The 54,600-nt window shown below is 69.3% G+C and carries 47 protein-coding genes and 1 riboswitch (1 of these 48 only partly in view); of the genes, 24 read left to right on the forward strand and 23 right to left on the reverse strand.

What is annotated here, in order from left to right:
• Together uxuA and JCR33_RS11305 are read left to right on the forward strand one after the other, a co-directional pair.
• Positions 1 to 330, forward strand: the 3' portion of a protein-coding gene (uxuA, locus tag JCR33_RS11300) for a mannonate dehydratase (protein WP_198882151.1). 882 nt of this gene lie to the left of the window's left edge; 330 of the gene's 1,212 nt are visible here — the last part of the coding sequence; its start codon lies beyond the left edge, outside the window; the stop codon is at positions 328 to 330.
• A complete protein-coding gene (locus JCR33_RS11305; RefSeq protein WP_198882152.1) occupies positions 327 to 1,727 on the forward strand; it encodes a mannitol dehydrogenase family protein in 1,401 nt (466 codons plus the stop codon). Before uxuA ends, JCR33_RS11305 begins: the two co-directional genes overlap by 4 nt.
• Positions 1,728 to 1,893: 166 nt before the next feature.
• Here the strand turns inward: JCR33_RS11305 and JCR33_RS11310 are convergent, their stop codons facing one another.
• The 7 genes from JCR33_RS11310 to JCR33_RS11340 are packed head-to-tail and all read right to left on the reverse strand — an operon-like array spanning position 1,894 to position 8,671.
• Positions 1,894 to 2,388, reverse strand: coding sequence for a nuclear transport factor 2 family protein (locus JCR33_RS11310; RefSeq protein ID WP_198882153.1), 495 nt, complete (start codon positions 2,386 to 2,388; stop codon positions 1,894 to 1,896).
• The gene (locus JCR33_RS11315) at positions 2,385 to 3,110 is read right to left on the reverse strand and encodes a ribonuclease activity regulator RraA (RefSeq protein WP_198882154.1); all 726 of its coding nucleotides are present in this window, start codon (positions 3,108 to 3,110) and stop codon (positions 2,385 to 2,387) included. Before JCR33_RS11315 ends, JCR33_RS11310 begins: the two co-directional genes overlap by 4 nt.
• Positions 3,111 to 3,119: 9 nt before the next feature.
• Complete coding sequence (locus JCR33_RS11320) at positions 3,120 to 4,667, reverse strand: UxaA family hydrolase (protein ID WP_198882155.1); 1,548 nt, start codon at positions 4,665 to 4,667, stop codon at positions 3,120 to 3,122.
• Positions 4,668 to 4,669: 2 nt separating this feature from the next.
• Positions 4,670 to 5,377: a ribonuclease activity regulator RraA gene (locus JCR33_RS11325; protein WP_198882227.1), complete on the reverse strand. Its 708-nt coding sequence runs from the start codon at positions 5,375 to 5,377 to the stop codon at positions 4,670 to 4,672.
• Between the two features lie 38 nt (positions 5,378 to 5,415).
• A complete protein-coding gene (locus JCR33_RS11330; RefSeq protein ID WP_198882156.1) occupies positions 5,416 to 6,594 on the reverse strand; it encodes an L-talarate/galactarate dehydratase in 1,179 nt (392 codons plus the stop codon).
• A 2-nt stretch (positions 6,595 to 6,596) separates the two neighbouring features.
• Positions 6,597 to 7,787, reverse strand: coding sequence for an L-talarate/galactarate dehydratase (locus JCR33_RS11335; RefSeq protein ID WP_211110246.1), 1,191 nt, complete (start codon positions 7,785 to 7,787; stop codon positions 6,597 to 6,599).
• Between the two features lie 2 nt (positions 7,788 to 7,789).
• Positions 7,790 to 8,671, reverse strand: a complete 882-nt coding sequence (locus tag JCR33_RS11340; protein ID WP_198882157.1) for a LysR substrate-binding domain-containing protein — start codon at positions 8,669 to 8,671, stop codon at positions 7,790 to 7,792.
• Positions 8,672 to 8,790: 119 nt separating this feature from the next.
• Here JCR33_RS11340 and JCR33_RS11345 point away from each other — a divergent pair, with 119 nt between their 5' ends.
• The gene (locus JCR33_RS11345) at positions 8,791 to 9,153 is read left to right on the forward strand and encodes a DUF1127 domain-containing protein (RefSeq protein WP_198882158.1); all 363 of its coding nucleotides are present in this window, start codon (positions 8,791 to 8,793) and stop codon (positions 9,151 to 9,153) included.
• On the opposite strand, the gene araD is transcribed toward JCR33_RS11345, so the two are convergent.
• The 4 genes from araD to JCR33_RS11365 form a co-directional block, all read right to left on the reverse strand.
• A complete protein-coding gene (araD, locus tag JCR33_RS11350; protein WP_198882159.1) occupies positions 9,150 to 10,883 on the reverse strand; it encodes an L-arabinonate dehydratase in 1,734 nt (577 codons plus the stop codon). The two genes, JCR33_RS11345 and araD, sit on opposite strands and share 4 nt — an antisense overlap.
• 12 nt (positions 10,884 to 10,895) lie before the next feature.
• Positions 10,896 to 11,018, reverse strand: coding sequence for a dihydroxy-acid dehydratase (locus tag JCR33_RS25310; RefSeq protein WP_198882160.1), 123 nt, complete (start codon positions 11,016 to 11,018; stop codon positions 10,896 to 10,898).
• Positions 11,019 to 11,033: 15 nt separating this feature from the next.
• The gene (locus tag JCR33_RS11360) at positions 11,034 to 13,115 is read right to left on the reverse strand and encodes a TRAP transporter large permease subunit (protein WP_198882161.1); all 2,082 of its coding nucleotides are present in this window, start codon (positions 13,113 to 13,115) and stop codon (positions 11,034 to 11,036) included.
• 188 nt (positions 13,116 to 13,303) lie between these two features.
• Positions 13,304 to 14,347 carry a TRAP transporter substrate-binding protein gene (locus JCR33_RS11365; RefSeq protein WP_211110211.1) on the reverse strand — a complete coding sequence of 348 codons (1,044 nt, stop codon included), beginning with the start codon at positions 14,345 to 14,347 and terminating at the stop codon, positions 13,304 to 13,306.
• A gap of 167 nt (positions 14,348 to 14,514) precedes the next feature.
• Here JCR33_RS11365 and JCR33_RS11370 point away from each other — a divergent pair, with 167 nt between their 5' ends.
• The 5 genes from JCR33_RS11370 to JCR33_RS11390 all read left to right on the forward strand — a co-directional run bounded on the left by JCR33_RS11370 (position 14,515) and on the right by JCR33_RS11390 (position 23,739).
• The gene (locus tag JCR33_RS11370) at positions 14,515 to 15,237 is read left to right on the forward strand and encodes a GntR family transcriptional regulator (RefSeq protein WP_198882162.1); all 723 of its coding nucleotides are present in this window, start codon (positions 14,515 to 14,517) and stop codon (positions 15,235 to 15,237) included.
• 399 nt (positions 15,238 to 15,636) lie between these two features.
• Positions 15,637 to 16,614: an ABC transporter substrate-binding protein gene (locus JCR33_RS11375; RefSeq protein WP_198882163.1), complete on the forward strand. Its 978-nt coding sequence runs from the start codon at positions 15,637 to 15,639 to the stop codon at positions 16,612 to 16,614.
• The gene (locus JCR33_RS11380; RefSeq protein ID WP_198882164.1) at positions 16,611 to 19,289 is read left to right on the forward strand and encodes a PAS domain-containing protein; all 2,679 of its coding nucleotides are present in this window, start codon (positions 16,611 to 16,613) and stop codon (positions 19,287 to 19,289) included. The genes JCR33_RS11375 and JCR33_RS11380 overlap by 4 nt, the downstream gene beginning before the upstream one ends.
• Positions 19,290 to 19,784: 495 nt before the next feature.
• Positions 19,785 to 20,081 (forward strand): circadian clock KaiB family protein, encoded by a 297-nt coding sequence (locus JCR33_RS11385; RefSeq protein WP_198882165.1) that lies wholly within the window; start codon positions 19,785 to 19,787, stop codon positions 20,079 to 20,081.
• Positions 20,062 to 23,739: a hybrid sensor histidine kinase/response regulator gene (locus tag JCR33_RS11390; RefSeq protein ID WP_198882166.1), complete on the forward strand. Its 3,678-nt coding sequence runs from the start codon at positions 20,062 to 20,064 to the stop codon at positions 23,737 to 23,739. Before JCR33_RS11385 ends, JCR33_RS11390 begins: the two co-directional genes overlap by 20 nt.
• A 56-nt stretch (positions 23,740 to 23,795) precedes the next feature.
• On the opposite strand, the gene JCR33_RS11395 is transcribed toward JCR33_RS11390, so the two are convergent.
• Entirely contained in the window at positions 23,796 to 24,863 is a 1,068-nt protein-coding gene (locus tag JCR33_RS11395; RefSeq protein ID WP_198882167.1) for an LLM class flavin-dependent oxidoreductase, read from the reverse strand.
• Positions 24,864 to 25,694: a GntR family transcriptional regulator gene (locus JCR33_RS11400; RefSeq protein ID WP_211110212.1), complete on the reverse strand. Its 831-nt coding sequence runs from the start codon at positions 25,692 to 25,694 to the stop codon at positions 24,864 to 24,866.
• Positions 25,695 to 26,062: 368 nt separating this feature from the next.
• Here JCR33_RS11400 and JCR33_RS11405 point away from each other — a divergent pair, with 368 nt between their 5' ends.
• The 3 genes from JCR33_RS11405 to JCR33_RS11415 are packed head-to-tail and all read left to right on the forward strand — an operon-like array spanning position 26,063 to position 28,914.
• Positions 26,063 to 26,575 (forward strand): TRAP transporter small permease, encoded by a 513-nt coding sequence (locus JCR33_RS11405; protein WP_198882169.1) that lies wholly within the window; start codon positions 26,063 to 26,065, stop codon positions 26,573 to 26,575.
• A gap of 24 nt (positions 26,576 to 26,599) precedes the next feature.
• The gene (locus JCR33_RS11410) at positions 26,600 to 27,892 is read left to right on the forward strand and encodes a TRAP transporter large permease (RefSeq protein ID WP_198882170.1); all 1,293 of its coding nucleotides are present in this window, start codon (positions 26,600 to 26,602) and stop codon (positions 27,890 to 27,892) included.
• Positions 27,893 to 27,930: 38 nt separating this feature from the next.
• On the forward strand, positions 27,931 to 28,914 hold the full coding sequence (locus JCR33_RS11415; protein ID WP_198882171.1) for a TRAP transporter substrate-binding protein: 984 nt from the start codon (positions 27,931 to 27,933) through the stop codon (positions 28,912 to 28,914).
• Between the two features lie 67 nt (positions 28,915 to 28,981).
• Here JCR33_RS11415 and JCR33_RS11420 read toward each other — a convergent pair whose 3' ends face one another.
• Together JCR33_RS11420 and JCR33_RS25315 are read right to left on the reverse strand one after the other, a co-directional pair.
• Positions 28,982 to 29,608 (reverse strand): carboxymuconolactone decarboxylase family protein, encoded by a 627-nt coding sequence (locus JCR33_RS11420; protein WP_198882172.1) that lies wholly within the window; start codon positions 29,606 to 29,608, stop codon positions 28,982 to 28,984.
• A gap of 63 nt (positions 29,609 to 29,671) precedes the next feature.
• Positions 29,672 to 30,391: a carboxymuconolactone decarboxylase family protein gene (locus JCR33_RS25315; protein WP_198882173.1), complete on the reverse strand. Its 720-nt coding sequence runs from the start codon at positions 30,389 to 30,391 to the stop codon at positions 29,672 to 29,674.
• A 331-nt stretch (positions 30,392 to 30,722) separates the two neighbouring features.
• Here JCR33_RS25315 and JCR33_RS11430 point away from each other — a divergent pair, with 331 nt between their 5' ends.
• Positions 30,723 to 31,508: an SDR family oxidoreductase gene (locus tag JCR33_RS11430; protein ID WP_198882174.1), complete on the forward strand. Its 786-nt coding sequence runs from the start codon at positions 30,723 to 30,725 to the stop codon at positions 31,506 to 31,508.
• Entirely contained in the window at positions 31,505 to 33,127 is a 1,623-nt protein-coding gene (locus JCR33_RS11435) for a GMC family oxidoreductase (protein ID WP_198882175.1), read from the forward strand. Before JCR33_RS11430 ends, JCR33_RS11435 begins: the two co-directional genes overlap by 4 nt.
• Before the next feature lie 6 nt (positions 33,128 to 33,133).
• Here JCR33_RS11435 and JCR33_RS11440 read toward each other — a convergent pair whose 3' ends face one another.
• Entirely contained in the window at positions 33,134 to 34,126 is a 993-nt protein-coding gene (locus tag JCR33_RS11440) for an alpha/beta hydrolase family protein (protein WP_198882176.1), read from the reverse strand.
• Positions 34,127 to 34,328: 202 nt separating this feature from the next.
• Entirely contained in the window at positions 34,329 to 40,592 is a 6,264-nt protein-coding gene (locus tag JCR33_RS11445; RefSeq protein WP_198882177.1) for an apolipoprotein A-IV repeat region-like domain-containing protein, read from the reverse strand.
• Between the two features lie 316 nt (positions 40,593 to 40,908).
• Here JCR33_RS11445 and JCR33_RS11450 point away from each other — a divergent pair, with 316 nt between their 5' ends.
• The 7 genes from JCR33_RS11450 (at position 40,909) to JCR33_RS11480 (ending at position 45,410) form a co-directional block, all read left to right on the forward strand.
• Positions 40,909 to 41,229, forward strand: a complete 321-nt coding sequence (locus JCR33_RS11450; protein WP_198882178.1) for a 2Fe-2S iron-sulfur cluster-binding protein — start codon at positions 40,909 to 40,911, stop codon at positions 41,227 to 41,229.
• A 15-nt stretch (positions 41,230 to 41,244) separates the two neighbouring features.
• Positions 41,245 to 42,000 carry an alpha/beta fold hydrolase gene (locus JCR33_RS11455; RefSeq protein WP_198882179.1) on the forward strand — a complete coding sequence of 252 codons (756 nt, stop codon included), beginning with the start codon at positions 41,245 to 41,247 and terminating at the stop codon, positions 41,998 to 42,000.
• 58 nt (positions 42,001 to 42,058) lie between these two features.
• On the forward strand, positions 42,059 to 42,871 hold the full coding sequence (gene cysE, locus JCR33_RS11460) for a serine O-acetyltransferase (protein WP_198882180.1): 813 nt from the start codon (positions 42,059 to 42,061) through the stop codon (positions 42,869 to 42,871).
• Between the two features lie 301 nt (positions 42,872 to 43,172).
• Positions 43,173 to 43,388: a DUF3126 family protein gene (locus tag JCR33_RS11465; protein ID WP_198882181.1), complete on the forward strand. Its 216-nt coding sequence runs from the start codon at positions 43,173 to 43,175 to the stop codon at positions 43,386 to 43,388.
• A gap of 7 nt (positions 43,389 to 43,395) precedes the next feature.
• Positions 43,396 to 43,917, forward strand: coding sequence for a gamma carbonic anhydrase family protein (locus JCR33_RS11470; protein ID WP_198882182.1), 522 nt, complete (start codon positions 43,396 to 43,398; stop codon positions 43,915 to 43,917).
• 81 nt (positions 43,918 to 43,998) lie between these two features.
• The gene (locus JCR33_RS11475; protein WP_332461165.1) at positions 43,999 to 44,802 is read left to right on the forward strand and encodes a rhomboid family intramembrane serine protease; all 804 of its coding nucleotides are present in this window, start codon (positions 43,999 to 44,001) and stop codon (positions 44,800 to 44,802) included.
• Between the two features lie 179 nt (positions 44,803 to 44,981).
• Positions 44,982 to 45,410 (forward strand): CBS domain-containing protein, encoded by a 429-nt coding sequence (locus JCR33_RS11480; RefSeq protein WP_198882183.1) that lies wholly within the window; start codon positions 44,982 to 44,984, stop codon positions 45,408 to 45,410.
• A 142-nt stretch (positions 45,411 to 45,552) separates the two neighbouring features.
• Here the strand turns inward: JCR33_RS11480 and hisI are convergent, their stop codons facing one another.
• A complete protein-coding gene (hisI, locus tag JCR33_RS11485) occupies positions 45,553 to 45,924 on the reverse strand; it encodes a phosphoribosyl-AMP cyclohydrolase (protein ID WP_198882231.1) in 372 nt (123 codons plus the stop codon).
• A gap of 97 nt (positions 45,925 to 46,021) precedes the next feature.
• On the opposite strand from hisI, the gene JCR33_RS11490 reads away from it, so the two are divergent.
• From JCR33_RS11490 to thrS, 3 genes are all read left to right on the forward strand, one after another.
• On the forward strand, positions 46,022 to 46,462 hold the full coding sequence (locus tag JCR33_RS11490; protein ID WP_198882184.1) for an iron-sulfur cluster assembly scaffold protein: 441 nt from the start codon (positions 46,022 to 46,024) through the stop codon (positions 46,460 to 46,462).
• 10 nt (positions 46,463 to 46,472) lie between these two features.
• Positions 46,473 to 46,778 (forward strand): membrane protein insertion efficiency factor YidD, encoded by a 306-nt coding sequence (yidD, locus tag JCR33_RS11495; RefSeq protein ID WP_198882185.1) that lies wholly within the window; start codon positions 46,473 to 46,475, stop codon positions 46,776 to 46,778.
• Positions 46,779 to 47,102: 324 nt separating this feature from the next.
• Positions 47,103 to 49,256, forward strand: a complete 2,154-nt coding sequence (gene thrS / locus JCR33_RS11500; RefSeq protein WP_198882186.1) for a threonine--tRNA ligase — start codon at positions 47,103 to 47,105, stop codon at positions 49,254 to 49,256.
• A gap of 98 nt (positions 49,257 to 49,354) precedes the next feature.
• Here the strand turns inward: thrS and JCR33_RS11505 are convergent, their stop codons facing one another.
• The 5 genes from JCR33_RS11505 to JCR33_RS11525 form a co-directional block, all read right to left on the reverse strand.
• Complete coding sequence (locus tag JCR33_RS11505) at positions 49,355 to 49,951, reverse strand: hypothetical protein (protein WP_198882187.1); 597 nt, start codon at positions 49,949 to 49,951, stop codon at positions 49,355 to 49,357.
• Positions 49,952 to 49,975: 24 nt separating this feature from the next.
• Positions 49,976 to 50,365, reverse strand: coding sequence for a DUF1636 family protein (locus JCR33_RS11510; protein WP_198882188.1), 390 nt, complete (start codon positions 50,363 to 50,365; stop codon positions 49,976 to 49,978).
• Positions 50,366 to 50,375: 10 nt separating this feature from the next.
• Positions 50,376 to 51,116, reverse strand: a complete 741-nt coding sequence (locus tag JCR33_RS11515) for a CbtA family protein (RefSeq protein WP_198882189.1) — start codon at positions 51,114 to 51,116, stop codon at positions 50,376 to 50,378.
• 4 nt (positions 51,117 to 51,120) lie between these two features.
• Positions 51,121 to 51,300, reverse strand: a complete 180-nt coding sequence (locus JCR33_RS11520) for a CbtB domain-containing protein (RefSeq protein WP_211110214.1) — start codon at positions 51,298 to 51,300, stop codon at positions 51,121 to 51,123.
• Positions 51,301 to 51,396: 96 nt separating this feature from the next.
• Positions 51,397 to 51,607: riboswitch (cobalamin riboswitch) on the reverse strand.
• Positions 51,608 to 51,654: 47 nt separating this feature from the next.
• Entirely contained in the window at positions 51,655 to 53,016 is a 1,362-nt protein-coding gene (locus JCR33_RS11525; protein WP_198882190.1) for an esterase-like activity of phytase family protein, read from the reverse strand.
• A gap of 164 nt (positions 53,017 to 53,180) precedes the next feature.
• Between JCR33_RS11525 and JCR33_RS11530 the strand changes: the two genes are divergently transcribed.
• A complete protein-coding gene (locus tag JCR33_RS11530) occupies positions 53,181 to 54,263 on the forward strand; it encodes an aldo/keto reductase (protein ID WP_198882191.1) in 1,083 nt (360 codons plus the stop codon).
• Positions 54,264 to 54,600: the final 337 nt, after the last annotated feature.

The raw sequence follows: 54,600 nt of genomic DNA on the forward strand, positions 1-54,600 counted from the left end.
CTCGGCGACCGGGTGCACTTCCTCCACCTCCGGAACGTGCGGCACGAGCCGGGGCCGGGCACCGCGCCCTATACGAGCTTCCACGAGAGCGACCATCTCGACGGCGAGGTGGACATGGTGGCGCTCGTCGCCGCGGTCCTCGCCGAGGAGGCGAAGCGCGCCGCCGCGGGCCGCGCGGACGCGGTGATCCCGATGCGTCCCGACCACGGCCACGACCTCGCCGACGACCTGAAGCGCGGCGCCCAGCCGGGCTATCCGACGGTCGGGCGCATCAAGGGGCTCGCCGAGCTGCGCGGGGTGGAGGCCGCCCTAAGAGCGGTGCGACGATGACGGGCCGGCTCGACGAGGACACGCGGCTTCCACCGACCGTCCGCGCGCCGGCCTACGATCGGCGCCGCGTCAACTGCGGCGTCGTCCATATCGGCGTCGGCGCCTTCCACCGGGCCCATCAGGCGGTCTACACCGACGACGCCATTGCCGCAGAGGGTGGCGACTGGCGCATTCTGGGCGTGAGCCTGCGCCGGCCGGACGCCGCCGCCGCGCTCAACCCGCAGAGCGGGCTCTACTCGCTGATCGAGCGCGGGGCGGACGTGCCGGTGCGCGTGATCGGCAGTCTCGGCCGCGTGCTCGGGCCCCTCGCCACCCATCGCGGCGCCATCATGGCCGCGCTGACCGATCCGGCGACGCGGGTCGTCACGATCACCGTGAGCGAGAAGGGCTACGGGCGGGACGCCGTGACGGGCGGGCTCGACGACACCGACCCCGCCGTGATGGGCGACCTCATGCGGCGGCGCAGCGGAGTGATCGAGGAGCCGCAGAGCCTGCCGGGGCTGATCGGGGCGGCGCTCCTCCTGCGCCACGAGGAGGGGGTCGCCCCGTTCACGACCCTGTCCTGCGACAATCTCCCGGAAAACGGTGCCGTCCTGCACCGCCTCGTGACGGAGATCGTCCCGCGCGGCGTCCGCTCGATGATCGCCGACGCGGCCTTTCCCTCCTCGATGGTCGATCGCATCACGCCGGCCGCGACGGCGGCGACGCGGGCCGACGCGGCCGCCGCCCTCGGCGTGGAGGACGCCGCGGCGATCGAGACCGAGCCGTTCAGCCAGTGGGTGATCGAGGACCGCTTCCCCGCCGGCCGGCCGGCCTGGGAGGCGGGTGGCGCGCTCTTCGTGTCCGACGTCGTGCCCTACGAGCGCATGAAGTTGCGCATGCTGAACGGCGCCCACTCGCTGATCGCCTATATCGGCACCACCGAAGGGCTGCCGCTGGTGCGCGACGTGCTCGCCGTGCCGCAATATGAGGAAGCGGTACGTGCGCACTTCGCTGCGGCCCGGGCAACGCTCGCGCCGGTGCCGGGCGTCGATCTCGACGCCTACGCCGACGCTCTGGTGACGCGCTTCAAGAACCCCGCCATCGCCCATCGCACGGCGCAGATCGCGATGGACGGCACCGAGAAGCTCGGCCCGCGCATCTTCGAGCCGGCGCTCGTCGCCCTCGCCGGGCGGACACCCATTGACGCTTTCGCCCGGGTGGCGGGGTTGTGGATGACCCATGCCGCCCGCGCCTCGGCGGCCGGCACGCTCGACGATCCGCGCGCCGGCGAGATCGCCGCGGCACTCCGCGGCGCCGACCCGCTGTCGGGCCTCGCCAAGGCGGCGGCGATGCCGATGGAGCTGCGCAAGGCGCCCGAGTTCTGGGATCGCGTCGTCGCCTCCGCCCAACTCTGAGAGCGAGCCCCTACGGCGCGCTGCGCCCGCTGGCCCTCCGCCGCGGCGATCGCCCACACCTATGGGGCACGCGGTGGCGAGTGGGTGCCGCTCTCATCGGCCGCACTCGTGGAGAGCCCGAGTCGGGCGCCGTGCCGGCGGGCGGGTGGGGCGCAGTCGTCGCCGGCTATTCGACGGTGGGCGGGGGAGAGGGCGGCAGCATGTGGTAGCCGCGGCCTTCGTAGTCGAACTCATGGAGCCTGTTGACGGGCGTCGCCTTGTCGACCGGCGAAGCGTAGTAGGCGCGGATCTCGGCGATCTTGGTGACGCCCTCGTTGAAGACGTACCACTCGTCGCCGCGCAGGGCCTCGCCGACGGCGGTCTTCCAGTGGGTCCACTCGATCACCGCTTCGCGGCCTTGCGGGCCGGTGAGGATCTTCTCGATGGTCCATCGGCTGCCGAGCGTCTTCACGCACCAGAGCCAGCCGTCGGCGATGGCCTCGGCGCCGCGCCACGGGGCGCCGGGCAGCCCCGGCGGGAAATAGTGCACCGCGTCCGGCGTGAAGCAGTCGACGAGGCCGGCGTGGTCGGCGTCGTTGCACATGCGGAAATAGTGCAGGATCAGCGCTTCGGCGCGGGCCGCGGGATCGCGAAGGCCGGTGAGGATGTCGGCGGTTCTCAAAGGGTGTGGCCCTCCCGCTTCCAGGCTTCGAACTCGGCGAGCGTCGCCTCGTCGGCGGGATAGGTTCCCCAGAGCGGCGCGCCGGCGTCGATCTTGGTGAAGAGGAATTTTTCGCGCAACTCCTGTTCGACCCCGGCCTCGGCTATCTCCTCGGCGAGGTGCCGGGGGATCACCGTCACGCCGTCGGCGTCTCCCACCACGATGTCGCCGGGATAGACGGCGACGTCGGCGCAGCCGATCGGCTCCTGCATCGCCACCGCGCGGTGAAAGGCGGGGCGGGTCGAGGCGGTGTTCGCCCGGCAGTAGGTGGGGAAGTCCATCGCCGCGATCTCGGTGCCGTCGCGAAAGGCCCCGTCGGTGACCGCGGCGGCGACGCCCTTCCGCATCATCCGCGTCATCAGCATGTTGCCGGCGGAGGCGGCGCGCGGGTCGTTGCGCGAATCGATCATCAGCACGGCCCCCGCGCCGATCGTCTCGACGGCCTCCCACTGCATGTTGTCCTCGCCCCGCTTCTTGAGGTCGCCAAGGTCCCAGTCCTTGTCCTCCCGGCTCGGGATGAAGCGCAGGGTGAAGGCTTCACCCGCGAACGGCCCCGCCTTGGGATTGAGCGGGGTGAGCCCCACCAAAAATTGCTGGCGGAAGCCGCGGCGGAAGAGCTGCGTCGTCAGCGTCCCCTGGCTGCACTTCTTGAGTTTCGCCAGAGTGTCGGCGGTGATCGCCATGAAAGCCTCCTATCCGGTGACGCCGATGGGCCAGGGGGCGAACTCTTCTTCCCCCACCCCAAGCGCCTCGCTCTTCGACCTCTGCCCCGAGGCGACGGCGAGGATCTTGGCGAAGATCTCCTCGCCCATCTCCTCGAGGCTCTTGGTGCCGTCGATGACGGTGCCGCAATTGATGTCCATGTCGCCGGTCATGCGCTCGTACATCGGCGTGTTCGTGGCGAGCTTGATCGTGGGCGCGGGGTAGGAGCCGAAGCAGGAGCCTCGCCCCGTGGTGAAGCACACGAGGTTGGCGCCGCCGGCGATCTGGCCCGTCGCCGAGACCGGGTCGAAGCCCGGCGTGTCCATGATGACGAGGCCGTGCTCGGTGACGGGCTCGGCATATTTGTAGACGGCGTTGATCCCCGTCGAGCCGCCCTTCTTCGAGCCGCCGAGCGACTTTTCGATGATGTTGGCGAGCCCGCCGGCGTTGTTGCCGGGGGAGACGCGCCCGTTCATCTGGGTGTCGCGGCCGCGGTTGTATTCGAGCCACCACTCGATGCGCTCGATGAAGCGCTTGCCCACCTCCGGCGTCTTGGCGCGGGCGGTGAGGGTGTGCTCGACGCCGTAGAGCTCGGGCGTTTCGGACAGGATCGCCGTCCCCCCGTGGCGCACCAGGATGTCGACCGCCTTGCCGAGCGCGGGGTTCGCCGAAAGCCCGGAAAATCCGTCCGACCCGCCGCACTGGAGGCCCACCAGGATGTGCTCGGCCGACGAGGGCACCCGCTCGATGACGTTGGCGAGCGGCAGCATTTCGCGCACCGCGGCCTTGCCGGCGTCGATGGCGGCCTTGGTGCCGCCGAGGCCCTGCATCGAGACGGTGTGCAGCATCTTGCCGGCGGCGAGGCTCTCCTTCTCGAAGAACTCCTGGAGATTGTTGCGCTCGCAGCCGAGCGAGCACACCACCGCGCCCGCGACGTTGGGATGGCGGATGTAGCCCGCCAGCGTGCGGCGGAGGAGATCCATGGGCTCGCCGGTCATCTCCATGCCGCAGCCCTGCTCGTGCACGAAGGGGACGACGGCGTCGACGTTGGGGAAGTCTTCGAGGCGGTCCTCGTCGAAATAGTTGGCGATCTTACGGGCGACCGTCGCCGAGCAGTTCACCGTGATGAAGAGGCCGATGACGTTGCGCGTGCCGACGCGGCCGTCGGCGCGGCGGTAGCCCATGAAGGTGGCCCGTTCGTCGGGCGGCAGGAGCTCGGTCGGGCGGTAGTCCTCGCCGTAGCGGTAGTCTTTCTCGAAGCCGTCCATCAGCACGTTGTGGGAGTGCATCCAGGTGCCGGGCGCGATGTCCTCGCCGGCGAAGCCGATGATGGTGGCGTATTTCAGCACCGGCTCGCCCTTGGCGATGGGGCGGGTCGCGATCTTGTGGCCGAAGGGGACGTCTTGAAGCGTCGTCACCTCTTCGGAGCCGATCGTCGTGCCCGCCGGCAGCGCCTCGCGGGCGACGACCACGTTGTCGGCCGGATCGAGCCGGATGACGGGATCGTTGGGGCGGGTGGGGGCGTCGAGAGTGGGCATTCCTACCTCCCGTTCTGTTTCCGCCAGGCGGCGAAGCGCTCGAGGTTTTCCTCTTTCGTGGCCGGGTAGAGGCCGATGATGGTTTCGCCCGCCTTCACCTTTTCGAGGGCGAAGTCCTCGTAGGCGGTCATCTCCACCGCCTCGGTGGCGATCTCGTCGGCGAGGTGGGCGGGGATCACGATCACGCAGTCGTCGTCGCCCACCACGATGTCGCCCGGGAACACCGGCGCGTCGCCGCAGCCGATGGGGACGTTGATGTCGATCGCCTCGTTGTGGGTGAGGTTCGTGGGGGACGACGGGCGGTGGTGGTAGGCGGGGATGTCGAGCGTCGCGATGGTCATCGCGTCGCGGAAGCCGCCGTCGGTGACGACGCCTTCGGCGCCGCGGGTCATCAGGCGGGTGATGAGGATGTCGCCGGCGGAGGCGGCGCGCGCGTCCTTGCGCGAATCCATGACGAGGACGGCGCCCGGCGGGCACGTCTCGATGGCGTGGCGCTGGGGGTGTTCGGGATTGCGGAAGGCGGCCAGCGTGTTGCGGTCTTCGCGGGCGGGCATGTAGCGCAGGGTGAAGGCGGGGCCCACCATGTTGCGGCCCTTGGCGCCCACGGGGTGGACGTCCTGGATCACCTGGTTGCGGAAGCCGCGCTTGAAGAGGGCGGTCGCGAGGGTCGCCACCGAAACGGTGCGCAGCTTCTCGATGGTCTCCGGCAAAACGGGGGCGGGCGAAACGGGAGTGGGCGAAGGGGTGGTCACGGGCGGGCCTCGTGGGTGGCGGTTGTCCAGGGGGTCGCTTCGTCCGACAGGGTGAAGCCGAGGCCGGGGCGGTCGGACACCCACATGCGGCCGTCGCGGATTTCGAGGCGCTCGTTGAAGAGGGGTTCGAGCCACTCGAAGTGCTCGACCCACGGCTCCTGGGGGTAGGCGGCGGAGAGGTGGAGATGGATCTCCATCACGAAGTGCGGCGCGAGGCGGATGCGCTTGTGGTCGGCGGCCGCCATCACCTTGAGGCACGGCGTGATGCCGCCGATGCGCGGGGCGTCGGGCTGGAGGAAGTCGACGGCGTTAAGGTCGACGAGGCGCATCAGTTCGGCGGCGGAGGTCAGCATCTCGCCGGTGGCGATGGGAGTGGCGAGCTCGGCGGCGAGGGCGGCGTGGCCTTCGGCGTCGTGGGCGTCGAGGGGCTCTTCGATCCACACGAGGTTCAAGGGCTCGACGATGCGGCCGAAGCGCAGCGCGGTGATGCGGTCCCATTGCTGGTTGGCGTCGATCATGATCGGGGTGTCGGGGGCGACGCGGCGGACCATTTCGAGCCGCTCGATGTCCTTCATCGGGTCGGGCTGGCCGACCTTCAGCTTGATGCCGCCGATGCCGCGCTCCACCGCGCGGGCGACGCCCTCGCGCACGGCGCCGTCGTCGGAAGAGAAATAGCCGGCGGAGGTGTTGTAGACGCGCACCCCGTCGCGGTGGGCGCCGAGGAGTTTGGCGAGCGGCAGGCCGGCGCGCTTGGCCTTCATGTCCCACAGCGCGATGTCGAAGGCGGCGATCGCCTGCATCGCGAGGCCCGACCGGCCCATGGAGGCGCCAGCCCAGGCGAGCTTTTCGGCGAGGCGGGCGATGTCGTTCGGGTCTTCGCCCAGAAGCTCGCCGGCGATCTCCTTGGCGTGGGCGAACATCCCTTCGCCGCCGGCGCGGATCGAATAGGCGAAGCCGAGGCCCGTCGGCCCGTGCGCGCTCTCGATCTCGGCGATGAGGCACGGGACGTCGGAGAACGGCTTCTGCCGCCCCGTCATCACCTTGGCATCGGCGACCGGGGGCACATTGAGCGGCACACGCACGAGGCGCACCACCACGCGGGTGATGCGGTCGAGGGTGGCGGGGCCGGTGGCGAGACCCGCGGCGACGGGGTTTTCCGGGATCAGGCGCTGCATGGTCACGCCGTGTGGGTCGCGGACGTCCAGGCTCTCGCCTGGTCCGACAGGGTGAGGCCGAGGCCGGGGCGGTCCGGCACCCACATGCGGCCGTCGCGGATCTCGAGGCGCTCGTTGAAGAGGGGTTCCAGCCACTCGAAGTGCTCCACCCACGGCTCGTGCGGATAGGCGGCGGCGAGGTGGAGGTGGATCTCCATGGCGAAATGGGGGGCGAGGCGCATGCGCTTGTGGTCGGCGAGGGCGCAGATCTTCAGAAACGGCGTGATGCCGCCGACGCGCGGCGCGTCGGGCTGGATGAAGTCGACGCTATTGCAGCGGATCAGCTCGGCATGCTCGGCGGCGCTCGTCAGCATCTCGCCGGTGGCGATGGGGGTGGCGAGCTCGGCGGCGAGGGCGGCGTGACCCTCCGCGTCATAGGCGTCGAGGGGCTCTTCGATCCAGGTGAGGTTGAGCGGCTCGACGATGCGGCCGAAGCGCAACGCCGTCACCCGGTCCCATTGCTGGTTGGCGTCGATCATCACGGGCATCGAGCCGCCGACGTGGGCGCGCACCTCTTCGAGGCGCGCGATGTCGACCATCGGATCGGGCTGGCCGACCTTCAGCTTGATGCCGCCGATGCCGCGGGCGATGGCGGTGTCGATGCGCGCCTTCACCTCGTCCATCGCCATCGACAGGTAGCCGGACGAGGTGTTGTAGCAGCGCACCCCGTCGCGGTGGGCGCCCAGCAGCTTGGCGAGGGGGAGGCCGGCGCGCTTCGCCTTCATGTCCCACAGCGCGATGTCCATCGCGGCGATCGCCTGCACCGCGAGGCCCGAGCGGCCCATGGAGGCACCGGCCCAGCAGAGCTTGTCGTAGAGGCGGGCGGTGTCGTTGGGATCTTCGCCGATGAGTTCGCCGCAGATCTCCTTGGCGTGGGCGAAGAGGCCGGGGCCGCCGGCGCGCTTGGAATAGGAAAAGCCGAGCCCGGTGTGGCCGCCTTCGGAGGTGATCTCGGCGAACAGGAAGGCGATCTCGGTGAGGGGCTTTTGGCGGCCCGTCAGCACCTTGGCGTCGGAAATCGGGGAATGGAGCGGGAGGGCGGCGAGGCTCACCGTGACCTTGGCGATGCGGTCGAGGGTGGCGGGGCCGGGGGCAAGGCCCGCCTGCATCGGGTTCGCCGGAATCAGGCGCTCGCGCTGCGGCTTCTCGATCATGTTCATGGCATGGATCCGTTGGGGGTCGTGAGCGTCTCGCGGGCGACGCTGGCAAGGGTGTGGGTGAGGTCGTCGGCCCCCGGACGCAGGCACATGTGCGTCGCGACATTGCCGAGGGCGGGCAGACCGAGGTCGGGGCTCGCGCGCTCGAGCTGCGGGGTGATGTAGCTCGCCGGCAGCGGCGAGATGGCGAGGTCGGCCATCAACGCGGCCATCTGGCCGTGGGAGTATTCGCAGGAGAAGGCGGTGCGATAGGCGATCCCCGCCCGCTCCAGCGCCTCGACCGCCATGTGGCGCCACGGGCAGTTGTAGCCCGGCAGCGCCAGCGGCACGGGGCGCTGGAACATTGCCGTACCCCCCGCGCGCCCCAGCCACACGAGCGGCTCGGCGTGGAGGATCTCGCCCGGCAGCCCGCCCTTTTGGGCGGCCTCGGCGGCGACGAAGGCGATGTCGAGCTCGCCGCGCCCGAGGCGCTCCACCAATGTTGGGCTGAGGCCGAGGACGAGCTCGATCTCCGCCTCCGGGCAGAGCTTGGAGAACCGGGCGAGGGTGGGGGGCAGGAGGCGCGTCTCGTAGTCGTCCGGCGCGCCGACGCGCACGAGGCCCGAGAGGCGCGGTCCCAGGAAGCGCGACACCGCCTCCTCGTTGAGCGAGAGGATGCGCCGGGCGTAGTTCAGAAGCTCCTCGCCCGCCGAGGACAGGGCGACCGATCGGCCGGATTTTTCGAAGAGGCGCGTGGTGAGCTGGTCTTCGAGCCGCGCCATCTGCATCGACACCGCCGAGGGCGTGCGACGGACGCGCTCGGCGGCCGCCTTGAAGCTGCCGGTCTCGCACACCGAGACGAAGGTGCGGATGAGGTCGTGCTCCAGGAGAGGGGTCGGCATGGCGGGCTCCATCGTTGGCGATGGATCAAAATGACTGACCTTTGACGTCAGAACAATTCGTTCGACTGATGTGTCGTGCGGGCGCACAGTCCCCCTCGTCCAATCGACGAGGTGATGTGATGACGGAACGGACCGCGCTGCGGGATCGAACGGGCCTCCTCGGCGTCGCCGCCCGCTGGCGTGACGCGCGGCGGCGCCGACGGGCGATCGCGACGCTCTTGGAGCTGTCTCCGGCGGAGCTTGCCGACCTCGGCGTCGTGCGGGGCGAGGTCGAGGCGGCGCTTGCCGGGCGGGGCGATGCGCCGCGCCGCTTGGCGGAGGCGATGGCGGAGCGGGCGCGCACGGAGCGCGCCCCGGCACGGGTGCCCGGCGCGAAGCCTCTCCTCGCGCTCCTCGTGACGCCGGAGGGGCGGACGCGGACGATGGCGCGGCCGTTGCCTGGGGCGTGGAGCGAGGGGCGCGGGGCACGGCGGGCGGCCTAGTTGATCGCCGGCTCGGGCACGGCGGGGCCATATGCCGTCGTCAGGAAGTCGAAGTCGCAGCCCGAGTCCGCCTGCATGATGTGCTTGGTGAACATCACCCCATAGCCGCGCCCGTAGCGCGGGGCGGGCGGCGTCCAGGCGGCGCGGCGACGCTCCAGCTCCTCGTCCGACACGCGCATGTTGAGGGTGCGGTTCGGCACGTCGAGCTCGACGATGTCGCCCGTGCGCAGCAGCGCCAGCGGGCCGCCCACATAGGCCTCGGGAGCGACGTGCAGGATGCAGGCGCCGTAGGAGGTGCCGGACATCCGCGCGTCGGAGAGGCGCACCATGTCGCGATGGCCCTTCTTCAGCAGCGCCTGGGGCATCGGGATCATGCCCCATTCGGGCATGCCCGGCCCGCCTTGGGGTCCGGCGTTGCGCAGCACCAGCACCGTGTCGGGCGTCATCGGATGGTCGGGGTCGTTGATGATCGCCTTCAATTCGTCGTAGCTGTCGGCGACGAGGGCGCGGCCGGCGTGCACGCGGAACTTCGGATCGCAGGCGGCCGGCTTGATCACCGCGCCGTCGGGGGCGAGGTTGCCGCGCAGCACCGCGAGCGAGCCTTCGTGGTAGACCGGATTGTCGATCGGGCGGATGACGTCGTCGTTGAAGACGCGCGCTGTCTCGAGGCCTTCGCCGAGCGTCTTACCCGTCACCGTGATCACCGAGGTGTCGAGCTTGTCGCCGAGCACCTTCATGAGCGCGCGCAGGCCCCCGGCGTAGAAGAAGTCCTCCATCAGGTAGCCCTTGCCGGTGGGGCGGACGTTGGCGATCACCGGGGTGGTGTGGCCGATGGCGTCGAGGTCGTCGAGCGTCAGCGGGATGCCGGCGCGCCGGGCCATGGCGATGAGATGGATGATGGCGTTGGTCGAGCAGCCGGTCGCCATCGCCACCGTCACGGCGTTTCTGACGGCGGCTTCGGTGATGATCTTGTCGGGTGTGAGGTCCTCCCACACCATGTCGACGATGCGCCGGCCGCACTCCGCCGCCATGCGCTGGTGGTTGGCGTCGGCGGCCGGGATGGAGGAGGCGCCCGGCAGGGTGAGGCCGAGCCCTTCGGCGATGGCGGTCATGGTGGAGGCCGTGCCCATCGTCATGCAGTGGCCGTAGGAGCGGGCGATGCCGCCCTCGATGCCTTGCCACTCCTCCTTGGTGATGGTGCCGGCGCGCCGCTCGTCCCAGTATTTGAAGGAATCGGTGCCCGAGCCGAGCACCTGGCCGGCGTAGTTGCCGCGCAGCATCGGCCCGGCGGGCAGGTAGATGAACGGCACCCCCATGGAGACCGCCCCCATGGTGAGGCCGGGGGTGGTCTTGTCGCAGCCGCCCATCAGGACGGCGCCGTCGATCGGGTGGGAGCGCAACAGCTCCTCGGTCTCCATGGCGAGCATGTTGCGGTAGAGCATCGTCGTCGGCTTGACGAAGTTCTCCGACAGCGACAGCGCCGGCAGCTCCATCGGGAAGCCGCCGGCCTGCAGGATCCCCCGCTTCACCCACTCCACGCGATCCTTGAAATGCATGTGGCAGGGCTGCGCGTCGGACCAGGTGTTGACGATGGCGATGATCGGCTTGCCTTCCCAATCCTGCGGTCCGTAGCCCATCTGCATGGTGCGCGAACGGTGACCGAAGGAGCGGAAGTCGTCCGGTGCCATCCAGCGAGCGGAGCGGAGTTGGTCGTAGGTCTTGCGGGTCATCGGGGTCTCGAATCAGGAAATGGGTGCAGCAAACTCGAACATGAGGGCGATGAGGCCGGCAGCGAGGAAGACGCCGACGATCCACGGCGCGAAGCCGTAGGCGTCCATGTCTTTGCGGGCGTCGCGTCCCATCATGGCGGGTCTCCTTTTCTAACTGAGCGCGGCCGGAAGCCAGAGGGCGATCTGGGGAAAGATCATCACCAGGGCGAGACCGATGATCTGAAGGACGATGAAGGGCAGCACGGAGAGGAAGATTTCCTGCAGCGTCACGTCCCGCGGGGCCACCGACTTCAGCCAGAAGCAGGCCGGGCCGAAGGGCGGCGACAGGAAGTAGATCTGGATGTTCATCACGAAGAGGATGCCGAACCACACCTTCGCCTGGTCGACGGTGAGGCCGAGGTCGGGCGCCAGCGTCTCCACCACCGGCGCGAACACGGGCACGGTGATGAACACGATGGCGATCCACTCCATGAAGGTGCCGAGCACGACGAGGATCGCCATCATCACGAGGATCGTGCCGATCGCCGGCAGACCGAGGTCGAGGAAGAGGGAGCGCATGAAGTCGCCCCCGCCGACGAGGTTGAAGATGCCGACGAAGGAGACGGCGCCGAGGATCAGCCAGATGATGGTGCCGACGGTGGTCATGGAGCCGAGCAGCGCCGCCGAAATCACACTCCAGCGGAACTGGTTGCGCACGGCCGCGACGACGAGCGAGCCGAGGCAGCCGACGGCCGCCGCTTCGGTGACGGAGGCGACGCCGCCGTAGATCGAGCCCATCACCGCCGCGATCAGGATGATGCAGAGGATGACGGCCGTCATCCGCGCGCGCGAGAGGCCGCCCTTGTGGCCGGTGATCTCCGCCACCTCGGCCGCCGTCGGCGCCATCTTGGGGTTGAGGTTGACGCGCAGGAGCACGTAGCCGGCGTAGAAGAGGGCGAGCATGATGCCGGGGATCGCGCCGGCCATGAAGAGATCGCCGATGCCCACTTCCGCGGAGAGGCCGTAGACGATCATGATGATCGACGGCGGAATGAGGGTGGCGAGGGCGCCCGAGGCGCAGATCAGGCCGATCGTCAGCTTGCGGTCGTAGCCGAGGCGGAACATCTGCGGCAGCGCGACGAGGCCGAGCATGACGATCTCGCCGCCCATCACGCCCGACATCGCCGCGAGGATCACCGCCACGATGACGGTCTGCACCGCGACGCCGCCGCGCAGGTTGCCGGAGAAGATGCTCATCGCGTCGAAGAGGTCCTCGGCGATGCCGGCGCGCTCCAGGATCGATGCCATCAGCACGAAGAAGGGGATGGCGACGAGGGTGTAGTGCTCCAGAAGTCCCGCGGCGTTGGTCGAGACGAGATAGAGGCCGCGCGGTCCGAAGAAGGCGATCGCCATGATCACCGACACGATGAGGGTGACGATGCCGAGCGGCATTCCCGTCATCATCAGCGCGACGAGGAGGATCACCATGATGACGGAGATCGTGCCGAGGTCGTAGGCGCGCATGTTGAGGGCGCGGGAGGGATCGAGCGCGGCGGCGATGTCGGAGAAGAAGCCGGAGACGGTGCCGAACACCGAGGCCTCGCCCATGATCGCGGTGAGCGCGGCGGCGAGGAAGTAGATCAGCATGAACGCCGCGACGAGCTTCACCACGAGCCGCGACAGCGGCAGCCTCAGGTGGCGGTGAAGGTTGACGAGGAGCTGGGTGAGATAGAGGAAGCCGCCGAGCACCAGGAGCGACTTCAGCACCATCGGCATCGGCGAGTTGAAGGCGCTGCCGGTCTTCTCGAGCTGGCTGATGGAGATGTAGGCGCGCAGCGAGGCGTCGGACAGCAGCATGTAGAGCGCGACGATGCCGACGATCATCGCGAACGTGTCGAGCCACCAGCGGGTGCGCTCGGAGGCCATCACGTGGAAGACGGTGATGCCGATATGGCGCTGCTTCAGCGTGATGTAGCCCGACGACAGCATCCAGGTGGTGGCGCACAGCACCATCACCACCTCGAAGGCCCACAGCGTCGGCGCGTTGAAGAGGTAGCGGGCGAACACCTCGTAGAGGGTCACCCCGGCGGCGACCATGTAGAGCACGGAGACCGCGATGCCGCTGAAGTGGCTGACATGGTCGACCGGGCCATAGCGATCGAAGGGGAGCGTGCCCTCGGCATGGATCGGGTCGTCACCGGCGATCTCGACGTCGGTGTCCCGGTCGATACGCTGTTGCGTGTCGGTAGCCATGTCGTCTCCCCCTTGCGACGGCAGGTGGCGGCGGGTGATGCGGCGTCCGGTGGCCGGCGCCGGCCGCCACGATGGGCGGCTTCAGGCGGTCGGCGCGGCACGCGTCGCCCGCTCGGCAACGCAAGATGTTGTTCTGATTGTCGTCGTGATGGTGGGCGCGGTGGTGCCGCGCCCACGGGACGTGGCCGTCAGTCGGCCAGGAGGCCGGCTTCCTTCATGAAGCTGAGGTGCGACTCGTAGGTCTCCTTGGCGAGCGGAGAGCCGGCCGCGAAGGCCTCCCACGCCTCCACCGCGATGGCGCGCAGCTTGTCGCGCTCCTCCTGCGACCAGTCGATGATCTCGAGGTCGCCGGCGGCGCGGTCGCGGGCCACGAGCTTGCGGTCCTGCAGATCGACGGCGCGGCGCAGGTCGTTGTAGGCGGCCTCGTACCAGACCTCGAGGGCGGTCTGCTCGGCCGGCGTCAGCTCGTCCCACACCTGCTGGTTGAGGGTGAATTGCAGGATCGGGGTGGAGTGGATGCCCGGGAAGATCGGGAACTTGGCGATCTTGTGCATCCCGTTGGCGTCGTTGTTGGCGTAGGCCGAATTGTCGGCCGCGTCGATCACGCCGCGCTCGAGGGCGCCGTAGGTCTCCGATCCCGGCAGGGCGACGGGGGCGGCGCCGGCGCGCTTGAACACGTCCGAGGCGAGGCCTTCCGGCGAGCGGATCTTCTTGCCGGCGAGGTCGGCGACGCCGCGGATGGGCACGGTGGAGACGAACGCCTCGCGGGCGTAGGCGCCGCAGCCCACCACCTTCACGCCGGGGTGGTACTTGTCGTGGATCTTCTGCAGCATCTCCTTGCCGCCGCCACGCGCGCAGTAGGTCTGGATCTGGTCGGCCGTGTCGTAGCCGGCGATGAGGTCGCCCATCAGCGCGAAGGCCGGGTCCTTGCCGGCGAAGTAGTTGATGGAGGTGAGGTCGCCGTCGAGGATGCCGACGCCGATCGCCTCGGGTGTCTCGCGCCGCGGCACCACCGACTCGATGGGCAGGAGATCGATCTCCAGCGAGCCGTTGGTCATCTCCTTGAGCTTCGGCAACCACTCCTCGCGCAGGAACACGAGGCTGTAGTGGCTGGCGTTGGAGCTCGTCTGAACCTTGAGCGTGCGCGCTTCGGCCCCATCGGGCGAGGTGAAGCCCACCATCACTGCAATGGCGGTCGACATGGCGAGGGTCGCCATTCCTCTGACCATCATATCCGTCCTCCCTTGTTATTCGGTTCACCGGGCCCCGCAAGAATGGGACGTTGGTGCCGTTGAAGAATAGTAATATATTAGTTGGGTGATATTCGCAAACGGTTGGGAGTACCCGCTTTCGCAGTGCGGCGTGCCGCCTTAAACACCCGTGTCGAAGGGGATTGGCGATGGTTCTGGACGACGGTGCCGACCGCAGTGGCATGGGCCGAGGCATGGTGTCCGGCGCGGGCTCGTCCGCGGCGGCGCGGCTCTATGACGATGTGCGTCGCCGCATCATCTCGATGGAGATCGCGCCGGACTCGATCCTGTCGCGCGCCGAGCTCGCGCGCGAATACGGCGTTTCCCTCACACCGGTGCGCGAGGCGATCCAGCACCTCGAGCGCGACGGGCTGGTGGTGACTTTTCCGCAGTCGCGCACCGTCGTGACGCGGATCGACGCCTCGGCGATGTTCGAGGCGCACTTCCTGCGCGTTTCGGTGGAAACCGAGGTGGTGCGTAAGCTTGCCGCAGGTCGCCACGACGATGCCTGGCGGCAGGCCGGGGCGCTCATTCGCATGCAGGAGTCGCTGGTCGGCGACATCGACCAGATCGGCATGTTCTACAGCCTCGACGACACCTTCCACCGGCTGCTCTTCACCGAGATCGGCCATCTCGGCATCTACGGGCTCCTCAGCGGCCTGTCGGGCCATCTGGCGCGGGCGCGCCGGCTCGACGTGCCCCGGACCGAGAAGATGCAGGCGGTGGTGGACGAGCACCGGGCGGTGCTCGACGCGCTCCTCGTCAACGACCCGGAGGGCGCCGCGGAGGCGATGCGGGGCCATCTCAGCGGGACGATCCGACGGATCCAGGCCCTGCGGGCGGCGCACCCGAACGCCTTCATCGCCGCCTGAGGGGAGCAACCCTTGGTATCGAAACCGGGGAGACTTGCGCAATACGCGAGTGGAATGCTAGCATTTTACAAAACATTGCATTTTATATTCTCTTTAATCGCCTATGATCCCTTTGCTTCTTATTGCCGTTTCCAGGCAGCTGCAGGGATTCGACCCGAGTAGCCAAGCTTATTTATCGGTAGCGGGAGTGTGGTAAGCGTTGCGCGTTGAGTTTAGGAATGATGCCATCGTCTGTGCCAGCTCCTCGAAGACCCAAGCCGCATAATGATCAGCGATGGCAGCTCGAAGATGCATGACATTTTGGTTGTCGCTGAAGATGTGACACGAGTAGCACGGTCCGATGCCGGCCGATCCGGGCGGACGGCGCGTGCCTGGGCTTGGCTGATACTGGCGCTCGTCATGGCCGCCGGACCTGCCGCCGCCCAGACCGATCCCCATCAGAGCACGACGCCCGACTACGCCGATCTGCCGATGATCGTCGCGGAGGAGTTGTCGCTCTTCGCCAAGAATGCCGTCGAGGGGCGGCTGCGCTCCATCGGGTCGGTTGCGCAGGACCTCATGGCCCTGCGCAACAGCGAGATCGACTTCACCACCCTCGGGCTGGCCGCCTTCGCCGAGGATCTCGCACGCGATCCCGCCCCCGGCGAGCCCAACGATCCGGTCATTCTGGCGAGCCTCGGTCAGTCGACGGACTACGAGCACGTCGTCGCCTATGGCGGCGACGCGGTGACCGACCCTTCCTGGCTGCGGGGGCATCGCGTCGGGGTCCCGAACGCGCCGGATCCGCGTCTTCTCTGGGCCACCTTCTCCTCCTACTACGGGCTCGCCCCGCAGGATGTGGAGGTGGTGGACATCGACGCCGAGGAGGCCGGCGACAGGCTCGCCGGCGGCGACGTTCAGGCGGTGGTGACCTGGCAGCCCTTCACCGCACGCCTGAAGCGGCGCTTCGGCGAGAAGGCGCACATCTTCTCGGTCAACCACCTCTACACCTCGCGCTGGGTGCTGGTGACGCGGCGCGAGCTCGTTGAGGCGAGCGCGGAGACGTGCTCGCGCGTCCTCGCGGCGCTCGGCGAGGCGATTGAGCAGATCGAGGCGGATCCGGCGCTGGCCGGCGCCATCTTCGCCGACTATGCGGGCCTCGATACGGCGGATACGGCGGCGCTCGAGGGGGCGATCAGCTTCGACCTCAGCGTCGACTGGTCGCTGATTGCGGAGCTTCAGCACCGTCTCGCATGGCTGGCGCACGAACACGGCAAGCCGGTGGAGGCGAACGGCCGGCTGCTCGACATCATTCGCATCGATCCCTTGGCGACGGTCACGCCTTCGGCAGCGCGGCTGCCGGGCGCCCTGGGCGCAAGACATCGCGGCGCTCCGTGAAGCTCTATCGCCTCGCGATCGTCGTCATCATCGTTGCCTTCACGGGCATCGCTGCGCTCGCGGGCCTCGGCTGGGTCACCTATGTCGAGGCACGCAAGAGTCAGGTGGTGCTCACCGAGCTCGTCGATCTGAAGAGCGACATCGACGCCTTCTCCGTCGCCGCCGACAGCCTGCTCCTCTACGAGACCGACGGTGCGCTTCTCGGTGCCGTGATCGCCGATGGGGAAGGGATCGTCCGCCGTCTCGACGCGGTCGCCGCCGTCGCCCCCGAGGCGCACAAGGCGGCGCAGCGGGTCGAGCCGATGCTGCTGCTGCTGACCGAGTTCGGCCGGGGGCTGCCGGAGGCCTCCGACGCGGGCGGTGCCAACGATCCCGCGGGGCCGCTCGCGATTCCGATGCGTGCGCGATCGCTGATCAGCCAGATGGCCAATCTCGGCATCGCGCTCGACATCGCCATGGACCGTGCGCACAGCTACCAGCGCCAGGTGATCGACAAGGCGCTGGCGCGTCTCATCGCCATCTTGGCGATTGCCGGCGGCGGCCTCGGCCTTCTGGTGGTTGCGGGCTTCGCCATGAGCTTCCGCGTGATCGCGGTGCCGCTGCGGCAGATGACGCGGGTGATCGCCCGCATCGAGAGCGGCGAGCCCGAGGCGCGCATGCGCGGCGGCGGCTTCAGCGAGCTCCACGACCTCGCCAACGCGTTCAACCGGCTGGTGGAGCGCGAGCACACCGCCAAGGCGCAGCTGGTCGCCTCCCAGCAGGACCTTGCCGACCGCGCTCGTCTCCTCGCCGAATCGCAGCGCATCGCGCACATCTGCAGCTGGCAGCGCGATCTCAGAACCCAGGAGGTGAAGTGGACCGAGGAGGCGCGCGAGATCCTCGGCATCGACACTACCTACGTCGACGGCGAAGGCACGGTGTTCATCGACCTCGTCCACCCGGACGACCGGGCGGCCTTCATGGCGGCGCGCGAGGCGTCCTATTGCGGAGACGGGCCGACGGCGATCAAGCACCGCATTATCCGGCCCGACGGCGAGCTGCGCTTCTGCGTCACGCGGTCGGTGGCGAAGGTGGAGGAGAACGGCCGGGCGGTGGTGATGGCCGGCACGCTGCAGGACGTGACCGATCAGGAGATCGCCGAGCGGGCCGACGCCGAGCAGCGCCGCATCCTGGAGATGGCCGGCCGCATCGCCCGGTTCGGCGGCTGGACGGTGGATGTCGGCACGTGGCGGGTGACGTGGTCGCGCGAGATGTGCGCCCTCCACGGCCTGCCGGAGGGGGCGACGCCGACGCTGCAGCAGGTGCTCGCCTTCATCGTGGCCGAGGACCGGGAAAAGATGACGCGGGCCATGATGGCCTGCATCAACCAGGGCACGCCCTACGACGAGGAATGCCGCGTCGAGAACGCCCAGGGCAACGTCCTGTGGGTGCGCACCGTCGGTGAGGCGGTGCGGGACGAGAACGGCAACATCGTCAAGCTCGCCGGCGCGTTACAGGACCTGACGACCCAGAAGAACGTGGAGGAGATGCTCCGCCACACCCAGCGCCTCGAGGCGGTGGGTAAGCTGACGGGCGGCGTCGCGCACGACTTCAACAACATGCTGACGGTGATCATCGGCGCGGCGCAGATCATGGTGGATCGGGTGTCGAACGATCCGATGCTGAGCAAACTCGCCGACATGACGCTGACGGCGGCCAACCGTGGGGCGAAGCTGACGAGCCGGCTCCTCGCGGTGGCGCAGCGCCAGACGCTGGCGCCGAAGCCGACCGACCTCGTCGGCCTGCTCCTCGGCATGGAGAACCTGCTCCGGCGGGCGATCGGCGAGGACATCGAGCTCGAGATCAACTCGCCGGCGAACCTGTCGCGGGCGATGATCGATCCGAACGAGCTCGAGAACGCCATCCTCAACCTGTGCATCAATGCGCGCGACGCGATGCCGGACGGCGGGGTGCTGCGGATCGACGTGGAGGAGTGCTGGCTCGGCGAGAGCATGACGCGCAAGAACGGCAGCGTCTTGCCCGGCACCTACGTGATGGTGTCGATCTCCGACACCGGCCACGGCATGGACCAGGCGACGGTGAGCCGCTGCTTCGAGCCCTTCTTCACGACCAAGGAGGAGGGGCGCGGCTCCGGCCTCGGCCTGTCCATGGTGTTCGGCTTCGTGAAGCAGTCGAACGGCCACATCGAGCTCGATTCGGAGGTCGGGGTCGGGACCACCATCAAGCTCTACCTGCCGGTGGTGACCGGCGACGTCGAGCTCGAGGAGGAGCCGGAGGATCTCGGCACCGCCGAATCGGGCAACGAGTTCGTGCTGGTGGTGGAGGACGACGACCTCGTAGCCGCCTCGCTGGAGAGCAAGCTGGAGCGGCTGAACTATCGCGTGGAGGTGGCCCGCAACGGCCCCGAGGCGATGCGCATCCTGCGCCAGCATCCCGACATCGACCTCCTGTTGACCGACATCGTCATGCCGGGCGGCATGAACGGGCGTCGTCTCGCCAAGGAGGCGGGCCAGCTGCGACCGGGGCTCAGCGTCGTTCTGATGTCCGGTTATTCGGACCAGCTCACCGCCACCGAAGGGGCGGAAGGGCCGAAGATCCTGCTGCGCAAACCGTTCACACGCGAACAGCTCGCGGCGGCCCTCCGCCGGGCTCTCGAGACGGCCGACACCGTCTGACGACGGGTGCCGCAGGGCCGAGATATCGGCGCTGCGAGACGGCCGTCCCACCCCTCCAATACTCGACCGATCATGAGGCGGCGCCGCATTCTCGCCACGGTCTGCGCTGGAATGGGACGATTCGGAGACTTGCGCTTAGGAATTGCTTATAGGATCTCGCTATAGGGTGAATTGTTAAGAAATTGTTGTCTTTGTGTAATTGGAGCGCTATTCTTCCAAGGAAAGTAACGTGACGCTTTTTGGTCATATATTGCATAAAGCCGGCGGGGTTGATTGATCGCTTTCGGGCTCCGAGGGGTTGCGTTGCAGAAAAGTGCTGAATATCAGGGGTCCACGTCATATTGACGCCTTGGCCCAATTGCCTGCATATGAGGGTTGAGACATAGCGGCGTGAGGGCCGTGCTCTGTCGCACAGCGGTGACAGCGTTCACAGCGTCTTTAATGACTAAGAATGTTTGCTTAAAAAATAGCCCTCACGGAAAGATGGAGCGTCGCTTGGAAATCGTTCTCTATGTCTTTGGCGATGCCCCCAATTCGTCACGTGCGAGACGAAATCTCGCCGCATTTTGCCATGCCAATCCAGCCATGACACAGCGCTTCGAAGTGGTCGATCTGATCACCGAGCCCGAGCGCGGCGTGACGGATCGGGTGGTGGTGACGCCTCATGTCGTGGTCAAGTCCGCTTCAATGGTCCGTCATATTATCGGAGACCTCTCCGATACGACCGCGCTTGCCGAGGCATGCGCCGGCGTGGTGGCAACTCAGTCGGTAGATGACGCAAAGGCAGGGTAATCCTTCCGAGCAGGACGAACGGGCGGCCAAAGGCGATGGCGAGACGCTCAACGAGCTGATCGCGCAGCTCGAGGCGTTGACGACGCGGATCGAAGCGATGGGCGGCGGCGGCGTCGACGCCATCGTCGGTCAGAGCGGTTCGATCTATCTCGGCCACGCCGCCCGATCGCACTTCGTGCAGCAGGCGAACCTGTTGCGGCCGATCTTTCGCAGCGCCGCCACCGGCATGGTGCTGCTCGATCCGCAAAAGGCGATCGTGTCCGCCAATCCCGCCTTCTGCGAGATGCTGCGCGCCCCCGAGGACAAGGTGGCCGGCCTCGCCTTTCTCGACCTCATCATGGAGGCGCCGGGCAGCGAGGCCGATCCCTTTGCCGAGCTCAACGCGACGCGAACGACGAGCCGCATCTTCGAAGCGCTGCTGCGCGGTCTCAACGGCCGCTTCATCGCGACCCGCATCAGCGCCTCCGCCGACCGCGACGGCGACGGCGAGGTGCTCGGCTACGTCGCCATCGTGGAGAACATCACGCCGCAGAAGCTCGCCGAGGCGGAGCGTTCGCGCATCGCCCAGTTGGAGCGCGCCGCCCGCCAGGAGGCGGCGATCAAGGGCATCCAGTTCAACACCCTCTTCGAGGCTCTACCCGGGCTCTATTTCGTGTGCACCAGCGACCTCGTGGTGGTCGGCGCGAGCGACGCCTTCGTCGAGGCGATCGGCGTGGAGCGGGGCGACTTCGTGGGGCGCGAGCTGTTCGACGCGCTGCCGCCGGAGCCGTTCGGCTACTCGCCCGCGACGGCGGCCCTCTTGCGCACCTCGCTCGAAAAGGTCCGCGCCACCGGCCGGCCGGACCCGATGCCGCTGCAGCAGCGGGTGATTCCGGGGGCGGCCGGCGAGGACGGCGACACGCGCTACTGGGAGCCGCTCAACTCGCCCGTCTTCGGCATCGGCGGCAAGGTCGAGTTCATCATCCACCGGGCCGACGACATCACCGACACGCGCCGTCGCGAGGAGGCGCTGGAGCGCTCGGTGCGGGCCGTCAGCCAGAGCGAGGAACGCTTTCGCCAGCTCGCCAACGCGCTGCCCCAGAAGGTGTGGGTCGCCGATGCGGGCGGTGGGCTGCAGTTCGCAAGCCACCGCCTCGTCAACTTCATCGGCGAACCCAACGTCCTCGAGCACGAGCAGCTCTTCGACGGCGTGGTCCATCCGGAAGAGGCCGAGGGCTTCGCTCTTTTGTGGTCCGAATCGCTCGCCACCGGCATCCCCTTCGCCACCGACTTCCGCATGCGGCGGGGGTCGGACGGCATGTATCGCTGGCAGCACGCGACGGCGGTGCCGATCCGCAACGAGGCGGGCGGGGTGGTCGAGTGGTACGGCACGCTCAACGACGTGCACGACCTCAAGATCGCCGAGGCCAATGCGCGCCGCCTCGCCCAGCAGCTCGACGGCACGCTGCGCAGCATCACCGACGGGGTGATCACCTGGGACCGGGCGTGGCGCTACACCTTCGTCAATGCCGAGGCCGAGCGCCTCGTGCGCCGCAATCAGGACGAGCTTCTCGGCCATTGCCTGTGGGACGAGTTCCCCGAGCTGATCGGCACCGAGCTCGACTACAACTTCCGCCGCGCGGTCGACGAGATGGCCTCGCGCCGCTTCACCTACGCCTCGCCGGTGATGCGCAAATGGGTCACGGTGTCGATCTTCCCGTTCGCCGACGGGGTGACGGTGATCTTCCGCGACGTGGAGCGCGAGAGGGTGCGCGAGCAGCGCCTGCGCCTCCTCGAGGCGGCGGTGTCCCAGCTCAACGACATCGTCCTCATCACCGAGGCCTATCCGCTCGACCCGCCCGGCCCGCGCATCGTTTTCCTCAACGAGGCGTTTCAGGCGAACACGGGATATACGATGGCCGAAGCCATCGGGTCGACGCCGCGCCTTCTCCAGGGGCCGGGCACCAACCGCGCCGAAACGCGGCGGATCCGCGAGGCGCTGGTGCGCCGCGAGCCGGTGCGCGCCGAGCTCCTCAACTACAAGAAGGGCGGCGACCCGTTCTGGCTCGAGCTCGACATTCTGCCCCTCTTCGACACCTCCGGCGACGTGACCCACTTCGTGTCGGTGATGCGCGACGTGACCTCCCGCAAGCGGCAGCAGTCGCTGATGACGTGGCAGGCGGAAATGCTCGACAAGTCCGCCGACGCGATCATCGTGCGCGACACCGCCAACGTCGTGACCTACTGGAACCGCACGGCCGAGCGGGTCTACGGCTTCTCGGCGGAGGAGGCGATCGGGCGGCACATTTCCGACCTCATCGACCACAATCCGGTGGCGCTGCGGGCGGCGATGCGCGAGACGATCGAAACCGGCCACTGGGTCGGGCGGATGGACAAATACCGCAAGGACGGCTCGGTGCTGACGGTGCAGGCCAACTGGTCGCTGATCCCGGCGAGCGACGAGCGCGACGCGGCGATCCTGACGATCAACACCGACATCTCCGAGAAGGTGCGCCTGGAGCAGCAGATCGCCCAGAGCGCGCGGCTCGATTCGCTCGGCAAGCTGACCGGTGGCATCGCTCACGACCTCAACAATCTCCTCACCATCATGGTGGGCAGCACCGACCTGCTCCTCAAGAAGGCGGTCGACCGGCCCGACCTCATGACGCTCCTCACCATGTCGCGCTCGGCGGCGGAGCGCGGGTCGGATCTCGTGCAGCGCCTGTTGTCGTTCGCCCGGCGTCAGCCGCTCGACCCGCGCCCCACCGACGTCAACACCCTCATCACCAACTTCGAGCCGCTGCTGCGGCGGGCGATCGGCGAGAATATCGAGGTCGAGATCGTGATGCCGGGCGAGGTCTGGCTCGCCGAGGTCGACCCCGGGCAGCTCGAGAACGCCATCCTCAACCTGTGCATCAACGCCCGCGACGCGATGCAACCCGACGGCGGCCACCTCACCATCGAGACCAGCAACGTCGTGCTCGACGAGGACTATGTGAACCGCACAGTGGAGGTGGAGGCGGGCGACTACGTGCTCGTGAGCGTGACCGACACCGGCCACGGCATGGACGCGGCGACGCTCGACCGGGTGTTCGAGCCCTTCTTCACCACCAAGTCGGCGGGCTCGAGCAGCGGCCTCGGCCTCTCGATGGTCTACGGCTTCGTCAAGCAGTCGGGCGGCCATATCGCCGTCTATTCGGAGGAAGGGCAGGGCACCAGCGTCCGCCTGTTCCTGCCGCGCTCGGTGTCGACGTCCGACCCCATCGACGAGCCGACCCGGCGCGGCGAGATCGTCGGCGGCGACGAGGTGGTGCTTCTCGTCGAGGACGACGACATGGTGCGCGACCACGCGACCGATCTCCTCAAGGGGCTCGGCTACACCGTGATCGCTGCGGAGAGCGGACCGAGCGCGATGATCATGCTGCGCGACCACCCGGAGGTGGAGCTGCTCTTCACCGATGTGGTGATGCCCGGCGGCATGAACGGGAAGCAGCTCGCCGAGGCCGCGCGCGAGATGCGCCCCGACCTGCCGGTGCTCTACACTTCCGGCTACACCGACCACACGATCATCGCCCATGGGCGGCTGGAGCCCGGCGTCGTTCTCCTGAGCAAGCCCTACCGCCTCGCCGATCTCGCCAGCAAGCTGCGCCAGGCGCTGGAGGACGGCGGCACGCCCTGACCCGCATTCCGGCGAACCGCACATGTACGCGCCGGAACGCCCGTGAAATCAGGGTTTTAGGGGAGAGCGGTGAAGCGGGTCAGGCGAGGGACGACGTTGTCGATGAAGTCGTCGAGGTCGGGCGCGAAGTCGGGGAAGACGAGGCAGGCGCCGGTGACGCCGGTATCAGCGAGGGCGTCGAGGTGGGCGGCGACGGTGGCATGGCTGCCCACCACCAGATGGAAGCCCATGAAGGTGCGCTGCAGCGTGGGCATCGCCGCGTGGCCGGCCCGGTGGGAGTCGTTGCCGGAGGCGCCGAGCCAGTTGGCGATCGCCTCGGTGTCGGCGCCCGCGACGTAGGCGTCGCGGCGGGCGAGGGCGGCGGCGTCGGTGTCGGCCGCGATGACGGTCATCAGCACATAGGCGCCGACGGTGCGGCCCTCGGCGGCGGCGGCCTCGGCGATTTTGCCGGCGAGGGCGCCGAGGGCGGGGATGTCGTCCTTCATGCGGCCGACGAAGGCGTAGTCGGCCTGGCGGGCGGTGAAGGCGATCGCCTCGTCGGACTGGCCGGCGCAGACGATCGGCAGCCGCCGCGCCGGGGTGGGCCAGGAGGTGCAGTCCTCGAGGGTGAAGAAGCGCCCCTCGTGGGACACGCGGCCGTCGGCCCAGAGGCGGGTCATCACCTCCAGATACTCCGCCGCGTAGTCGTAACGGTGGGCGTAGTAGTCGTCCTCCGCCCAGAGGCCCATCTGGGCGTACTCGAACTTGTTCCAGCCGGCGACGATGTTCACCCCGAACCGCCCCGGCGCCACGTCGTCGATGGTGGCGGCCATCTTGGCGACGACGGCGGGGTGAATGGTGCGGATCGCCACGGAGGCGAAGAGGCGCATGCGGGAGGTGGTCGCGGCGAGGGCGGCGGTGAGGGTGAACGATTCGAGCGCGTAGTCCCAGTGGCGTGACGGGCCGCCATAGCCGCGCCACTTCACCTGCGACAGGGCAAAGTCGAAGCCGGCCGCCTCGGCGCGGGCGACGATGGCACGGTTCGTCGCGAAGGTGGGCAGATTGTCGGGCGGCAGCGTCGCCCCCATCACGGTCCCGCCGGAGGTGTTAGGCAGGAAGAGGCCGAGTTCGAAGCGCGGGGCCATTCAGCTCTCCGTGGAGGCGGCGAAGGGATCGGTGGGGTCGAGCGGGGCGACGTCGGTGAGCCGCTCGTCGGTCGTGAGGACCATGTCGAGCTGGTAGCGGTCGGGACGGTAGAGGGCGGTGAGATATTCGACCGGTGCGCCGCTCGTCGCGTGCACCACCCTCTGCACCTTGAGAAGCGGCGCCCCGACGTCGATGCCGAGATGGGCGGCCGTCGCCTGATTGGCGAGGGTCGCGCTGATCGCCTGGCGGGCCTCGCCGATGCCGACGCCCGCCGCCCGCATCAGCGCGATGAGGGGTGTGGTCTCGAGCGTGGCCTCGTCGAAGGTGCGGCCGATGGCGGCGGGCAGGACGGTCGCCAGCAGCGAGAAGGGCTCGCCGGCGTGGCTGCGCCGCCGCAGCGAGCGCTGCACCTCGGCGCCCTCCTGGAGGGCTAGGGCGTCCGCCTCTTCGCCGTTGGCGGCGCCGTAGGAGAATTCCAGCACCTCCACCGTCGTGTCGCGGCCCATGGCGGCGAGCGAGCGGAGCCAGTTGGCCGCGGAAGCGCGCAGCGGCGGATCCGGCCGCTCGTAGGCGACGGTGGTACCGCGGCCGCGGTGGCGGCGGACGAGGCCCGCATCCGCGAGCTCCGACAGAGCGCGCTTGGCGGTGATGCGGGAGACGCCGTAGAGGCGGGCGAGCTCGTGCTCCGAGGGCAGCCGGTCGCCCGCCTTGTGCGAGCCGGCGAGGATCTCGTCGCGATAGATCAGATAGATCTGGTGGTAGAGGGGCGAGCGGCTGGCGGCCGAGACGCCGGCCTCGCCGTGACCGCGTGCGGGCGGCGGCTTCACCACCCCGGCGTCCCCGGTTGGAACGCGGGTTGCAAGGCGGCGCCGGATACGTCGGCCGGGCGGCCGTGCCGCGCCGACGCGGATTCGCCCGGGCCCGGCGCCGGACGAGGCAAGACCGGCGGAGTATTCATGCCGTGCCGCATTCGGTTTCGTGCCGGTTATCCGCCATCGGCCTCTGCACCCATCCCCCACGATGTCGCATTCGCGGCTGGACAACTTGTTCGATTGAGATAACAATATGCCAAATGCATGGGGAGGCGTGCAAGCGTGACGTGCCGCGTGGTGTCGGGTAACGGCAAGATCGAGCCGCGGCGGCATCGCGGACGGGGCGCGCCGGCACCCGTCGTCGATCTTGGACATGGAGGCTCTCGATGGGCAAAGAGAGCGGTCGCCGCCTGACTTGGTTGCGCTACGGCGCCGGTCTCGTCTGCGGGCTCGTGCTGATCACCTTCACCGGCCTCGTCCTCTACTCGGTGGCGATGCGCTATTTCTTTCACGCTCCGCCGATCTGGGGCGAGGACATCCCCAAGCTGCTGTTCGTGTGGATGAGCTTCATTGGCGCCGGGTTCGCCTACCTGTTCGGCTTCAACATCCGCATGACGGTGCTCATCGACAAGGTGCCGCGCAATCCGCGGCGCGTCATCGAGTTCGTCATGCATCTGTCCATCGTGGCGATGCTCCTGGTGATCCTGTGGTACTCGCAACCGATCCTGAAGCTCACCGCCCGCAACACGGTGCTGTCCACCGGCCTCAAGGACATCTGGACCTATCTGCCGCTGCCCATCGCCTGCGTGCTGCTGCTGGCGAACGAGGTCTGGCGCCTCTACCGCATCGCCCGCGGTGAGGTGGACCGCTCCGGCCAGGAGGCCGATGATGCGCTCTGACGCTCGCCGCCGCGGAGCGCGCTGATGCTGCTCGCCGTCGTCATCGTCCTGCTCTTCATCTTCGTGTTCCTCGGGATGGACATCGCGTTCGCCGTGGGGGTGGCCTCGCTCGCCTTCATCGGCCTTTCCCAGTTCGAGGCGCGGCCGATCAACCCGGTGCTCTTCGTGCAGGAGCTGACGGCGGGGGTGGATTCCTTCTCCCTCCTCGCCATCCCGATGTTCATCTTCGCCGGCGAGCTGATGACGAAGTCCGGCGTCACCCGACGGCTGATCTCGCTCGCCTCGAGCCTCGTCGGCCATCGGCCGGGCGGTCTCGCCAACGTCGGTATCACCGGCAACCTCTTCATGGCGGGGATCTCCGGCTCGGCGATCGCCGACACCGCCGCCATCGGTACCGTGCTGGTGCCGGAAATGAAGCAGCGCGGCTACACGGCGCGCTACGCGGCAGGGGTCATCTCGGCGGCGGCGTGCGTCGCGCCGATCATCCCGCCATCGATCATGTTCATCCTGCTCGGCTCGATCGCCAACATCTCGGTGGGCGAGCTCTTCATCGCGGGCATCCTGCCGGGCTTCGTGATGTTCCTCGCCCTCATCGCGATGAGCGGCTTTCTCGCCCGCCGGCGCGGCCTGCCGGTGGAGGAGAAGTTGACGGGACCTGCCCGCCGCGCCGCGATCTATGGCGGGCTCCTGCCGCTCGGCGCGCCCATCCTCATCGTCGCCTGCAAGGTGTTCGGCATCGCGACCCCCACCGAGTCGGCGGCGATCGTGGTGCTCTACACCCTCGTGCTCGGCGCGCTCGTCTATCGCGACCTGTCGCTGACGGGCTTCTTCAACGCCGCGATCTCCGCCGCCATGACCACAGCGGTGGTGATGATGACGGTGGCGACGAGCCAGATCTTCGGCTCGCTGGCCGTGCTCGCCGGTCTCGGCCGGGTGCTGACCGACACCATCCTGTCGATCAGCGACAACCCCTACGTCATCCTCATGCTGGTCAATGTCGGCCTGTTGGTGCTCGGCACCATCATGGAGCCGCTGCCGCTGATGCTGATCCTGGTGCCGATCCTGTTTCCGCTCCTCGGCGGGCTCGGGATCGATCCCATCCATTTCGGCCTCGTGATGGTGCTCAACCTCGTCTTGGGCGGCGTCACTCCGCCGATCGGGCTCAACCTCTTCGTGATGGCCCGTGTCGCCAAGATCGGCGTCATGGACGTCTTCCTCGGAGGCTGGCCCTACTACCTCGTGCTCTTCGGGGTGCTGCTGTTCCTCACCTACGTGCCCTGGGTCACTCTCGTTCTGCCGACGTTGTTGATGCGGTAACGGCCGCCACAAGCTCATCAAAAGGGGGAGCATCGACCATGACCATCACTCGCCGCACGGCCCTTGCCGGGCTCGGCGCCCTCGGTGCCGGGGCGCTCGCTCCGGGTCTCGCCCGGGCCCAGGCGCCCACCATCCTGCGCTACGCCAACGCGGGCGCGCCCACGAGCATCTCCAACCAGTTCAATGAGAAGCTCTCCGCCGCCCTGAAGGCGAAGACGGACGACGCGCTGTCGCTCGAGATCTTCGCCGGCTCGCTCGGCGGCGAGCAGAAGTTGCTCAACTCGCTCGCCCTCGGCTCGGTGGACATCTACAACGGCGCCTACACCGGCACGCGCGAGTTCGACGCTCTCTACAGCCCCTACTTCTTCAAGGATGGGCAGCAGGCCAAGCGCGTGATGGAAGGCGAGATCGGCCAGAAGGCCTCCGCCGTGCTCGAGGACCGCTACAATGGCCGCCTGCTCGGCGTCGGCCGCCTCGGCTCCTTCAACCTGATGCTCAAGGAGCCGATCTCCTCGCTGTCGGACATCAAGGGTCGCAAGATCCGCTCCGCCCAGATCGAAGGGTGCCTCGAGGGCCTCTCCTTCTTCGGTGCGGTGCCGACGCCGATCCCCTTCAACGAGATCTATCTGGCGCTCCAGCAGGGCATCGTCGACGGCGTGCTGACGGCGCTCAACCCCGGCGTCACCTCCAAGTTCTACGAAGTGTGCAAGTACGTGGTGTCGGCCGATTTCGGGCTGGCGCTCGACAAGGAGGTGATCTCCTCGGCCGCCTGGGGCGGGCTGCCGGAGGAAGAGCAGAACATCCTGCAGTCGACCTTCGACGAGCTGGAGGGGCCCGAATATTACGAGGTGGGCCTCGCCCAGAAGAGCAAGGACCTCGACGCCTGGGCCGGGGCCAACGGTCCGGACAGCGTGATCGACCTGCCGACGGACGGTCTCGCCGAAGAGCTCGCGCCGCTCAACAAGCGCCTGGCCGACGAGATCTACGGGCCCGGCGCCTGGGACATGATCCAGGCGGCCTGATCGTCGTGCGCCGGGGCCTTGGTGGCCCCGGCTTCTGCGCGGCGACCGAGCCCGTCGGCGTCTCCGCCTACGCGGCGAACGGGGCGGGGATGTCGAGTTCCGGTGCGGCTTTCGCCCAGATCTCGACCGCCTCGATGAGGAGGTTGGCGCCGAGCGGCAGGAACAGGAAGGCCAGCGCCTCGGAGAGGGCGTCCGCGCTGCCGCCGAGATGGAAATAGGATTCCAGATGGAGCCGCATCGGCTTCTCGTCGGTGCGGGCGGCGTGGCAGATGATCAGTGCCAGCTCGGCGACGCGCGGCTCGATCGGCCCGCGCGCCGTCGCGATCAGCGAGCGGTAGGCCGTCAGCATGGTGTCGGCGGGGGTGTATTCGGCCCAATGGGTCGCCGCGAAATGGGTGGCGGTGTAGGCCTCCGACACCGCCGACAGGGCGACGGCCGCCTGGATCTCCTCGCGGCTCAGGCCCGCCTCCTCGCCGCGCTTCAGGTGCAGCTTGCCCACCCCCTCGCGGGCGGCGGCGAGAAGGGCGATCCACACGATCTCCTTCTCCTGCGGCGGCAGCACCTTCTCCGTCAGCGTCAGGCGCGAATAGAAGGTGTCGTAGGCTGACAGAAGCTCCGGGTCGTGCTCGGCGAGCATCCGGTGGTAGGGCAGAAGATAGCCGCGCTTCCGGCCGACACTGTCGATGATGGTCACAGGGCGATTTCCTTGTGGAGACAGCCGCCCGGCCCCCATCGGGTGGTGCGGGCGAGGAGGGGTTCAGGCGGTCTTGCCGGCCGCCTCGTCGTAGCCACCTTGCCCGGAAAGCGAGGCCCAGGCGAGGTAGCGTGGCGACGCAGCGACCCGGCCGGCCCGAATGAGATCGAGCCACACCCCCGCCGCGCGCACGAAGCGGGGCACGCTCGCGGGAAACATCGTGAGGCCCAGCGTCTCGGCGAGCACGTCCTCGCCGATGCCGGCGGCGTAGGCGTCCTCGATGGCGTGGGCGAGCTCGTCCCACTGGTCGAGGCAGACGCGCATCGCCGCGTCGGCGAGGAGGGCGTGGGTCGGGTCGGCGCCGAAGCGGGCGACCACGTCCTCGCGGGCGGAGCGGATCGCGGCGCGGGCGTCGTAGTCCGGCCGATGAACCTGCCAGTGGGCGGCGACGAAGCGATAGGCCGCGGTGCCGCGGGCGAGGGCGGCGAGGCGCACCACCGCGTCGAACTCGGCCGCGGTGCCGCCGGCGTCGGCGAATTTCTTGAGATGATGGGTCGCCTCGGCCTCGTCGGTGGCGATCAGGATCGCGAGCCAGACGAACTCCTTGGTGTGGGCGTCGAGGGTCCGCGAGGCGAGGGTCATCGCCCGGTAGGCGGCACCGTAGGCGTCGAGGAATTCGGGAGCGGCGACGGCGAGAAGGCCATGGTGGGGAAGAAGATAGCCGCGCTCCGCCTTGATCGTCGCGAGGCGCTCCTCGAGCGCCGTCACTTCGTCCTTCGCCATGCTGTTCTCCCTCGGCCCGCAGCGGCCTATTGATATATGTTTAGTACAACTTCACAATGCCCGAACCGGCGCAGTGCGGCAGAAGGTGGCGATCGCGACGGCCTGATCGCGACGGCCCGATCTTTCGGCGGCCTTCGGGCGTTCCGCCTCGGCGAGCCGCAGCGGAAGGGCACCCCATCGTGACGCCGCTCATGGAGAGCGGCCGCGGCACGAGGCATCATGGTGGGAGCTTCATGGAGGTTGATATCATGCGAGTGGACAAGATGCCGAGACCGGCACCGGGAGGCCACGCCGGGCGCGCGGCGCGGATCGTGACGCGGGTGCGGGCGGCATGAGCATGGTGGTGGAGGAAGCCGAGTTGCCGGAGCGGGCGGGCAAGCCGCTCGTCGACATGGTGGGAGTTCGCCTCCTCGTGATCGGCGCCGGGTCGGGGATCGGCCAGGCCGCTGTCGCGCTCGCCGTGGCCGCGGGGGCGGACGTCGCCGGCACCATGCTGCCGTCCGTCGGCGAGAGCGGCGACGATGTGCCGTGCGACATCGTCCTGCCGTGCGACGTCACCAGCCAGGAAGAGGTGACGGAGGCGGTGGAATCGGCCGAGATCGCCCTCGGCGGGCTCGACGCGGTGATCGTCTCGGCCGGAGTGTTCGAGCATCGCGGGCTCGGCGAGACCGACGACGCCGACTTCGAACGCATCCTCGGCATCAATCTCGGCGGCGCCTTCCATGCGGCGAAGGCGGTGGAGCGCATCTTCCGCCGGGATGGGACGGGGAGCCTCGTTCTCTTCTCCAGCCAGATCGGCCTCGTGGGCCATCGCCGGGCGACGGCCTACGCGGCCTCCAAGGCGGCCGTCAACGGCCTCACGAAGACGCTGGCGGTGGAGTTCGCCACCTTCGGCGCCCGGGTCAACGCCGTGGCGCCGGGGCCGATCGAGACGCCGATGACGGCGATCGCCCGCGCCGACCCGGAGCGTCACGCCGGCCTCGTGGCGCAGGTCCCGTTGGGTCGGCTCGGCGCTCCCGACGAGGTGGCTCGCGCGGCGCTCTTCCTCGCCACCCCCGCCGCCGCCTTCATCACCGGCCACGTCCTGGTGGTGGACGGCGGCGTGACCGCGGTATGAGCCACCACGCGACGGGCCTTCCCGTCCTCGCGGAGGCCGACATCGTCGTCGTGGGGGCGGGGTCGGCGGGGGCGATGCTCGCCGCCACCCTCGCCGAGCGGACCGACCTCTCGATCTTGGTGGTGGAGGCGGGGCCGCCGGCGCGCGACCCCTTGCTGTCGGTGCCGCTTCTCACCGGCTACTTCCTGCGCTCGCCGCGCTATATCTGGCCCTTCGCCACCACCCCCCAGGCCCATCTCGACGGGCGGTCGCTGCACTTTCCGCGCGGACGCGTGGTCGGCGGCTCCGGCGCGATCAACGGCATGGTGTGGGCGCGCGGCCTTCCCTCCGACTACGACCACTGGGCCCAGCGCGGCTTGCGGGACTGGTCGTGGCAGCAGGTGGAGCCGGCGTTTCAGAGCGTGGAGGACCTGTCGGACCCGCGCGGCGGGCGGGCGCTCGGTATCGAAATGCCGGGGTGGTGGACCGACCTCTACGACGCCTTCCTCGACGGCGCCGCGGCGGCGGGCCTCGGCCGCACCGACGACTTCAACGGCCCCGCACCGGAGGGGGCGGGGCGCTATCGCTTCACCATCCGCCACGGCCGGCGGGCGCCGACCGGCACCCTCCTGATGCGCGCCGTGAAGGCGGGGCGGGTGCGTCTCGTCACCGGCGCGACGGTGATGCGGCTCGACATCGCGGACGGCGAAGCGACGGGGATCACCATCCGGCGCGACGGGGTCGAGCAGCGCATCTTCGCCCGGCGCGAGGTGGTGCTGTCGGCCGGGACGGTCGGCTCGCCGCACATTCTGATGGCCTCGGGCGTCGGTCCGGCGGCGGAGCTCGCGGCGGCGGGGGTCACCCCGGTGGTCGACGCTCCGTGCGTCGGGCGCAATCTCCACGACCATCTCCTGGTGCGGGTGGAGCATCGGGCGCTGCAGCCCGGCGGGCTCAACCGGCTGCTGCGGGCCGATCGGGCGGCGTTGGCGCTCGCCGAGGCGCTGGTGTTCGGCCGCGGGCCGGCGGCCTGCTTCCCGCTCCTCACGGGCGGTTTCTTCCGCTCCGATCCCACTCTCCCCGAGCCCGATCTGCAGAGCCACTTCATGCCGGCGCTGACGAGCGCCACGATCCGGGTCAATCCGTTCCGTGCCCCGCCCGGGGTGCGGGAGGGGGACGGCTTCTTCGCCAACATCTTTCAGATGCGGCCGGAAAGCCGCGGCACCATCCGCCTCGCGGGGCCCGAACCCGATACGCCGCCGCTCATCGACCCGGCCTATCTGTCGGCCGAGGCCGACCGGCGGGTGCTGCGCGAGGGGGTGCGGCTCCTGCGGCGGATCTTCGCCGGCGCCGCATTCGATCCCTGGCGCGGCGAGGAGATGCAGCCGGGCGCCGCGGTGAGGAGCGACGACGAGATCGATGCCTTCATCCGCGCCGCCGCCGACACCGTGTTCCACCCGGTCGGCACCTGCCGCATGGGGACCGACGATGCCGCGGTGGTCGACGGTCGGCTCAAGGCGCGCGGGGTGGGTCGGCTGCGCATCGTCGACGCCTCGGTGATGCCGGCGATCACCTCCTCCAACACCAACGCCCCCACGGTGATGATCGCCCGCCGCGCCGCCGACTTCATCGCCGCGGAGTGAGGCGCCTCAGGGCCTGAGCGTCGCCTCGAAGAAGGCGACGAGGGCGGCGTTCAGCTCGCCATGGAAGGCGGCGCGGTCGAAGCCCTCGGCGTCGACGCAGACCATGTCCCAGATCCGGCGGTTGAACGCCTTCAGCCGCGGATTGCAGGGGGCGAGGAAGGCGAAGTGGCCGGCCTGCGGCACCACCGTCACGCGGGTGAGGTGGGGGAGGGCGGCGGCGACATGGGCGCCGTTGGTCGCGTGCGGCACGCGCTCGTCGGCGGCGCCGGACCAGAGGGCGACGGGCACGTCCACCGTGGCGAGCGCCTCCGCGGGGAAGGCGAAGGCGAGGCCTGGCGCCGCGAGCGCGACGGCGCCGATGCGCGGATCGGCGACGAAGGCGTCGGGATCGGCTTCGGCGCCCGCGTCTCCCATGCCGGAGACGATGCCGATGCGGCAGGCGAATTCCGCCGGATCCTCCTCGCAGTGGTGCCGGGCGAGGGCGAGATCGGGCCGCGCGCCCGCCGCGGCGAGCGCGGTGTAGCCGCCGGACGAGAAGCCGTAGAGGCCCACCGTCTCGGCGTCGACCGCGCCGGCCGCCGGCCAGTCCGTCGCGAGATAGTCGATGGTGGCGCGGATGTCGGCGGGGCGGGAGACCATCCACTCGGCCGGCGAGGCGCTTTCGTCCTCGCTGTTGTCGCCGCGGTGGTTGGGGGCGGCGACCACGAAGCCGGCGCGCGCGAGGGCGAGGGCGAGGTCGGCGTGGCCGCCCATCCAGCCGCCGTTGCCGTGGGAGATGACGACGAGGGGAAGGTCCTTGCCCGCGACCGGCGCGCCGAGGGCGAGGGCTTGACGGAAGGGCGTGTTGGGCTCTTGCGGCGCCGCCGCGTCGGTCGGGTACCAGACGCCCACCGTGAGCCCCGCCGGCGAGGGCATGGTGACGCGCTGGAAGCCGACGGCGCCATCGGCGAGCGCCGGACCGGCGAGGAGACCGGCGATGAGCACGAGGAACCGTCGCATTGGGAGGCCTTTCCGGATGGTCGCCGCGGCGTGCCCGCGCCGACGATCTTACCATCCGCGGCCGACGGGTGCGTGACGGCCTCGGCGGCAGCGGTTCGGCGGTGGCGAGGATGGGGAGCGGCGAGGGTGGGGGCGGCGAAACGAAGACGCCCCGCCGCATCCGGCGGCGGGGCGTTGTGGCGTTCGGCCGGTCGGCGGCCGGCTAGTTGAGGCGGCCGGAGGCGTGGGCGAGCAGGGTGTAGAGCTTGCCCTCGTCCGACATCAGCGTGTCGCGGGTCCGGCGGCCGGACGTGTCGCTGCGCGAGGTGTCGGCGATCGCCTTCTCGAACTCGTCGACATAGCGGTCGACGTAGCCGCGAAAGTCCCGGTCGCGCTGATAGCGGCGGCGCACGTCCTCGAAGGTCTGCTGGCCGTCCAGCGTGTAGAGCTGGCGGGAGAAGACCTGGCGCTCGCCGCGATTGAAGCGCTGCCACAGCTCGCGGTAGATGCCGTCCTCGATGGCCCGCGCGGCGGGCTTGGCGAGGCGGGACAGCTCGTTGTCGGCGGACGGTGCGGACTGCGGCGCGGCGGGAAGGCTCTCCTCCTCGGAGTCGGCGCGGCGCAGCAGGCCGTTCATCCAGCCGCTCTCGCTCGGCAGGCGATTGCCGGCGCGGCCGTTGGTGGCCGCCCGCTCGGGCGTCTGGCGGCTCTCCGGCACGCGCCGTTCGGCGCGGCGGTAGGCGTCGCGGCCGGCGCTGCTGCCCTCGGTCGCGGCGGCCATCTCGCCCTGGCCGGAGTGGCGGGCGACGATGGCGCCGAGCTCGCGCACGGCGGCGAGCTGGTCGGTCACCGCCCGGCGCAGCGCTTCGGCGTTCTGCACCGTCTCCTCCGGCAGCTCCATCACCGAGCGCTCGAGGGCGGAGCGCGTCGTCTCGAACTCCTCCTGAACGCTGCGGGCCGACTGGCGCATGTCGGAGGTGGCCGACTGGAAGCGGTCCGCCACCGCCTGCAGCGCCTCGATGAGCTCGGCGGCCATCGCCTCGTGCGAGATGCGCAGATTCTCGCGGATGCGCTCGGCATCGGCGCTGGCATTCTCGTGCAGGGCTTCGAGCTGCGGGCCGACGGCGCGGGCGGCCTCGTCGAGCGTGCGCTCCAGCAGGATGCGGGCGTCGTGCACGCGCTCCTCGGTGCTGCGCAGCTGGTCGTCGACGCGCTCGGTGAAGGAGCGCATCAGCGAGTCCACCTGCTCCGACTTCGTCATCAGGTTGGCCGAGAGGTCCTCGAGCGCGGCGCGGCGCTCGTCCATGCGGCTGTCGAAGGCCGACGCGTCGCCCTCGAAGCGCTCCACGATACCGGCCAGGAACTCGCCGTCGCGCTCGATGCGCTGGGCGATGGAGGCGAGGTCACCGAGGGCGTTGTCGGCCGCCTCGCGCAGGGCGTTCGCCTGGCGCGACATCTCCTCGCCGGTGCGGTTGGTGTCGGCCAGAGCCGCCTGCACCACCTGGCGCAAGCCCTCGCCACGGGTGGAGAGATTGTTCTCCATGTCGGCGAGGGTGGTGCCGACCGAGCCGAGCATGTCGTGCAGCGCCGCGTTGGTGGCCTGCACCCGCTCCAGCGTGCCGCCGAGCTCGTCGATGAGGGCGGCGTGGGTCTCGCGCAGCTCCGAGATGGCGCCGGCACCGCGCTCGGCGAGGGCGTTGAGGAACTGGTCGCCGTGCTCGTCGATGACGACGCGGAGGTCGGACAGCGACGCGGCGGCGTCGCGCGCCACCTGCTGCATGGCGTCGGTGGTGCGGCCGCCCTCCTCGGTGAGGGCGTGATGAGCACTGGCCATCGTCTCGGTGATGGCGCTGCGGGTCGCTTCGGTGCGCTCGTCGATCATGCGCAGGAGCTGGTCGAGGGCTTCGACCATCGCGTCGCGCATCATCTGGCCGCCGGAGGCGACCTCGCCGGACATCGAGGCCATGGTGTCGGCCAGCATCTGGTTGACCGAGGTCGTCTCCTGCGAGAGCTGGTCGGCGATCCGCTGCATCGGCTCGAGGATGTCGTGCTGCGTCGCCTCCACGAGGGTGCGCAGAGCGTCCTGGGCCCGCTCGCCTTCGCCGGCGAGGCCGTCGGCGATGCCGTGGGTGGCCTCGCGGCTGAGCTGCGTCACCTCCTCGAGGCGGGCGGCGAAGGCGTCGTTGATGGAGGCCTGGCCGTCGGCGAGGGCATCGGAGATGGTGCGGGCGCGCTCCACGAGGGCGTCGGACACCTTCTCGACGCGTCCGTCGAGCGCCTCTTCCATCGCCTCGAGGCGCTCGGTGAGGACGCTCGCCACCTCGGTCGCGTGGGTCGTCAGCGCCGACACCACCTGGGTGGAGCGCTCGTTGACGAGCTCGTCGTAGCGCTCGATCGTCTCGGCGAGCTCGCGCGCCACCGGCGTGCCCCGCTCGTCGAGCAGGGTGGAGAGGCGGGTGAGGTCGCTGCCGATCTGCTCGCGCAGCATGTCCATGCGGCCCGCGAAGGCGCTGGTCTCGGCGTCGAAGGAGGCCGACATGGTGTCGATGCGATCGCTCAGCGTGCGCTCGTAGCTCTCGGCGGTGGTTGCGACGATCGCCTCGAGGCGGGCCGAGTTGTCGGCCACCACGGCCTCGTAGCGCGTCACCTCGTTTTCGAGCGACACGCGGATGGCGTTGCCGCGATCGGCGATGATGTCGGCGATCTGCATGGCCGACTGGCTGATCTCGCGAGCCGCGGTGGAGCCCCGGTCCGACACCGCCTCGGCGATCTCCACCCCGGCGTGGGCGAGCGTCTCGGCAATGTCGGTGGTGTGCTTCTTCATCGCCGACGACACGTCGTGGGTGGCGTCGGAAAGGCTCTCGCGCACCCGGTCGGTGTTGGCCTTCATGTTCTCCTGGAAGGCGTCGGTGGAATGACGCAGCGTGGCGTCGAGCGTCGCGCCCTCGGAGGTGATGGCGTGCTCGATGCGGTCGGCCGTGCCTTCGATGCGGGAGGCGAGCTCGCCGCCGGAGACGGTGATCGTCTGGCTCATGCTGCCGTGGATCGTCTCGAGGCGATCGGTGAAGGCCTCGGCGCGCACCGCGAGATCCTCGACCAGCGAGGAGCCGGAGCCGGCGATGACGTCGGCCACGCGGTCGACCTCGCCGCTGATGCGCTCGACCACGTTGTCGGTGCGCACCGACAGCGTGTTGCCGGCCTGCTCGGTACCGTCCACGAAGGTCCGCTCCAGCGCCTCGGAGAAGTGGTTGAGGCTCGTCTCGAAGGTCGCCGCGTAGCTGATGAAGCTCTGCTCGAGCTGGGTCTGGCGCTCCTTGAGGAGCTCGTCGGAGCGGTCGGCCTGGCGCAGCAGCGTCTCCGACAGCGACGTCGAGGTCTGCGTGACGGAATCGGTGAGCCGGTCGCCCAGCGCGTTGATCGAGGATTCGATCTGGTCGATCTGCGCGAACACCGCGTCGTGCATCTGGGTGGAGGCGCCCGAGATCGACTCGGTCATGCGGTCGCCGAGGTGGGTGAGGCGTTCCTCCACCTCGTGGATGTGGCCGCCGAACGATTCCAGCATCGCCGTGGTGGTCGACTGCACGGTGCCCGACAGGTGGTCGGAGAGGGCGTGCACGCGGTGCTCCATATCGTCCACCTGGCGGCCGATCGTTTCGGAGAACTCGGAGGTGGCGGAGCTGACGACGTTGCCCACCCGGTCGCCCAGCACGTTCAGCGTCTCTTCGAGCTGGTCGGCGCGGGTGATGAGGGTGTCGCTCATCTGCGAGGAGGAGGCGGTGACGGCGTCGGTCAGGCGGTCGCCCAGCACGCCGAGGGTGGAGCTGACCTGGTCCACCTGGTTGAGGAGCTGGTTGGAGAGCTCCTCGGTGGCGGCCTGGATGGCGTTGGAGGTGAGCGAGCCGCTCTGGCCGATGGTGGCGTCGAGCTCGCCCATCTTGTTCTCGATGGCGGCGACGAGGCGCGAGGCGGTCTCGGTGAGGCGCTCGTCGACCATGGTGGAGCGCAGCGACACCGTTTCGGCCGCGCGCTCGGCCGACTCCGACACCTCGCGCTCCATCAGGCTCATGCGCTCGGCCATGGTGGAGGAGACGTGACGCGACACGGCGTCGACGCGCTCGTCGATCTCGCCGAGGCGGCCTTCGATCATCCCGCCGATACGCTGGGCCGCGTCGGAGAGGGTGGTGTCGAGATGGCTCAGCGAGCCGGAGACGACGCCGGTCAGCCGCTCGCCGGCTTCCGACATCTGCGTCGTCACCACGGTGAGGCGGTCGCTCACCTGGTTCTCCAGCGTCTGCGACGCGGTGACCACGGTGGACTCGATGGTGGCGAGGCGCTCGTCGACGGTCGCCACCACCTCCTCGGACACGCGCGACAGCGTGTTGTCGATGCTGGCGAGCTGGGTGTCGAAGGTCGCGGTGAGCTGCTCGTTGGCGCGCGTCATCTCGGTGGTGACGGCGCCGGCCCGCTCGGTGAGGTTGTTGGTGAGGTACTCGGCGGTGCGCGTCAGGGCGCCGTCGACGTCGCCGAGGCGGCCCTCGACGATCTCGATCAGAGTGCGCGAGGAGCGCTCCAGCGTCCCGTCGAGGCTCTGGACGGAGGTGTCGACGAGGCTCGTGAAGTGCTCGGCGGTGCCGGACACGGCGTTCTCCAGCGTCTCCAGGCGCTCGTCGAGCATGTTCGTCAGCCGCTCGGAGGCGTAGGTGACCGAGGTGTCGACCGCGTTCATGCGATCCTCGACCGTGTTCGACAGCCGCTCGGACGACAGCGACACGCTCGCGTCGAGCGCGCCCATGCGATCGGCGATGGTGGTGTTGAAGCGGTCGCTGGCGTCGGCGAGGGTGGCCTGCACCTCGCCGAGCTTGGAATCGACGGTGATGTTGAGGGTGGCGTTCACCTCGTTGATGGCGCCCGACACCTTCTCGCCGGCCGACATCAGCACCCTGGTGACCTCCTCGGCGCGTTCCAGCACCGTGTCGGCCATGGTGGAGCCCGTCGAGGCGAAGCTCTCCGTCATCGCCACCGTGCGGTCGGCGAGGGTGTCGACCAGCTCCTGGCCGACGCGGCCGAACTCGTCGGTGATCTCCTTCGACTGGCCGGCGATGGAATCGATCAGGATGTCGGCGGTGGAGCGGATCGTCTCCGTCGCCGAGCCCGCCTCGGCCTGAAGGCTGCCGACGAGATATTCGGCCGTTGAGCGGATCGTCTCCACGGTCTGGCCGGTCTCCGAATGGAGGCTGCCGACGAGCGCTCCGGAGGCGCCCTTGACCGCGGCGATGGTCGCCTCGGACTGGTCGTTGAGCGCGTTGATGAGGGCCTCGACGAAGGAGTGGACCGCGTCGGACTGGGACTGCGAGGCGGTCTCGAGCTTGGCCACCACGGCGTCGCCGGTGTCGGTGAGCCGCATCTCCAGTTCGTGCGAGCGGTCGACGAGCTTGCCCACATAGGCATCGCCGCTCTGCGAGAAGGTGGTGAGGAGCGACTGGCCGGAGGTGCGCAGATCGTCGGCGATGCGCTGGGTCTCGGCCTCGAAGGTGGAGCCGATGGAGCCGGTCGCCTCCGACAGGCGGTTCGACACGGTATCCTGCAGGTCGCCCACCAGCGCGGCGAGGCCGGTCTTGGCGGTCTCCAGCTCCTCGCGGATCTGGTCGGAGTTCGCCATCAGCATCTGGCGCTCGGCGACGAGCTCCTCGAAGAGGGCGCGGATCTTCGCCTCGTGGTCGCCGTAGGAGCGCTCCAGCGCCGACACCTCGCGGTGGACGAGGACCTCGAGCTCGCTCGCCCGCTCGAGCGCCTGCTCGATGCCCGCGCTCATGCCGGCGACCTCGCGGCGGATCGCCTGGCCGATGTTGGCGACCCCTTCGGTGGCGTTGATCTCGGGCTCAGTGAGGCGCTGGGCGAGTTCGCTCATCGCCTGGGAGGTGGAGCGCAGCTCCTCCGACCGCTGCACCAGGAAGGCGACCATATAGAAGAGGAGGATCGGGGCGACCGTGGCGCCGAGGAGGGCGAAGCCTTCGGCCGATTGCACGAACCCCATCACCCCGCTCTGGGCGACGAGGCCGATGCCGATGAGGGCGGCGAGCCCGATCCAGACGAGGGAGATGACGGTGGCGATGGACACCGCCGTGATGCCCCGCCGGCGGCCGGCCTTCTCCGCCGCCTCGAAGCGGGCGCGATCGTCGTTGGCGGCGGCCTGCTGCTTGGCAAGGGCGCGGTGGCGGCGGCGCCGGGGCCGGCTCGCGGCGTCACCGTCGTCCACGTCGTTGGCGGCGGCGAAGGCCGCGGCGTCCGCCTCGACGTCGTCCACCGCCGACTCCTCGGCGGTTGGCACGCTCGCGCTGAGCGAGTCCTCGATCCCGGAGACGAGATCGACCTGTTCGTCCTCGTTGCTGCCGAGGTCGAACTTCAGCGCCTCCTCGACGGCCGACAAGGCGGCGTCGGAAGGATCCGAGCCGGTCGCCTCGGAAGAGCGGTGCGGGTCTGTCGCCATGAACATCGCCTCGATCGTACGCGTACTGAAGGTGCCGGACACTGCGCCCGGCGCGCCAACGTGACCAGCGGCCGCGGGCGGGATTCGCCGGGCGGTCGCGGCCATTCGTTAAGAATTGGCTAATGCCATACTACACGGGGTCGAACAAGGAACGCACGTCCTGAAGATCGTTAAGGTTAATTCTGTTAACCTTTGGCCGTCGCTCGGTTTTTGCGGTGAGGGGGGTTGCCTCCCGCAGCACGGCTGGACGGCGGCCGCGTTGCTTGACGCGCTCTGGTTAATCGCTATGTCGCTCGCAGCGTCCTAGCGAGGTTCCATGGTCAACATCACCTTTATCACCCACGATGGCGAGACCCACCAAGTGAGCGCCGACTCCGGCGGCTCGGTGATGGAGGCCGCGGTTCGCGCCATGGTGCCCGGCATCGACGCCGAATGCGGCGGGGCGTGCGCCTGCGCCACCTGCCACGTCTATATCGACGAGGCGTGGCGGGAAAAGGTCGGCGACCCGTCGCCGATGGAGGAGGACATGCTGGACTTCGCCTTCGAGGTGCAGGAGGGCTCGCGCCTGTCCTGCCAGGTCAAGCTGAGTGACGAGCTCGACGGTCTCGTGGTGCGCATCCCAGAGCGCCAGGCGTGAGCGGGCGGCGCTGAGATGGCGACGTTCGACAGCGACGGCGTCCTCATCGACTATCTCGACGACGGCGAGGGGCCGGCGGTGGTTCTCGTCCACGGCTTCGCCTCCAACCAGGTGGTGAACTGGGTGAACACCACCTGGGTCACGCATTTGAAGCGGGCCGGCTACCGGGTGATCGCGCTCGACAATCGCGGCCACGGCAAGTCGCAGAAGCTCTACGATCCCGCGCTCTACAGCACCGACCTGATGGCCGACGACGTGGTGCGGCTGATCGACCATCTGACGCTCGATCGGCCGGTGGTGATGGGCTACTCGATGGGCGCCCGCATCGCCGCCTTCACCGCGCTCAAGGCGCCGCAGAAGCTGCGCGGGCTGGTCTTGTCGGGGCTTGCGAGCAATCTCGTGAACGGCGTCGAGGGCGGACCGCGGATCGCCGAGGCGCTGGAGGCACCCTCGCTCGACGACGTGTCGGGCCAGCAGCCGCGCATGTTCCGCGCCTTCGCCGAGCAGACCGGCGGTGATCTCAAGGCGCTCGCCTCCTGCATCCGCGCCTCGCGCCAGACGCTGTCGGCCGCGGACGTCGCCCGCATCGCGGTGCCGACGCTGGTGGTCGCGGGGGCCGACGACGAGATCGCGGGCTCGGCCGAGGCGCTCGCCGCCCTCATTCCGGGAGCGCGGGCGCTGACGATCCCCGGCCGCGATCACATGAGCGCCGTCGGCGACCGCACCCACAAGGCCGAGGTGGTCAACTTTCTGGGTAGCCTCGCAAATTGAATTGCTGCTATGGCACGCATCCACTATCTGGGTACGGTATCGTAGGAGGGAGGGGCCCATGGCAGAGGCGGCGATCTATTCCCACGATCCGGTTTGGCGCCGGGTACGCGACGATGCTGCGGAGATCGCCCGGCGCGAGCCCTCGCTCGCCGGTATGGTCCACGCGGTGATCCTCGATCAGCCTTCGATGGAGGATGCGATCGCCGAGCGCGTCGCCCACCGCTTGGCCGATCCGCAGCTCGACGCGACCCACATCCGCAACGCCTTCCGCGACGCGCTCGACGACGATCCGGACCTCGCCGAGGTGATGCGGATCGACGTCTTCGCCGTCTGCGACCGCGACGCGGCGTGCGAGCGGCTGATCGAGCCGATCCTCTATTTCAAGGGCTTCCATGCCCTGATGAGCCACCGCGTCGCCCACTCCATGTGGACGCGCGGCCGGCGCGACTTCGCGCTGATGCTGCAGAGCCGCGCCTCGGCGGCCTTGCAGGTGGACATTCATCCCGCCGTGCCGATGGGGCGCGGCATCTTCATCGACCATGCGACCGGGGTGGTGATCGGCGCCACCGCGCGGCTCGGGGACGACGTGTCGCTGCTCCAGGGCGTCACCCTCGGCGGCACCGGCAAGGACAGGGGCGACCGCCATCCGAAGATCGGCTCCGGCGTGCTCCTGGGCGCCGGAGCGAAGGTGCTCGGCAACTTCGAGATCGGCCACTCCTCCCGCGTCGCGGCGGGTTCGGTGGTGCTCTCGGCCGTGCCGCCCAACGTCACGGTGGCGGGCGTTCCGGCCCGCATCGTGGGCGAGGCCGGCTGCCGCGAGCCGTCGCGCTCCATGGACCAGATCCTCGCCGATCTCGCCACCGGCGGCTGACGCGGCCACTCTCGCTGGCGCGGCCGCTCTTGGCATCGGCGGCCAACGCGGCCGCCTTGCCGTCCGCTGCGAAGTTGGTGGGTTTTCTTCGCGGCGAACGCCGTCAAGGGTTTCGCCGGACGTCCGCTTAGCCTACATCGGGCGCTCACGCCGCGGGGGAGACCCCGCCTGTCATTTGTCGGTGTCGCCGCCTGCCTCCGGCGCCGTCGGCTGCCGTGCGGAGTCGCGCGGTCGGTTGATCGGGCGCCGGCCTTAGGGCAGCGTGACGCACCCGATCCCACCGAGAAACATGGAGACGAAGGTGGATAAGAAAGAGTTGGCCAAGCTGCAGGCGTACATGCGCCGCACCTTCGGCAACGAAACCATCAACGTGCGGGCGCGGCCCCGCAAGGACGATTCGGCCGAAGTCTATCTTGGCGAGGAGTTCATCGGCGTCCTCTACCGCGACGAGGACGAGGGCGAGCTCTCCTGGAATTTCACGATGGCGATCCTCGAGGTCGACCTCGAGAGCGTCTGAGGTCGACATGGCGCTCTATAGTCTCGAAGGGGTGTCGCCCGACCTCCACATCGCCTCCTGGGCGGCGCCGACGGCGGTGCTGATCGGCCGCGTTCGCCTCCTCGCCGACGCGTCGGTGTGGTGGGGCGCGGTGGTGCGCGGCGACAACGAGTGGATCGAAGTCGGCGAGGGCGCCAACATCCAGGACAACACCGTCTGCCACACCGACGCGGGGGCGCCGCTCACCATCGGGGCGGGCGCCACCGTCGGCCACAGCGTGATCCTGCACGGCTGCACCATCGGCGAGGGAAGCCTCGTCGGCATGGGGGCGACGGTGCTGAACCACGCGGTGATCGGCAAGAACGCGCTGGTCGGCGCCAACGCGCTGGTGCCGGAGGGCAAGGTCATTCCCGACGGGGTGCTGGCGCTCGGCGCGCCGGCCAAGGTGATCCGCGAGCTGACCGACGAGGAGATCGCCGGCATCGCCAAGGGCTCGGAGCACTATGTCGCAAACTGGAAGCGCTACAAAGCCGCTTGCCTGCCCATCTAGCGGCCCCACCTTGGGCACCATGGCCGCGCTCCGCCCCGCTTCTCTCGCCCGTCCGGGACGCTTCGTGACGGTGGCGTCGCGGTGAGCCACGTTCCCCGCATCCCGCGCGGCGGCGAGCCGGCCCCCGCGGCCGACCGCCATCAGGGGCCGGGCGCCGGCGATCCGCCACCGCCGGGACGGCCGCCGCGCGAGGCGGTCTTCACCATGCCGGGGTCGGTCACCGCGATGCTCGGCCTGCTCGTGGTGATCCACATCGTGCGCGGCACGCTGTCGATCCCGTTCGACAACTGGGTGCTGATGGAGTTCGCCTTCATCCCGGCGCGCTATGTCGAGGGGCGAGCGGGGCTGCCCGGCGGGACGGCGGCGGATATCTGGACCTTCTTCACCTACGCGCTGCTCCACGGCTCCTGGATCCACCTCGTGACCAACGCGGTCTGGCTCGTCGCCTTCGGCAGCGCCGTGGCGCGCCGCTTCGGGCCGCTGCGCTTCTGGATCTTCTCGGCGATGGCGGCGGCGTCGGGTGCGGCGCTCCACCTCGCCCTGCACTTCGGCGAGCCCATCCCGGTGGTCGGCGCCTCGGCGGCGATCGCCGGGCAGATGGCGGCGGCGGCGCGCTTCGTGTTCGACGTCGGCGGCCCGGCGGGGATGCGTCGCAGCGCCGGTGACGCGGCCTATCGCCGGCCGGCCCGATCGCTGCTCGCCATCTTCGCCAATCGTTCGGCGGTGATCTTCGTCGCCATCTGGTTCGGCGTGAACCTGATGGTGGGGATCGGCGGCTTCATGTCGGGCGGCGTCGCCGTGGCGTGGGAGGCGCACATCGGCGGCTTCCTGTTCGGCCTGCTCGCCTTCCGCCTGTTCGACCCGGTGCCCACCCTGCGGCGCTGAGTATCCGCAAGCTTCGCGCAAGCCCCGATCAACCGGTGGTAGGCAGCGCCGCGAATTTGTGGAACCATGCTCCTCCGAACAACACTCCACCCAATGCGGTGGTTCGCGGTGTGAGGCTGGCGCAAAGGCAGCTCGTAACGCACCGCATCTCGACCATGTCAGATCGAGGGAGGCTGGTCATGAGCGTGAAGAATATCTTGAAGCAGAAGGGCTCGGACGTGTTCGCGATGAGCCCCGATTCCACGCTGCTCGAGGTCGCGAACGAGTTGACCGAGCGGCGTATCGGCGCGGTGGTGATCATGGACGGAGACCGGCTCGCCGGCATCCTGTCGGAGCGCGACATCGTGCGTCAGGTCGCCCATCGCGGCCCCGTGGCGCTGGAGCTGCCGGCGGCGAGCACCATGACGCAGAAGGTCGAGACCTGCGGGGTCGACGATCTGATCGACGATTTGATGACCCGCATGACCAACAGCCGCTTCCGTCACATGCCGGTGGTGGACGAGGGTCGCCTCGTTGGCGTCATCTCCATCGGCGACGTGGTGAAGCTGCGCATCGAGGAAGCGGTGCGCGAGCGCGACGACATGCGGGCCTACATCCTGTCCACCTAGAGCACGGCTCCGCTCGAGCAGCATCGCTCGGGCGGATAGAACACGCTCGCATTCAAAGAGATCGAGCATTCTGCGCGCGATAGGGCGCGGGATGCTCCGAGGCGGAGGGCGGGGCCTGCCGGACGCGGCGCGCCCCGCCCGCTCACTCGTCGATCCGGCGCAACCCCCCCTCGGGCGTCACGGCGCGGAAGAAGCACGATCGCGCTCCGGTGTGGCAGGCACCACCGTCGCCCCCGACGGACACGCGCAGCACCACCGCGTCCTGGTCGCAATCCACCAGCATCTGCCGCACGGTCTGGATCTGGCCCGACGTCTCGCCCTTCTTCCAGAGGCTCCGGCGCGAGCGGCTATAATAGTGCGCCTCGCCGGTTTCCATCGTCGCGGCGAGGGCGGCGGCGTTCATGTGGGCGAGCATCAGGATATCGCCCGTCGCATCGTCCACCGCCACGGCGGTCACGAGGCCGTTGGCGTCGAACTTCGGGCGGAAGGTCGTCCCGAGCTCCTGTTCGGCCATGTCGGGGGAGGGGGGCAGAAGGTCACGCAAAGGGGAGAAACTCGCTGTTTGGTTGGCGTTCACATCGCCTTATATTGAGGCGAGACGGAGGATCGTCATGCTCAGCGACCTTTATAACGAAAAGATCCTGGCCTTCGCGGCCGATATCCCGCGCCTCGGCCGGCTCGACGCGCCAGACGGCACGTCTACCCAGCGCTCGCGCCTGTGCGGCAGCCAGGTGACGGTGGACGTCGCGATGGAGGACGGCCGGGTGAGCGACTTCGCCCACGAGGTGAAGGCATGCGCCCTCGGTCAGGCCTCGTCCTCCATCATGGCGCGCCACGTGATCGGCGCCACGGTGGAGGAGCTGCGCCAGGTGGAGCGCGAGATGACGGCGATGCTGAAGGAGAACGGCCCGCCGCCCACGGGCCGCTTCGCCGAGCTCGCCTGCATGGAGCCCGTGCGCGAGCACAAGTCGCGCCACGCGAGCACGCTCCTCACGTTTACCGCCACCCGCGAGGCGGCGGAGAAGGCGACCGCGGCGAAGCAAGCCGCGTGAGGCCGCATCGATGAGGCCCGCCGCCGCGGTGTTCCGCGGCCTGATCTTCACCTACCGCATCTTCCTGTCGCCGTTCTTGGGGCGCCAGTGCCGCTACCTTCCCACCTGCTCCGAGTATGGCGACGAGGCGATCCGCCGCTATGGCGGCTGGGTGGGGTCGTGGCTCATCCTGGCGCGCGTCCTGCGCTGCAATCCATGGGGTGCCTCGGGCTTCGACCCGGTGCCCGATCTTCCCCCCGACGCCGCCCGCCGCCCCTGGCGCTACGCCCGCTGGGGGGCGAGCCACATGGACCCCGCCTCCCGCCTCGACCGCTGAGGCGGTAAACCGGGGCACGGGAGGCCGGTGCGCCTGTCAAGGACGCCGCAGGCGCCCGGAGGGCTTGTCCTTGACAGGCGTGCCGGCCTCCCCAGCCTGGTGCGAGGGGTCGGGAAAGCCGGGCGCGCAGCGTCCGTCTGCCCCGAACCCCTGCCGGCCGGCGAGGCGGAGGGAGCGCGAGGGGGGAACCCCCTCGCATGGTGCGGGCAATGTCGGCGCGCAGCGCCGTCCGTGCCGTTCCGCCGGTTTGCAATCGCCGCCCAAGTCGATAGATACGGGGCAGCTTACCTGCATCAGTAGGCAGCGATTGAGCGAGAGCTTTCCATGATCACGATTACATTCCCCGACGGGGCATCCCGTCAGTACGAGCCCGGCGTCTCCGGCGCGGACATCGCCGCCTCGATCTCCAAATCCCTCGCCAAGAAGGCCGTCGCGATGGCGGTTGACGGCAGCCTGTGCGACCTCGCCGATCCGATCGGCACGGACGCCGAGGTGAAGATCGTCACCCGCACGGACCCCGAGGCGTTGGAGCTGATCCGCCACGACGCGGCGCACGTGATGGCGGAGGCCGTCCAGGCGCTGTGGCCCGGCACCCAGGTCACCATCGGCCCGGTGATCCGCGACGGCTTCTATTACGACTTCTACCGCGAGACGCCGTTCACCACCGAGGAGCTCGGCGAGATCGAGGCGAAGATGCGCGAGATCATCGCCCTCAACCGTCCGTTCACCAAGGAGGTCTGGTCCCGCGACAAGGCGCGCGACACGTTCGCCGAGATGGGCGAGGGCTTCAAGGTGGAGCTCGTCGACGCGATCCCCGAGGATCAGGACGTCAAGATCTATCACCAGGGCGACTGGTTCGACCTCTGCCGCGGGCCGCATATGGTGTCCACCGGCAACGTGGGCGACGCCTTCAAGCTGACGAAGGTGGCGGGTGCCTATTGGCGCGGCGATTCCAACCGCGAGATGCTGTCGCGCATCTACGGCACCGCGTGGGCCGACAAGAAGGACCTCGCCGCCTACCTCACCATGCTGGAGGAGGCGGAGCGGCGCGACCATCGTCGGCTGGGGCGCGAGATGAGCCTCTTCCACTTCCAGGAGGAGGCGCCGGGGGCCGTGTTCTGGCACCAGAACGGCTGGCGCATGTTCCAGACGATGATCTCCTATATGCGCCGCCGCCAGGAGGCCGCGGGCTATGAGGAGATCAACACGCCGGAGCTGATGGACCTCGAGCTCTGGAAGAAGTCGGGCCACGCGGAGAAGTTCGCCGAGGCGATGTATCTCTCCGAGCCGAAGGACGAGCGCACCTTCGCGATCAAGCCGATGAACTGCCCGGGCCACGTCCAGGTGTTCAAGAACGGGCTGAAGTCGTACCGCGACCTTCCCGAGAAGGTGGCCGAGTTCGGCAAGGTGCACCGCTACGAGCCGTCCGGCGCGCTGCACGGGCTGATGCGGGTGCGCGCCTTCACCCAGGACGACGCGCACATCTTCTGCACCGAGGATCAGATCACCGAGGAATGCCTCAAGGTGAATGACCTGATCCTGTCGATCTACAAGGACTTCGGCTTCGACGACATCATCATCAAGTTCTCCGACCGCCCCGAGAAGCGCGTCGGCACGGACGAGGTGTGGGACCGGGCCGAGACCTCGCTGCGGACGGTGCTCGAGGCGACGGGCCGGGACTGGTCGCTCAACAAGGGCGAGGGCGCGTTCTACGGGCCGAAGCTCGAATACACCCTGCGCGACGCCATCGGCCGCGAGTGGCAGTGCGGCACCCTGCAGGTGGACTTCAACATGCCGGGCCGCCTCGGTGCCTTCTACATCGGCCCCGACGGCGAGAAGCACGTGCCCGTCATGCTGCACCGGGCGCTGTTCGGCTCGTTGGAGCGCTTCCTCGGCATCCTCATCGAGAACTATGCCGGGCATCTGCCGCTGTGGCTCTCGCCGCTGCAGGTGATCGTCTGCACCATCGTGTCGGACTATGACGACTATGCCGTCGAGGTCGCCGCCACGCTGCGCGCGGCAGGGCTCCACGTCGACACCGATCTTCGCAACGAGAAGATCAACTACAAGGTCCGCGAGCACTCGGCGGCCAAGGTGCCGGTGATCCTCGTGGTCGGCGGCCGCGAGGCGGCCGAGCGTACCGTCAACATGCGTCGCCTCGGCTCGCGCGATCAGACGACGCTGCCGCTCGACAAGGTGGTGGCCGATCTGGTTCTCGAGGCGATGGCGCCGGATCTGAAGCGCACCTACGAGAGCGAGGCCGCCAAGAGCAGCGCTGAGCGGATCGACGTGGTCGAGGTGTTCGAGGGCTTCGTGGTGAACGACGGCGCCAACGGGCTGTCGAGCGACGTGTTCGAGACGCGCGAGGAGGCCGTGGAGACCGCGCGGCGCATCCTGATGGAGCGTGGCGGCGGCGTCGCCACCGTGTCGACGCTCGCCGGCGAGACGGAGCGCATGAGCGTCGCCGTCGAAGGCTGATCGGCCACAGGACGCGCGAGCCGAAGGACGCCTGAGCCGTAGGACGCGTGAGCCGTAGGACGAGAAGAGCGCGCCGCCCGGCGGGAGGCGCGCTCCCGCTACCGCCCGTCGGCGAGGGCGCCGGCGGGCACCGGCCGCGTCGCCGACACGGGGTCGCCGTCGACCGCGAGGGTGGCGTGGTCGTTGGTGTTGAGCGTGACGGTGAGGCGCGTCGCCCCCGCGGGCACCGCCGCGAGGTGGAACCAGGGGCCGTAGACCCGGGCGAGCTTGACGCCGTCGGCGTAGATGTGGGCGTGACCCTCGCCGTCGACGGCCGGCCCGCTCGCATGATCGGGCGCGAAGCGGAAGTTCGACGTCAGGATGTGGATGTTGTAGCCGCCGTGCGGATCGGCGGCGATGGTGAAGTCCACCGTGGGAGCGTCGGCGCCCGCCGGCACGTCGATGGTGCGGCTGTGGTCGTGCGCCGTGGTCACCGCACCCCCGGGCGTCATTCCGTGTCCCGTCGCGCCATGTCCCGTCGCGCCGTGTCCTATCGCCCCGTGGCTCATGCCACCGTGGTCCGCTGCGGCGTGGCCCGCGCCGCCGTGGATGTGCGGGGCGCGATCGCCCGTGTTGGCGGGGATCGAGGCGGAGGCGAGGGCCACGCCGACACAGCCGGCGACGGCGGCGAGGATGGTGATCACGTTGGCGGACATGGCGATCCTGACGGCGCTCCTGGTTCAGTCAGGGCTCGGTGGCAGCCGCGCCACGACCCCGTTGCGGAAGAAGGGCGGCCGCGCCGCCATCGGCGGCACGCCGTGGGGGGAGGCGGCCACCGCGCGGGCCGCGGCGACGACGTCGTGCGCTGCGGCCGGTTCCACGCCGGCGACGACGTAGGTCCACTTGCCGGCGGCGCGGAAGGCCACGGTGGCCGGCCGGTCGCACACCGCGAGGCAGCCGACCGGAACGACCGCGATGGCCGCCTCGCCGACCGTTTCGCCGACCGCCGTGCGCACAGCCTCGACGAGGGCGCGCCCGACCGCACCGCCCTCGCCATCCTCGCAGGCGGTGCAGACGAGGACCTCCACCGCGCCGTCGGCGTCCGGTCCGCGGGAGCCCGGCGTGCTCATGGCGGGCGCCTCAGGCGGCGCTGGCCATAGGCTCCGCGCGAGCGGCGAGCCGCTGCCAGACATACCCCCCGATCGCCCCGGCGAGCGCCCAGGAGAGCGCCTGCACCACGAGCGAGGCGGAGGCGAAGTGGCCCGACAGCTCGCCCGGCACCGTGCTCGTGAACGCCGACGGGTGCGGCGCTCCGACGACGTGCGGCGCCGCGATCAAGAGCACGCCGACGCCGATTGCGGCGGGCGTCGAGATGCGCAGGGCGAGCCAGAGGCCGGCGCCGGTCGCGATCGCCGTACCGATCCACCAGAGTTGGCGTGCCTCGAGCGCCGCCGCCGCCGAGCCGGGAAGCTCCGGACTGAGGCCGAGGGCCGGGGCGAGCCCCGTCCCCACGAACGCCGCGGCGCCCCACATCAGCCCTTTGCGGGCGGTGATCTCGGCGCCCGAGAGCACCATCAGCGACAACAGGATGAGGGCGAAGCCGGAGGTCGCCCCGATGGTGGCGATCGAGGTGAAGACGGTGCGCTCGAGCCCGTCCGTCGGCATCCACTCCTCGTCCGCGTCGTCCGACGCAGCGATGAAGATGAGGCCAGGGTCCTTGAGCCCGGCACCGTCGAGCATCGCCGGCACCGCCTCGGCGCCGCCTTCGTAGGCCTCCGCCTCGAGGATCAGCGGCGTCGTCGTGCCGGCCTGGATGATCGCGACCGCAACGCCGCCGAGCACGCCGGCGACCAGCGCGCTGAGAAGAATTCGGTACAGCATGGCGTCAGTGGCAGGGGAAGGCCATGGCGTGGCGGGTGTCGTGTCCCGCATTGTGCAGCGTCGTCGCATGGGCGAAGCCCACCACGAAGACGAGAGCACACCCGAACACGAGGGTCACGACCGCTGCCGCGCGGGTGCCCACCGCACCGCTCGCCGCCTGGTCCATGCTAGTCGACAGTCTCATTTCGCTCTCCGCGTTGGCGGGCCATGGACGGCGAGCGGGCATCGCGCGGTGACGACGAGGGCGTCCACCGACAATCTCCGCCGGGCCCTCCGCCCGTCGAGTTCATCGTCGATGGCAGGTCTCCTGGCTCGCGGGTCAGTGCTCGCCCCGCCTTCCCGACCGAAGTCAGTGGCATCGCTGGGGTTCGCTCGCCGATCACAGTTGCGGGGGCAGCCACGGATTAGGCCCCGAATTGGGTCGCTCTCACCGTGTTCCCTTTTCATCCGGCGCCTTGCGGGGCGCCGGAACCATCATCGTGCAGCGTAGTCCCGCCGGGCGGCGCGGGCAAGCGCCGCGTCGCCCGGCGGGCCGAACTCACTTCGCCGCGAGGAGCTCCGGCACGGCGAGGAGCACGAACTCGTTGTTCATCGCCTCTTCGAGCTGGCGGCCGGCGGAGAAGGGCAGGTTGTTGTCGGTGCCGACGAGGATGTGGGTGTCGTCGATCTTCATCACGTCCTCGATGGTGAAGAAGGGCAGGGTGTAGGTGCCCGTCATGTCACGATCGGCGGCGGTGTCGAGGCGGGCGAGGCCGTCGGGGTCGTCGATGTTCATGAGGTCGATGTGGCCGATGCGGCGGACCATGCCGTCGTCGCCGACCGAGGCGGTGTCGATGAGGACGATGCGCTTCACCATGGCGGGGTGGGGGAAGCAGGCCGCAGTCACCTCGTCCCGGCACTCGAGGCTCGGATCACCCTCGCCGTTGTCGCGCTCGATGACGAGGGCGCGGGTCTCGTCGATGAAGTTGAAGTCGCCGATGGCGGTGGCGCCCTCGGCGAGCGGGAACTTGAAGCTGTCGCCGGTGAAGGTCTTCGTCGCCGGGTCGAAGGCGAGCACGGTGAGAGCCTTTTCCGGCGTCGCGCCGGTCTCGTCCATCAGCGGCTTCTCGAGCATGCCCCAGAGGAGGCCGGTGCCGGGCTGCAGCGCCATGCCCTCGTAGCCGCCGGAGCGGTTGACGCGGTAGTCCTTGCCGGCCTGGGCGGGCACGGTCAGGCCGGGGTTGTCGGGGCCCTTCAGCTCGACGTCGCCCATCATCGTCGGATAGACGCCGGTGATCTTGCCGTCGAGGGTGGCCGACAGGATGTAGGGGCCGAACTCGTCGCCGATCCAGAGCGTGTCGCCGATCTTCTGGATGCTCTCGATGTCGAAGTCGGAGCCCGTCAGATAGCGCGCCTTGGTGCCCTCGTAGGCGATGCGGAAGGGCACGACCTTGTCGGGATCGGAGAGGAAGACGGTCTCCTTCACGTCCATCGCGCCGTTCTCGTAGTCCGGCGAGAGCTTGTGGAAGAAGAGCAGCGTATCGGGGCTGTTCTTCTTGGAGCCGAAGCCGTTGTCGGTGAGGGCGATGATCGAGCCGTCGTCGGCGCGGTCCATCGCAAAGCCAGAGAAGCCCTGCAGCGGCTGGCCGATGAAGGGCAGCTTGATGCCGGTCTTGCGGCTGCCGTGATAGGCGCCGGTGTCGCCCTCGACGCTCATCGGCGTGTCGATGCGGTTGGGACCGGCGGTGAACTTGCCGCTGATCCAGGCGTCCTGCGGCGCGTCGGCCGGCGGAGCGATCAGGCTGAGGGCGGGGATGACGGCGTGGCCGGCGAGGGTCGCCGGGAACACGGTCTCGTCGTCGGCGAGCGCCGGGGCGGTGAGGAGCGCGGCGAGCGCCACCGCGAGCGAGGTGCGAAGCATGGATTGGCCTCCAATGTGCGAGTGTCGACCGCCTAGTCGGGCTCGTTGACGCTCCGATGACCGTTCGCTGACGTTTTCGTCACGATCGGCCTCGATCCACGAAATGGGTTGAGCGCGGCGGGGCGACTGCGCATCTTCGGCCTCTGGTGGAGGAGCGCATTCTCATGAAAACGACATTTCTCGGTCACACGGGGCTCCGCGTCTCCGAGCTCTGCCTCGGCACGATGACCTTCGGCACGGAGACCGGCTGGGGCGCGGACATGGACGAGAGCCGCGCGATCTTCGACGCCTATGTGGCGGCGGGCGGCAACTTCATCGACACCGCGAACCTTTATACCGGCGGGACGTCGGAGCGCTTCGTGGGCGACTTCGTGAAGGGGGAGCGCGACCGCTTCGTCATCGCCACCAAGTACACGGCCTCCAGCGACAAGACCGACCCCAACGCCGGCGGCAATCAGCGCAAGAACCTGGTGCGCTCGCTCGATGCCAGCCTGAAGCGCCTCGGCACCGACTATGTCGACCTCTACTTCGTGCACATGTTCGACGGCTTCACCCCGATCGAGGAGACCTTGCGCGCCCTCGACGATCAGGTGCGCGCGGGCAAGGTGCTCTACGTGGGCTTTTCCGACTTTCCGGCCTGGATGGTGGCGAAGGCGGACACCCTCGCGAGCCTCACCGGGCTGACGCGGCCGGCCTGCATCCAGATCGAGTACAACCTCGCCATGCGCGACGCGGAGCGCGAGTTGATTCCGATGGCCGATGCGCTGGGGCTGTCGGTGATGGACTGGTCGCCGCTCGGGGCGGGGGCGCTGTCGGGCAAGATCGTCCGCCCCGACCCGGAAGAGAACTATACGGGCCGCGTCGCCTCGGGGGCGGTGGCGCGCAACTTCGACAAGTATCGGAGCGAGCGCGCCAACGCCATTGTTCGCGAGCTGATCGCCGCGGCCGGGGCGCTCGGGACGACGCCCTCGCGCCTCGCCATCGCCTGGCTGAGGGCGAAGTCCGACATCCACATTCCGATCGTCGGGGCCCGCTCGGTGCGGCACGTGGAGGATAATCTCGCCGCGGCCGAGCTCGCGGTGCCCGTCGAGATCATGGCGCGGCTCGACCGGGCGAGCCCGCCCGATCTCGGCTTTCCCATCTCTTTCCTGCGCGCCGGCCAAGGCGACTGGTACGGCGACCAGCCGCAGCGCCTCGACCAGCGGGCGCGGCCCACAGGACGCCGCTTCCTGGGCCTCGACGGCTAGGAGCGCGGTGCCCCCCGGGGGGATATGGACGGCGCTGCGCGCCGACTTTCCTTCCGAAGGGCGAGGGCGTTCCTCCCTCGCGCTCCCCCCATCTCGGCGATGGCCAGGGTTTGCGGAAAGACGACCGCTTCGCGGCCGACTTGCCTCAAACCCCTTGCGACCGTGGGGAGGGATGCGGGCGCGTCAAGGCCAAGCCCTGCGGGCGGCTGCGCCGGCCTTGACCCGCCCGCATCCCTCCGGAGCCCCGTGGCCGAGACCGGAGCGTGGGGCTTTCGCCGGGTGTCGGTGGTCGCTAAACAGGCGCACGCGGCGAAGGAGTGGGGCGTGCGCATCAGGC

This window comes from Acuticoccus mangrovi, from assembly GCF_016411865.1.
In the GTDB taxonomy this organism is placed as follows: domain Bacteria; phylum Pseudomonadota; class Alphaproteobacteria; order Rhizobiales; family Amorphaceae; genus Acuticoccus; species Acuticoccus mangrovi.

Excerpts from the sequence above, each read along its gene's own strand:
- JCR33_RS11305 (WP_198882152.1), top strand. The coding sequence starts at position 327 with ATGACGGGCCGGCTCGACGAGGACACGCGGCTTCCACCGACCGTCCGC.
- JCR33_RS11315 (WP_198882154.1), bottom strand. The coding sequence starts at position 3,110 with ATGGCGATCACCGCCGACACTCTGGCGAAACTCAAGAAGTGCAGCCAG.
- JCR33_RS11320 (WP_198882155.1), bottom strand. The coding sequence starts at position 4,667 with ATGCCCACTCTCGACGCCCCCACCCGCCCCAACGATCCCGTCATCCGG.
- JCR33_RS11330 (WP_198882156.1), bottom strand. The coding sequence starts at position 6,594 with ATGCAGCGCCTGATCCCGGAAAACCCCGTCGCCGCGGGTCTCGCCACC.
- JCR33_RS11335 (WP_211110246.1), bottom strand. The coding sequence starts at position 7,787 with ATGATCGAGAAGCCGCAGCGCGAGCGCCTGATTCCGGCGAACCCGATG.
- JCR33_RS11340 (WP_198882157.1), bottom strand. The coding sequence starts at position 8,671 with ATGCCGACCCCTCTCCTGGAGCACGACCTCATCCGCACCTTCGTCTCG.
- JCR33_RS11345 (WP_198882158.1), top strand. The coding sequence starts at position 8,791 with ATGACGGAACGGACCGCGCTGCGGGATCGAACGGGCCTCCTCGGCGTC.
- araD (WP_198882159.1), bottom strand. The coding sequence starts at position 10,883 with ATGACCCGCAAGACCTACGACCAACTCCGCTCCGCTCGCTGGATGGCA.
- JCR33_RS25310 (WP_198882160.1), bottom strand. The coding sequence starts at position 11,018 with ATGATGGGACGCGACGCCCGCAAAGACATGGACGCCTACGGCTTCGCG.
- JCR33_RS11360 (WP_198882161.1), bottom strand. The coding sequence starts at position 13,115 with ATGGCTACCGACACGCAACAGCGTATCGACCGGGACACCGACGTCGAG.
- JCR33_RS11365 (WP_211110211.1), bottom strand. The coding sequence starts at position 14,347 with ATGATGGTCAGAGGAATGGCGACCCTCGCCATGTCGACCGCCATTGCA.
- JCR33_RS11370 (WP_198882162.1), top strand. The coding sequence starts at position 14,515 with ATGGTTCTGGACGACGGTGCCGACCGCAGTGGCATGGGCCGAGGCATG.
- JCR33_RS11375 (WP_198882163.1), top strand. The coding sequence starts at position 15,637 with ATGGCCGCCGGACCTGCCGCCGCCCAGACCGATCCCCATCAGAGCACG.
- JCR33_RS11390 (WP_198882166.1), top strand. The coding sequence starts at position 20,062 with ATGACGCAAAGGCAGGGTAATCCTTCCGAGCAGGACGAACGGGCGGCC.
- JCR33_RS11395 (WP_198882167.1), bottom strand. The coding sequence starts at position 24,863 with ATGGCCCCGCGCTTCGAACTCGGCCTCTTCCTGCCTAACACCTCCGGC.
- JCR33_RS11405 (WP_198882169.1), top strand. The coding sequence starts at position 26,063 with ATGGGCAAAGAGAGCGGTCGCCGCCTGACTTGGTTGCGCTACGGCGCC.
- JCR33_RS11410 (WP_198882170.1), top strand. The coding sequence starts at position 26,600 with ATGCTGCTCGCCGTCGTCATCGTCCTGCTCTTCATCTTCGTGTTCCTC.
- JCR33_RS11415 (WP_198882171.1), top strand. The coding sequence starts at position 27,931 with ATGACCATCACTCGCCGCACGGCCCTTGCCGGGCTCGGCGCCCTCGGT.
- JCR33_RS25315 (WP_198882173.1), bottom strand. The coding sequence starts at position 30,391 with ATGGCGAAGGACGAAGTGACGGCGCTCGAGGAGCGCCTCGCGACGATC.
- JCR33_RS11430 (WP_198882174.1), top strand. The coding sequence starts at position 30,723 with ATGAGCATGGTGGTGGAGGAAGCCGAGTTGCCGGAGCGGGCGGGCAAG.
- JCR33_RS11435 (WP_198882175.1), top strand. The coding sequence starts at position 31,505 with ATGAGCCACCACGCGACGGGCCTTCCCGTCCTCGCGGAGGCCGACATC.
- JCR33_RS11440 (WP_198882176.1), bottom strand. The coding sequence starts at position 34,126 with ATGCGACGGTTCCTCGTGCTCATCGCCGGTCTCCTCGCCGGTCCGGCG.
- JCR33_RS11445 (WP_198882177.1), bottom strand. The coding sequence starts at position 40,592 with ATGGCGACAGACCCGCACCGCTCTTCCGAGGCGACCGGCTCGGATCCT.
- JCR33_RS11450 (WP_198882178.1), top strand. The coding sequence starts at position 40,909 with ATGGTCAACATCACCTTTATCACCCACGATGGCGAGACCCACCAAGTG.
- JCR33_RS11455 (WP_198882179.1), top strand. The coding sequence starts at position 41,245 with ATGGCGACGTTCGACAGCGACGGCGTCCTCATCGACTATCTCGACGAC.
- cysE (WP_198882180.1), top strand. The coding sequence starts at position 42,059 with ATGGCAGAGGCGGCGATCTATTCCCACGATCCGGTTTGGCGCCGGGTA.
- JCR33_RS11470 (WP_198882182.1), top strand. The coding sequence starts at position 43,396 with ATGGCGCTCTATAGTCTCGAAGGGGTGTCGCCCGACCTCCACATCGCC.
- JCR33_RS11480 (WP_198882183.1), top strand. The coding sequence starts at position 44,982 with ATGAGCGTGAAGAATATCTTGAAGCAGAAGGGCTCGGACGTGTTCGCG.
- hisI (WP_198882231.1), bottom strand. The coding sequence starts at position 45,924 with ATGGCCGAACAGGAGCTCGGGACGACCTTCCGCCCGAAGTTCGACGCC.
- JCR33_RS11490 (WP_198882184.1), top strand. The coding sequence starts at position 46,022 with ATGCTCAGCGACCTTTATAACGAAAAGATCCTGGCCTTCGCGGCCGAT.
- yidD (WP_198882185.1), top strand. The coding sequence starts at position 46,473 with ATGAGGCCCGCCGCCGCGGTGTTCCGCGGCCTGATCTTCACCTACCGC.
- thrS (WP_198882186.1), top strand. The coding sequence starts at position 47,103 with ATGATCACGATTACATTCCCCGACGGGGCATCCCGTCAGTACGAGCCC.
- JCR33_RS11505 (WP_198882187.1), bottom strand. The coding sequence starts at position 49,951 with ATGTCCGCCAACGTGATCACCATCCTCGCCGCCGTCGCCGGCTGTGTC.
- JCR33_RS11510 (WP_198882188.1), bottom strand. The coding sequence starts at position 50,365 with ATGAGCACGCCGGGCTCCCGCGGACCGGACGCCGACGGCGCGGTGGAG.
- JCR33_RS11515 (WP_198882189.1), bottom strand. The coding sequence starts at position 51,116 with ATGCTGTACCGAATTCTTCTCAGCGCGCTGGTCGCCGGCGTGCTCGGC.
- JCR33_RS11520 (WP_211110214.1), bottom strand. The coding sequence starts at position 51,300 with ATGAGACTGTCGACTAGCATGGACCAGGCGGCGAGCGGTGCGGTGGGC.
- JCR33_RS11525 (WP_198882190.1), bottom strand. The coding sequence starts at position 53,016 with ATGCTTCGCACCTCGCTCGCGGTGGCGCTCGCCGCGCTCCTCACCGCC.
- JCR33_RS11530 (WP_198882191.1), top strand. The coding sequence starts at position 53,181 with ATGAAAACGACATTTCTCGGTCACACGGGGCTCCGCGTCTCCGAGCTC.